Source organism: Pseudomonas sp. D8002, assembly GCF_013385695.1.
Lineage (GTDB): Bacteria > Pseudomonadota > Gammaproteobacteria > Pseudomonadales > Pseudomonadaceae > Aquipseudomonas.
The window spans coordinates 120,228-177,898 of sequence record NZ_JACAPM010000024.1 but is presented as its reverse complement, the minus strand read 5'-3'; the positions used below and the strand labels follow the sequence as shown (position 1 = coordinate 177,898).

The 57,671-nt window shown below is 61.4% G+C and carries 47 protein-coding genes and 1 pseudogene (1 of these 48 only partly in view); 21 read left to right on the top strand and 27 right to left on the bottom strand.

What is annotated here, in order from left to right; translation table 11 throughout:
• Positions 1-400, bottom strand: partial view of a polysaccharide lyase family 7 protein gene (locus HX807_RS13640; protein WP_003216876.1) — the 5' portion only. It extends 266 nt beyond the left edge of the window; only the first 400 of its 666 coding nucleotides appear in the window; the start codon lies at positions 398-400; the stop codon falls past the left edge of the window.
• Positions 401-708: 308 nt separating this feature from the next.
• On the opposite strand from HX807_RS13640, the gene HX807_RS13635 reads away from it, so the two are divergent.
• Genes HX807_RS13635 through HX807_RS13625 form a run of 3 tightly spaced genes read left to right on the top strand, consistent with a single transcriptional unit; the run spans position 709 to position 3,680 of the window.
• A complete protein-coding gene (locus HX807_RS13635) occupies positions 709-2,820 on the top strand; it encodes a bifunctional diguanylate cyclase/phosphodiesterase (RefSeq protein WP_087693222.1) in 2,112 nt (703 codons plus the stop codon).
• Between the two features lie 43 nt (positions 2,821-2,863).
• Positions 2,864-3,364 carry a M48 family metallopeptidase gene (locus tag HX807_RS13630; RefSeq protein WP_087693221.1) on the top strand — a complete coding sequence of 167 codons (501 nt, stop codon included), beginning with the start codon at positions 2,864-2,866 and terminating at the stop codon, positions 3,362-3,364.
• A 19-nt stretch (positions 3,365-3,383) separates the two neighbouring features.
• Positions 3,384-3,680, top strand: coding sequence for a helix-turn-helix domain-containing protein (locus HX807_RS13625; RefSeq protein ID WP_003216883.1), 297 nt, complete (start codon positions 3,384-3,386; stop codon positions 3,678-3,680).
• A gap of 115 nt (positions 3,681-3,795) precedes the next feature.
• Here the strand turns inward: HX807_RS13625 and HX807_RS13620 are convergent, their stop codons facing one another.
• Positions 3,796-4,248 (bottom strand): GNAT family N-acetyltransferase, encoded by a 453-nt coding sequence (locus HX807_RS13620; RefSeq protein WP_003216885.1) that lies wholly within the window; start codon positions 4,246-4,248, stop codon positions 3,796-3,798.
• Between the two features lie 220 nt (positions 4,249-4,468).
• Between HX807_RS13620 and HX807_RS13615 the strand changes: the two genes are divergently transcribed.
• Complete coding sequence (locus HX807_RS13615; protein WP_043226204.1) at positions 4,469-5,206, top strand: ABC transporter substrate-binding protein; 738 nt, start codon at positions 4,469-4,471, stop codon at positions 5,204-5,206.
• A gap of 104 nt (positions 5,207-5,310) precedes the next feature.
• On the opposite strand, the gene yccS is transcribed toward HX807_RS13615, so the two are convergent.
• The 10 genes from yccS to betI form a co-directional block, all read right to left on the bottom strand.
• Positions 5,311-7,494 carry a YccS family putative transporter gene (yccS, locus tag HX807_RS13610; RefSeq protein WP_003216889.1) on the bottom strand — a complete coding sequence of 728 codons (2,184 nt, stop codon included), beginning with the start codon at positions 7,492-7,494 and terminating at the stop codon, positions 5,311-5,313.
• 233 nt (positions 7,495-7,727) lie between these two features.
• On the bottom strand, positions 7,728-8,906 hold the full coding sequence (locus HX807_RS13605) for an NAD(P)/FAD-dependent oxidoreductase (RefSeq protein WP_177050236.1): 1,179 nt from the start codon (positions 8,904-8,906) through the stop codon (positions 7,728-7,730).
• A 160-nt stretch (positions 8,907-9,066) separates the two neighbouring features.
• Positions 9,067-10,404: an ATP-dependent RNA helicase DbpA gene (gene dbpA, locus HX807_RS13600; RefSeq protein WP_231988901.1), complete on the bottom strand. Its 1,338-nt coding sequence runs from the start codon at positions 10,402-10,404 to the stop codon at positions 9,067-9,069.
• A gap of 130 nt (positions 10,405-10,534) precedes the next feature.
• Positions 10,535-11,962: a multidrug transporter subunit MdtD gene (mdtD, locus tag HX807_RS13595; protein ID WP_003216894.1), complete on the bottom strand. Its 1,428-nt coding sequence runs from the start codon at positions 11,960-11,962 to the stop codon at positions 10,535-10,537.
• Positions 11,963-11,998: 36 nt separating this feature from the next.
• Positions 11,999-12,889, bottom strand: coding sequence for an alpha/beta fold hydrolase (locus tag HX807_RS13590; RefSeq protein ID WP_003216895.1), 891 nt, complete (start codon positions 12,887-12,889; stop codon positions 11,999-12,001).
• A gap of 329 nt (positions 12,890-13,218) precedes the next feature.
• On the bottom strand, positions 13,219-14,535 hold the full coding sequence (locus HX807_RS13585; RefSeq protein ID WP_008434052.1) for a TldD/PmbA family protein: 1,317 nt from the start codon (positions 14,533-14,535) through the stop codon (positions 13,219-13,221).
• Complete coding sequence (locus HX807_RS13580; protein WP_008434050.1) at positions 14,535-15,977, bottom strand: TldD/PmbA family protein; 1,443 nt, start codon at positions 15,975-15,977, stop codon at positions 14,535-14,537. The genes HX807_RS13585 and HX807_RS13580 overlap by 1 nt, the downstream gene beginning before the upstream one ends.
• A 211-nt stretch (positions 15,978-16,188) precedes the next feature.
• Positions 16,189-17,892 carry a choline dehydrogenase gene (gene betA, locus HX807_RS13575; RefSeq protein WP_008434047.1) on the bottom strand — a complete coding sequence of 568 codons (1,704 nt, stop codon included), beginning with the start codon at positions 17,890-17,892 and terminating at the stop codon, positions 16,189-16,191.
• 196 nt (positions 17,893-18,088) lie between these two features.
• A complete protein-coding gene (betB, locus tag HX807_RS13570; RefSeq protein WP_003216900.1) occupies positions 18,089-19,561 on the bottom strand; it encodes a betaine-aldehyde dehydrogenase in 1,473 nt (490 codons plus the stop codon).
• Positions 19,562-19,622: 61 nt separating this feature from the next.
• Complete coding sequence (betI, locus tag HX807_RS13565) at positions 19,623-20,216, bottom strand: transcriptional regulator BetI (protein ID WP_003216902.1); 594 nt, start codon at positions 20,214-20,216, stop codon at positions 19,623-19,625.
• A gap of 376 nt (positions 20,217-20,592) precedes the next feature.
• Between betI and HX807_RS13560 the strand changes: the two genes are divergently transcribed.
• Complete coding sequence (locus HX807_RS13560) at positions 20,593-22,527, top strand: BCCT family transporter (protein WP_371316476.1); 1,935 nt, start codon at positions 20,593-20,595, stop codon at positions 22,525-22,527.
• A 154-nt stretch (positions 22,528-22,681) separates the two neighbouring features.
• On the opposite strand, the gene choV is transcribed toward HX807_RS13560, so the two are convergent.
• From choV to HX807_RS13545, 3 genes are all read right to left on the bottom strand, one after another.
• The gene (gene choV / locus HX807_RS13555) at positions 22,682-23,860 is read right to left on the bottom strand and encodes a choline ABC transporter ATP-binding protein (RefSeq protein ID WP_003216907.1); all 1,179 of its coding nucleotides are present in this window, start codon (positions 23,858-23,860) and stop codon (positions 22,682-22,684) included.
• The gene (choW, locus tag HX807_RS13550; RefSeq protein WP_003216909.1) at positions 23,857-24,702 is read right to left on the bottom strand and encodes a choline ABC transporter permease subunit; all 846 of its coding nucleotides are present in this window, start codon (positions 24,700-24,702) and stop codon (positions 23,857-23,859) included. Before choW ends, choV begins: the two co-directional genes overlap by 4 nt.
• Before the next feature lie 67 nt (positions 24,703-24,769).
• Complete coding sequence (locus HX807_RS13545) at positions 24,770-25,717, bottom strand: choline ABC transporter substrate-binding protein (RefSeq protein ID WP_003216912.1); 948 nt, start codon at positions 25,715-25,717, stop codon at positions 24,770-24,772.
• Between the two features lie 436 nt (positions 25,718-26,153).
• Between HX807_RS13545 and HX807_RS13540 the strand changes: the two genes are divergently transcribed.
• Positions 26,154-27,530: an L-serine ammonia-lyase gene (locus HX807_RS13540; RefSeq protein WP_177020218.1), complete on the top strand. Its 1,377-nt coding sequence runs from the start codon at positions 26,154-26,156 to the stop codon at positions 27,528-27,530.
• A 540-nt stretch (positions 27,531-28,070) separates the two neighbouring features.
• Positions 28,071-29,174: a GlxA family transcriptional regulator gene (locus HX807_RS13535; protein WP_003216915.1), complete on the top strand. Its 1,104-nt coding sequence runs from the start codon at positions 28,071-28,073 to the stop codon at positions 29,172-29,174.
• Between the two features lie 107 nt (positions 29,175-29,281).
• Here HX807_RS13535 and HX807_RS13530 read toward each other — a convergent pair whose 3' ends face one another.
• The 6 genes from HX807_RS13530 to HX807_RS13505 form a co-directional block, all read right to left on the bottom strand.
• The gene (locus tag HX807_RS13530) at positions 29,282-29,545 is read right to left on the bottom strand and encodes a hypothetical protein (protein ID WP_003216918.1); all 264 of its coding nucleotides are present in this window, start codon (positions 29,543-29,545) and stop codon (positions 29,282-29,284) included.
• Positions 29,546-29,924: 379 nt separating this feature from the next.
• Entirely contained in the window at positions 29,925-31,085 is a 1,161-nt protein-coding gene (locus HX807_RS13525) for a gamma-butyrobetaine dioxygenase (RefSeq protein ID WP_008430627.1), read from the bottom strand.
• A gap of 9 nt (positions 31,086-31,094) precedes the next feature.
• On the bottom strand, positions 31,095-31,571 hold the full coding sequence (locus HX807_RS13520) for a thioesterase family protein (protein WP_008430629.1): 477 nt from the start codon (positions 31,569-31,571) through the stop codon (positions 31,095-31,097).
• A gap of 140 nt (positions 31,572-31,711) precedes the next feature.
• Complete coding sequence (locus HX807_RS13515) at positions 31,712-32,677, bottom strand: L-carnitine dehydrogenase (protein WP_177050232.1); 966 nt, start codon at positions 32,675-32,677, stop codon at positions 31,712-31,714.
• Between the two features lie 159 nt (positions 32,678-32,836).
• A complete protein-coding gene (locus tag HX807_RS13510) occupies positions 32,837-33,724 on the bottom strand; it encodes a 3-keto-5-aminohexanoate cleavage protein (RefSeq protein WP_010167533.1) in 888 nt (295 codons plus the stop codon).
• 87 nt (positions 33,725-33,811) lie between these two features.
• On the bottom strand, positions 33,812-34,756 hold the full coding sequence (locus HX807_RS13505) for a choline ABC transporter substrate-binding protein (protein ID WP_003216926.1): 945 nt from the start codon (positions 34,754-34,756) through the stop codon (positions 33,812-33,814).
• A 193-nt stretch (positions 34,757-34,949) separates the two neighbouring features.
• Here HX807_RS13505 and HX807_RS13500 point away from each other — a divergent pair, with 193 nt between their 5' ends.
• Complete coding sequence (locus HX807_RS13500) at positions 34,950-35,894, top strand: GlxA family transcriptional regulator (protein WP_003216927.1); 945 nt, start codon at positions 34,950-34,952, stop codon at positions 35,892-35,894.
• 138 nt (positions 35,895-36,032) lie between these two features.
• Here HX807_RS13500 and HX807_RS13495 read toward each other — a convergent pair whose 3' ends face one another.
• Both HX807_RS13495 and HX807_RS13490 read right to left on the bottom strand, forming a co-directional pair.
• The gene (locus HX807_RS13495) at positions 36,033-36,449 is read right to left on the bottom strand and encodes a DUF3010 family protein (protein ID WP_177048688.1); all 417 of its coding nucleotides are present in this window, start codon (positions 36,447-36,449) and stop codon (positions 36,033-36,035) included.
• A 42-nt stretch (positions 36,450-36,491) separates the two neighbouring features.
• Positions 36,492-36,893, bottom strand: coding sequence for a lysozyme inhibitor LprI family protein (locus tag HX807_RS13490; RefSeq protein WP_177050230.1), 402 nt, complete (start codon positions 36,891-36,893; stop codon positions 36,492-36,494).
• Between the two features lie 219 nt (positions 36,894-37,112).
• Here HX807_RS13490 and HX807_RS13485 point away from each other — a divergent pair, with 219 nt between their 5' ends.
• The 6 genes from HX807_RS13485 (at position 37,113) to HX807_RS13460 (ending at position 44,864) form a co-directional block, all read left to right on the top strand.
• Positions 37,113-38,090, top strand: a complete 978-nt coding sequence (locus HX807_RS13485; RefSeq protein ID WP_003216932.1) for a dipeptidase — start codon at positions 37,113-37,115, stop codon at positions 38,088-38,090.
• Between the two features lie 76 nt (positions 38,091-38,166).
• Positions 38,167-38,697 (top strand): DUF5943 domain-containing protein, encoded by a 531-nt coding sequence (locus tag HX807_RS13480; protein ID WP_008430647.1) that lies wholly within the window; start codon positions 38,167-38,169, stop codon positions 38,695-38,697.
• 15 nt (positions 38,698-38,712) lie between these two features.
• The gene (dgcA, locus tag HX807_RS13475; RefSeq protein ID WP_087694764.1) at positions 38,713-40,773 is read left to right on the top strand and encodes a dimethylglycine demethylation protein DgcA; all 2,061 of its coding nucleotides are present in this window, start codon (positions 38,713-38,715) and stop codon (positions 40,771-40,773) included.
• Between the two features lie 149 nt (positions 40,774-40,922).
• Positions 40,923-42,863 (top strand): dimethylglycine demethylation protein DgcB, encoded by a 1,941-nt coding sequence (gene dgcB / locus HX807_RS13470; RefSeq protein WP_177050222.1) that lies wholly within the window; start codon positions 40,923-40,925, stop codon positions 42,861-42,863.
• Positions 42,863-44,083, top strand: a complete 1,221-nt coding sequence (locus HX807_RS13465) for an electron transfer flavoprotein subunit alpha/FixB family protein (RefSeq protein ID WP_134327440.1) — start codon at positions 42,863-42,865, stop codon at positions 44,081-44,083. Before dgcB ends, HX807_RS13465 begins: the two co-directional genes overlap by 1 nt.
• Positions 44,084-44,093: 10 nt before the next feature.
• The gene (locus HX807_RS13460) at positions 44,094-44,864 is read left to right on the top strand and encodes an electron transfer flavoprotein subunit beta (RefSeq protein ID WP_102370063.1); all 771 of its coding nucleotides are present in this window, start codon (positions 44,094-44,096) and stop codon (positions 44,862-44,864) included.
• An 801-nt stretch (positions 44,865-45,665) separates the two neighbouring features.
• On the opposite strand, the gene gbcA is transcribed toward HX807_RS13460, so the two are convergent.
• Positions 45,666-46,961, bottom strand: coding sequence for a glycine-betaine demethylase subunit GbcA (gene gbcA / locus HX807_RS13455; protein ID WP_003216945.1), 1,296 nt, complete (start codon positions 46,959-46,961; stop codon positions 45,666-45,668).
• A gap of 280 nt (positions 46,962-47,241) precedes the next feature.
• Between gbcA and gbcB the strand changes: the two genes are divergently transcribed.
• Positions 47,242-48,342 (top strand): glycine-betaine demethylase subunit GbcB, encoded by a 1,101-nt coding sequence (gene gbcB, locus HX807_RS13450; RefSeq protein ID WP_003216947.1) that lies wholly within the window; start codon positions 47,242-47,244, stop codon positions 48,340-48,342.
• A 323-nt stretch (positions 48,343-48,665) separates the two neighbouring features.
• On the opposite strand, the gene HX807_RS13445 is transcribed toward gbcB, so the two are convergent.
• From HX807_RS13445 to HX807_RS13435, 3 genes are all read right to left on the bottom strand, one after another.
• Positions 48,666-49,199, bottom strand: coding sequence for a hypothetical protein (locus HX807_RS13445; protein WP_008434329.1), 534 nt, complete (start codon positions 49,197-49,199; stop codon positions 48,666-48,668).
• Between the two features lie 88 nt (positions 49,200-49,287).
• Positions 49,288-49,488: a hypothetical protein gene (locus HX807_RS13440; protein WP_003209176.1), complete on the bottom strand. Its 201-nt coding sequence runs from the start codon at positions 49,486-49,488 to the stop codon at positions 49,288-49,290.
• A gap of 182 nt (positions 49,489-49,670) precedes the next feature.
• Positions 49,671-50,711 (bottom strand): low specificity L-threonine aldolase, encoded by a 1,041-nt coding sequence (locus HX807_RS13435; RefSeq protein WP_177008829.1) that lies wholly within the window; start codon positions 50,709-50,711, stop codon positions 49,671-49,673.
• 90 nt (positions 50,712-50,801) lie between these two features.
• Here HX807_RS13435 and HX807_RS13430 point away from each other — a divergent pair, with 90 nt between their 5' ends.
• From HX807_RS13430 to HX807_RS13410, 6 genes and pseudogenes are all read left to right on the top strand, one after another.
• Entirely contained in the window at positions 50,802-51,530 is a 729-nt protein-coding gene (locus HX807_RS13430) for a TraX family protein (RefSeq protein WP_177050220.1), read from the top strand.
• 18 nt (positions 51,531-51,548) lie between these two features.
• Positions 51,549-51,635: pseudogene (locus HX807_RS31665) on the top strand (outer membrane lipoprotein carrier protein LolA); the annotation flags it as partial.
• 154 nt (positions 51,636-51,789) lie between these two features.
• Positions 51,790-53,043, top strand: a complete 1,254-nt coding sequence (glyA, locus tag HX807_RS13425) for a serine hydroxymethyltransferase (protein ID WP_008434333.1) — start codon at positions 51,790-51,792, stop codon at positions 53,041-53,043.
• A 22-nt stretch (positions 53,044-53,065) separates the two neighbouring features.
• A complete protein-coding gene (locus HX807_RS13420) occupies positions 53,066-54,316 on the top strand; it encodes a sarcosine oxidase subunit beta (protein WP_003209185.1) in 1,251 nt (416 codons plus the stop codon).
• A gap of 15 nt (positions 54,317-54,331) precedes the next feature.
• Complete coding sequence (locus HX807_RS13415; RefSeq protein WP_003209187.1) at positions 54,332-54,634, top strand: sarcosine oxidase subunit delta; 303 nt, start codon at positions 54,332-54,334, stop codon at positions 54,632-54,634.
• A complete protein-coding gene (locus tag HX807_RS13410; RefSeq protein WP_102604380.1) occupies positions 54,631-57,648 on the top strand; it encodes a sarcosine oxidase subunit alpha in 3,018 nt (1,005 codons plus the stop codon). The genes HX807_RS13415 and HX807_RS13410 overlap by 4 nt, the downstream gene beginning before the upstream one ends.
• Positions 57,649-57,671 lie beyond the last annotated feature (23 nt).

The window sequence follows — 57,671 nt, the reverse complement described above, 5'->3', positions numbered from 1 at the left end:
TGCGCACCTTGGCGACGATGTTGCCGGTCTGGGTTTTTTCCTTGTATTGGTATTCGACCTTGATCAGTGGCTTCTGGCTTTCGTAGGCGTGGATTTGACCGATCACCACCTTGCCGGAGGACGGCACCTTGTTGACCGCCAACGTGGCACGCAGGAAATTGTCGGCGTCGCTGTACAGCCAGTTGCGCAGGCGGCCGTCGGCGTAGGTTTCCCGCAGTTCGCTGCGAGGGTAAACAGCGTTCTCGGTACGCGTGCCGGTTACCGGGGTCCAGAATTGCACGCTGCTGCCTTCGGCCTGGAAGTATTGGTCCTTGAACCCGCTGAGCAGTTTCGGCGTGTCGATGGTCGAGGGCGGGGAGCCGACGGGGATGCTCAGGTTCCAGGTGGACAGATCAATCATTGAATACGCCTTTAACGGGGAAAGAAGGCCTTGGCTCGGGAGCCGGCACTTTCTTTATAGGTGGCTCGAAATGGATTGTTAATGGCTTTGTGGCGGATTGTTGGCGCCAATGAAATGTCAAAAAGCCATGTTTCCCGTAAACCGCGGGCTGTAGACACTGACCGTTAGTCGGTTGTCTGGGCTTTGGCGCAATGATGGCACCGTCGTGGCTTCTGCTTTATGGGATCCAGGGCTAGAGTGAGCCCTTATTGTTTATCCGGTTTTGTCGCAAAAATGACCGGAATGACTCCGACGAAAGAGAAGCAGCAATGGAATGCGCTCCAATCAAGCCTCGCGATGGTTGTTCAGTGCTTTTGGTGGTCGATGACTATCCCGAAAACCTGATCAGCATGCGTGCGCTATTGCAGCGTGAAGATTGGCATGTGGTGACGGCGGCCTCCGGGGTTGAAGCCTTGGGATTGCTGCTCGAACACGACGTCGACCTGGTGTTGCTGGATGTGATGATGCCCGGCATGGACGGGTTCGAGGTGGCCCGGCTGATGCGCGGCAGCCAGCGCACGCAACTGACCCCGATCATCTTTCTCAGCGCTCACGCCCAATCGCCGGCGGCGATGCTGGAAGGCTATGCCAGCGGCGCGATCGACTACCTGCTGAAACCCTTCGACCCGAATATCCTCAAGCCCAAGGTCCAGGCCCTGCTGGAGCACCAGCGCAACCGCCGTGCCTTGCAGCGCCTGAGTCACGATCTGGAATCGGCCCGGGCCTTCAATGCCTCGGTGCTCGACAATGCCGCCGAAGGCATCCTGGTGGTGGGCGAAGACGGCGTGATCAGCTACGCCAACCCGGCGATTTCGCGGCTGATCAATGCGCCGGTCGCTGAGATCCAGGGTGCCGAGTTCCTGGGCTTCCTACAGAAGCCCCATGTGCCTGGGTGGTCCGATTCTGCCTTGTATGAAGGCTACAAACGTGGCGAAACCTGGCGCCTGCACGACGCCATCTTGCGCACCGCACCCGGCCAGCAGTTGCCCGTGGCGATGTCGTGCGCCCCGCTACCGGCCGAGCAGAAAGCCATGGTGGTCACGGTGCTGGACATGTCCGAGGTGCGCCATCTGCATCAGCAACTGGAGTTCCAGGCCGTCACCGACCCGCTGACGGGCCTGCTCAATCGGCGTGGGTTTCACCAGTCGGTGGAGAATGTGCTGTTGCGCAGTGAGCGTAACGAGCAGTCGCTGGTGCTGCTGTACCTGGACCTGGACGGGTTCAAGCGGGTCAACGATTCCCTCGGCCACGACGCCGGAGACCGCGTGCTGCGCTGGGTCTCGGAACAGTTGAAGGCGTGCCTGCGCTCCTACGACATTCTTGGCCGCATGGGCGGGGATGAATTCACCGCGCTGCTGGAGCTGGAATTTCCGGAGCAGGCGGCCAAGATTGCGGAAAAACTGATCGAACGGGTGTCGATCTGTCAGCAGGTCGACGGTCTGGATGTGATGCTGGGCGTCAGTATCGGCATTGCCACTTTCCCGGACTGCGGCTCGGACCTCAACGGCCTGCTGCGCGCGGCGGACGTCGCGATGTACGAGGCCAAGCGCGCCGGGCGTCAGCAATATCGCTACTACGACCAGGAAATGAACGGCCGGGCCCGCTCGCGCCTGATGCTCGAAGACAGCGTACGCAGCGCCATCGACAGCAAGGATTTCACCCTGGTGTACCAGCCGCAGGTGTCGTTGCACGACGGCCATCTGCGGGGCGTCGAAGCGCTGCTGCGCTGGCAGCACCCGAGTGTCGGCGATGTGCCGCCGGGGCTGTTTCTGCCGTTGCTCGAAGAGGCGCGGCTGATCAGCCAGTTGAGCACCTGGATCTACCAGCAGGTGGCCGCCCAGCGGCAGGCATGGGCAGGGGTGTTCAGCGATGAGTTGGTCCTGAGCGTGAGCTTGAGCAGCAGCCAGTTCAATATGCCGAACCTGGCCAGCCAGCTGCAGCAGGTGCTGGAGCGACATGGGTTGCAAGGCCGGCAGCTTGAGGTGGAGATCAGTGAAGAAAGCCTGATGCACAACCTGGATGAGTCCACCAAGCAGCTCAAGCTGTTGCGCCGGGCCGGCGTGCGGATTGCCCTGGATGATTTCGGCGCGGGCAACTGCTCCCTGGCCCACCTGCGGGACCTGGAATTCGACACCCTAAAGCTCGACCCGAAGCTGATCGCCCGCCTGCCGGGTTCATCCCGGGACGCGGCGATGGCGCGCAGCATTATCGAATTGTGCCGGCATTTTGATCTGCTGGTGATTGCCGAAGGTGTCGAGACCCAGGAGCAAGTTGAATGGCTCAAGGCCAACGGCTGCCAGTTCATCCAGGGCCCGCAGGTGGCGCCGCCGTTGATCGCGGATGAAATTGCCGACTGGCGCCTGCGCGCAGCGGCCCGCTGAATTCGCTACACTGGCGCCCATTCAAATACCCGTTGTTGACCCCATGACCGCGCTGAAATACCTCCAGGCCTACCCCCCAGCATTGCAGGAGCAAGTGCGCCAGTTGATTGCCAAGGACCAACTCGGCGACTACCTGACCCAGCGCTACCCCGAACGGCATGGCGTGCAGAGCGACAAAGCACTGTACAACTACGCCCAGGCCCTGAAGCAGGAACACCTGCGCAACGCCCCGGCCATCGACAAGGTGCTGTTCGATAACCGCCTGGACCTGACCCACCGCGCCCTCGGCCTGCACACCACCATCTCCCGGGTGCAGGGTGGCAACCTCAAGTCGAAGAAAGAAATCCGTATCGCCTCGCTGTTCAAGGAAGCCGCGCCGGAATTTCTGCGCATGATCGTGGTACACGAACTGGCGCACTTCAAGGAATCGGACCACAACAAGGCGTTCTACAAACTCTGTGAATACATGTTGCCGGGCTACCATCAGGTGGAATTCGACCTGCGGGTGTACCTGACCTGGCGGGACCTGCAGGGCAAGCCCTGACCTTCAAAGGCGATCGAGCATGGATGTGAGCAAGACCAAAAGCAGCTTCTACCGGCGCCTGTATGTGGCGTACCTGATTGATAGTCAGCTGGCCAGCAGCGTGCCGGCACTGACCGAGGTGACGGGCATGCCCCGGCGTACTGCACAGGACACGATTGCGGCGTTGGCGGACCTGGATATTGTGTGTGAGTTTGAACAGGAAGACGGGGCCCGCAATCATGCCGGGCGCTATCGGATTCGTGATTGGGGCGCGATTGATCGGCGCTGGATCGAGGCGAACCTGGCGAGCATTAAACAGGTGTTGGATTACCCCTGAAGGCTTGTGGTGACCGGGCTGACGCCTTCGCGAGCAAGCCCGCTCCCACATTCGACCGCATTCCAAAGGTGGAACTCGGTCAAATGTGGGAGCGGGCTTGCTCGCGAAGAGGCCCTCATGCCCGGCGCATGCCTATATGTGGAATGTCATCCTCAAGGTATTCCTCACCCGCCACCACAAACCCGTACCGCCCGTAATACCCCTGCAAATGCGCCTGGGCCGACAGATAGATCGGCACGTCGGGCCACTGTTTCTCTGCCTGCCTGAGGGCCTCATCCATCATCTGGTGGCCCAGCCCGGTACCCCGCGCGCTCGGCGCAACGATCACCCGGCCGATCACCACATCACCACCCTGTGATTCAGGATCCAGCAGGCGCAGGTAGGCCTGCAGTTGACCATCATCCCAGGCCATCAGGTGATGGGTATCACCGTCCAGGTCCTGGCCGTCGATGTCCTGGTACACGCATTTCTGCTCGACCACGAAGACCTCCGAGCGCAGGCGCAAAATGGCGTACAGCTGCTCCTTGCCCAGGTCACTGTGGTGTTTGCAGACCCATTCGACTGTCATGGTGTTCTCTCGGCTGATTGTCTGGTCAGGATAGTAAGCGCGCGGGAGGCGAGTGTCTAAATTGCGGTTTTTTTGTGAGTGAGATCAATTTGCCATCATTCTCTGCGTGCGACGCTGCCGTCTTTGTGTAATCTGCAGTACAGGCTCATTGATGAGCTACTGTTAAATCCTCGGGTTGCCCCAGAGGTCAGGCCATAGAATGCCCGCCAAGGACTTGAGCATGCCGCGATTTTCTCGTGCCGTTGCTTTGATCGGTTTGTTGTTGCTGGCCCAGGCGGCGGCGGCAGAACGCTTGCGACTGGTGGCGGATGCCTGGCCGCCGTTCACTGACGCCACCCTGGTCAATGGTGGTTTGGCCACCGACATCGTCACCACCGCCCTGGCCCGTGCCGGCTATGCCAGTGAGTTTGAACAGGTGCCCTGGGCCCGCGCCCTGATGGGTGTGGGCGATGGGCGTTACGACGTATTGGTGAACGCCTGGTACGACGATGCGCGTACTCAGCTGGGGCAGTTTTCCGGCGAATACCTGCTCAACCGGGTGCTGTTTCTCAAGCGCCGCGACGATCCCATCGACTACCAGAACCTGGAGCAGTTGCACGACTACCCCGTCGCGGTGGTGCGTGGCTATGCCTATTCAGCGGCGTTCGATGCCGATCCGCAATTGCAGAAAGTCCCGGTGCATAACTTCGCCATGGCCGTGCGCATGCTGGCGGCGCAGCGGGTGCGGCTGACGTTGGAGGACGAATTCGTCGCCCGCTACTACCTGGCTCGGGAGTCCGCCACCGTGCGCAACGCGGTGGAGTTTTTGCCGGTGCCGCTGAGTGAAAACAGCCTGCACATACTGGTCAGTCTGAAAAACCCTCAGCATCAGCAGATTGTTGCCGGGTTTGATCGGGAGATTGCCAGGATGAAGGCAGATGGCAGTTATGCGCGGTTGATGAAGCAGCACGGGATGTAGTGAGGCTAATGGCCCCTTCGCGAGCAAGCCCGCTCCCACATTCGACCGCATTCCAAAGGTGGAACTCGGCCGAATGTGGGAGCGGGCTTGCTCGCGAAGAGGGTTCAGGCTTCGCTGGTATCTTTGATCAGGTGAGCCGCCAACGTGCGCAACGGCCCCAGTTGCCGGCAGATCAGCGCCAATTGCGTCTGCACCAGCCGCTGCCCTTCGTCAATTTCATCCGGCATCTGCTCCAGGTCCACTGCCAAGGCTTCCTCGGCATCACTCTGAATCGCAATTGGCTGCTTGTTCGCCAGCCCGGTGGCGATCTCGTCGATGCTCGCCGCCAGCGTCTTCCCGGCGCCTTCGATCAAGTGCTCGCGCACTTCCGCCGGCAGTTGGGTTTCCCGGTGGGCGCCCAGCCCCGACAGGTAGCTGAGCAGCGTGTGGGACAGCACCAGGAACCTGAACCCCACGTCCGCTTCCTTACGGAAATGCCCCGGCTCCATCAGCATGTTCGCCAGGGTGGTGGACAGCGCGGCGTCGGCGTTGTGGGCATTGCGCCGGGCGAGGCGGTAAGCCAGGTCGTCGCTTTTGCCCGCGGCGTACTGCTGCATGATCTGGCGCAGGTAGATGCTGTTGCAGGTCAGGGTATTGGCCAGCACCTTGTTCAGGCGCCGGCCCTGCCAGTCCGGCAGGAACAGGAACACCGCCAGCCCGGCGATCAGGCTGCCGAGCAAGGTATCGAACAGCCGTGGCAGGAACAGCCCGTAGCCGTCGCCCACCTGGTTGAAGCAGAACAGCACCATCAGCGTGATCGCGGCGGTCGCCAGGGTGTAGCGCGTGGTGCGGTTGATAAAGAACACCAGGCCCGCGGCGATGGCGAACATCGACTGGATCAGCGGGTTGGGGAACAGGTCGAACAGCGCCCAGGCGATGGTCAGGCCGATGGCGGTGCCGATGATCCTCTGGCCCAGCTTGCGCCGGGTGGCGCCGTAGTTTGGCTGGCACACGAACAGCGTGGTGAGGATGATCCAATAGCCTTGGGACGGGTGAATCAAGTGCACCATCCAGTAGCCGATACTCAGCGCCAGGGGCAGGCGCAGGGCATGGCGGAACAGCAACGAAGTCGGCGTCAACTGCGTGCGCAGGCGTGTCCACATCTCTTTGAGGTTGCGCGGTGCACGGTCCAGCAGGCTGCTGTCGGTGGCATCGGCCAGGCTGTCGGGGTTGGCGGCGTCGCCCAGCAGGCGGTCCAGGGTCGACAGGTTGGCCGCCAGGGCGCGCAGGGAGCGCAGCAGGCCGCGCCAGGCCGGGTTGCTCTGGATGCGCAGGTGTTCCAGGGAGGCATTCAGGTCGCCCAGGGCTTCGGCAAAGCTGTCGTCATAGACGAAAGGCTGGCGCATCTGGATCGATTCGGCGAGGGTCTGGCAGGCCTTGCCTTGCTGGCGCAACAGGCGCTGGCAGCGGAACAGCACGTCGCTGTGGAAGAAGGCTTCGGCGAGGGCGTTGTAAGGGTAGTGCGAGGAGCTGGCGCGCTCGTGGATATCCTGGGCCAGGAAGTACAGCTTGAGGTAGCGGCTGACCTTGGAGCCCGGGCGACCATTGCCGACCCGGTGCAGGATGATCTCTTTGGCGGCGTTCAGTGCTGCCACCACCCGGCCGTTCTGCTGCGCCAGTTCCAGGCGCCGCGCTTCCACATCCAGTTGGCGGATCGGTTCGAACAGCGACGACTTGAGCTTGAGGTAACGCCCCAGCTCGCGAAACAGTCGCGCCAGGCTCTGCTGCACCGGCTGGTTGGAAAACAGCACCTGCCACAACACCGACAGCGCGCCATACCACGCGGCGCCGGCAACCAGCAGCAAGGGTTCATGCCAGAAGTCGGTGACGGCGCCACCGCGCTGGTCCACGCCGATCATGGTGTAGACCGAGAGAATCAGGGTGGCCGAAGCGATCGCCCCATAACGCTCGCCGAGGGCACCGAGCATGGTCAGGCCGAAGCTGGACAGAGCCAGGAAGATCGCGAAGATCCAGGGATAAGGGAAAAGCAGTTCGACGGACAGTGCCGCAGTGCTGAAGCACACCAGTGTCACGGCCAGGGCGTTGAGCCGGCCTTGCCAGTTGTCATCGGTCTCGGCCAGGGCGCTGGCGATAATGCCCAGGAACAGCGGGATCAGCAGCGCCATTTCATTCTGGTACCAGCACAGCGCCATGCTGCCGGTCAGGGCGATGAATACCCGTACGCTGTAACTGAACTTGTCCAGTGCCCAAAGGCGCCGCATGGACTGCTTGAAGGAGGTCGATGACATGAAGTCTGGGGTCTTCCGGGACGATGCCGCTAAATTGAGCCAGTAATGACGCCACGGCAAGCGTGGCGATCACATCTGAGAGCAAAATTTATTCCAGGCATTACTTCCAAGCACACCACGAACCAAATGTGGGAGCGGGCTTGCTCGCGAAGGCGGTGTATCAGTCACTGATGTATTAGCTGACACTCCGCCTTCGCGAGCAAGCCCGCCCCCACATTTTTTACCGGGTTCCGTCAGGCAAATTGGGCAGCGGCATAACCGGAAGCCCACGCCCACTGGAAATTGAACCCGCCCAGGTGACCGGTCACATCCAACACTTCGCCGATGAAGTACAAACCGGGGCTTTTCAGGGATTCCATGGTCTTGGACGAGACTTCCCGGGTGTCCACGCCACCCAGGGTGACCTCGGCGGTGCGATAGCCTTCAGTACCCGCCGGCACCAGTTGCCAGCTCCCCAGTTTGCCGGCGATGTCGGCAATCTCGGCGTGGGTGTACTGCTTCATCGGCTTGGAAACGAACCAGGTTTCGGCCAGCAGGTTGGCCATCTTCTTGGTGAAGATCTCACCCAGCAGGGTTTTCAGCTCGCTGTTCGGGCGCTCCACCTGTTGCGCTTGCAGCCAGGTGTGGGCGTCGTGGTCGGGCAGCAGGTTGATTTCCACGGTGTCGCCGGGTTCCCAGTAGGAGGAAGTCTGCAGGATCGCCGGCCCGCTCAGGCCGCGGTGGGTAAACAGGATGTTCTCGCGAAAGCTCTGGTCGTTGCAGCTCACCAGGCAATCCACGGACGTACCGGACAGCTCGCCGCACAATTCCTTGAGCTGGTCGGTGATGGTGAACGGCACCAGCCCGGCGCGGGTTGGCAGCAGTTCATGGCCGAACTGCTTGGCGACCTGGTAACCAAAGCCGGTGGCCCCCAGGGTCGGGATCGACAGCCCGCCGGTGGCGATCACCAGTGATTCGCAGCGCAACTCACCCAGGGTGGTTTGCAACTGATAGCCGCCATCGACCTTGGCAATCTCCTGCACCGAGGTGTCCAGGTGCATGCTCACGCCGACCTGGATGCACTCATCCAGCAGCATCCCGAGGATGTCGCTGGACTTGTTATCGCAGAACAGCTGGCCGAGTTTTTTCTCGTGGTACGGCACGCCGTGCTTGGCCACCAGCGCGATGAAATCCCACTGGGTGTAGCGGGCCAGGGCGGACTTGCAGAAGTGCGCGTTGTGGGAGAGGAAGTTGGCAGGCTCCGTGTACATATTGGTGAAGTTGCAGCGGCCACCGCCGGACATCAGGATCTTTTTGCCGGCCTTGTTCGCGTGGTCGATCAACATCACCTTGCGCCCACGCCCGGCGGCGGTCAGCGCACACATCAAGCCTGCGGCGCCGGCGCCAATGATCACAACTTCGGTCGAGCGCACAGCCATGTCCTCATACAAATTCTGAATTGGAATACAGTCAAATGTGGGAGCGGGCTTGCTCGCGAATGCGGAGTGTCAGTCACCGAATCTGTCGACTGATATACCGCATTCGCGAGCAAGCCCGCTCCCGCATTTTTGATCTCGGTATAGCTTGAGATCTTTACAGGATACGCACGCGCAACGAACGGCCTTTGATCTTGCCGTCATTCAAACGCTGCAGCGCCTGCTTGGCGATACCGCGTTCAACGGCCACGAACGCCTGGAAATCAAAGATCGCGATCTTGCCGACCTGGGCCCCCGGAATCCCGGCTTCACCGGTCAGTGCGCCAAGGATATCGCCCGGGCGAACCTTGTCTTTACGGCCGGCGGCGATGCACAGGGTGCTCATCACCGGCAGCAACGGGCCGCCGCTTTGCGGCTTGAGGTTGTCCAACTGGTCCCAGTTCAGCGGCGACTTCTGCAACTGCTCGATGGCCTGGGCGCGGTGGGCTTCAGACGGGGCAACCAGGCTGATAGCGATGCCAGTCTCACCCGCGCGCCCGGTACGGCCCACGCGGTGAATGTGGATTTCCGAGTCGCGGGCCAGTTCGACGTTGATCACCATGTCCAGCGCATCAATATCCAGGCCACGGGCGGCTACGTCGGTGGCCACCAGTACCGATGTACTGCGGTTGGCAAACATCGCCAGCACCTGGTCACGGTCGCGCTGTTCCAGGTCGCCATGCAGGCCAACGGCGGAGATGCCCTTGGAGGTCAGGTGATCCACGGTTTCCTGCACTTGCTGCTTGGTGAAGCAGAAGGCTACGCAAGAAGCCGGACGGAAATGCGCCAGGACCTTGGTCACCGCGTCCATGCGCTCTTCCGGGGAAATCTCGTAGAAGCGCTGCTCGATCTGATCGTCCGAGTGGAACGCTTCGGCCTTGACCTGTTGCGGCGCGCGCATGAATTTCGAGGCCAGTTGCTTGATGCTCACCGGGTAGGTGGCCGAGAACAGCAGGGTCTGGCGGCGGGCCGGGGTCTTGCTGATGATGTCTTCGATGGCGTCGTAGAAGCCCATGTCGAGCATGCGGTCGGCTTCATCGAGGATCAGCGTGTTCAAGCCGTCCAAAACCAGCGAACCCTTGCGCAGGTGCTGCTGGATGCGGCCCGGGGTGCCGACGATGACGTGGGCGCCGTGCTCCAGGGAGGCGATCTGCGGGCCGAGGGACACGCCGCCGCACAGGGTCAGCACCTTGATGTTGTCTTCGGCGCGGGCCAGGCGACGGATTTCCTTGGCCACCTGGTCAGCCAGCTCGCGGGTCGGGCACATGACCAGTGCCTGGCAACCGAAGTAGCGCGGGTTGATCGGGTTCAGCAGGCCGATGCCGAAGGCTGCGGTCTTGCCGCTGCCGGTCTTGGCCTGGGCAATCAGGTCCAGCCCTTTGAGGATCACCGGCAAGCTTTGCGCCTGGATCTGCGTCATCTCGACATAACCCAGCGAGTCGAGGTTAGCCAGCATGGCGGCGGACAGGGGCAAAGTATTAAAAGCGGTGGCGATGGTAGTCACGGGACTGGCTCTGCAAAACAAAATGTCGCGCAGTGTACCAGCCCCGTGGGATTTTCCCTGCAAGTTCTAGACGAGAAGCCTGTTAATGCTCAATGTCGTGCTCACGGCTGACCACGCGTTTGCCGTCTTTTGGCGACAATTGCAGGAAGATCGCCGCCGCCAGCATCGCCATGATGCCCACGGTGACGAAGGTCAACTGGAACGCGCCGAGCACGGTGTCGACCCCGTCGTTGCCCACTTCGGCGGTAAAACCACCCAGCAGCGCACCGGCGCAGGCCACCCCAAGGCTCAGGGACAACTGCGCCACCACCGACAGCAAACTGTTGCCGCTGCTGGCCTGGGCGTCGTCGAGGTCGATCAGGGTCACGGTGTTCATCGCGGTGAATTGCAGCGAGTTGATCGCCCCGAGGATCGCCAGCATGCTCAGCAGCAGCGGGTAGGGCGTGTGTTCGCTGACCAGGCCCATGCTTGCCAGCATGATGCCCAGCGCCAGGGTGTTGCCGGTCAGCACCACGCGGTAGCCCAGGCGCTCGATCAGCGGCCGGGCGATGGACTTGGCAAACATCGCCGCCGCCGCCAGGGGCAGCATGCTCATCCCGGCTTCGGACGGTGAGTAACCGAGCGCCACCTGCAGCAACAGCGGCACCAGGAAAGGCAACGCGCCGCTGCCCAGGCGAGCGAACAGGTTGCCGAGGATGCCCACCGCAAAGGTCCGGGTCTTGAACAGCACCGGCGAGAACAGCGGGTTGTCGATATGCCCGGCGCGCAGCCAATACGCCGCCAGGCACGCGAGGCCGCCGAACAGCAGCAACATCACCCGCAGGTGCGGCAGGTGCAATTCGCCGAGGCCTTCCATGGCGATAGTGATCAGCACCATCGCCGCGCCGAACAGCAGGAAACCCACGCCGTCGAACCGCGTACGTTCGCTGCCGCGCAGGTCGGGGATGAATTTCCAGACGGCGTAGCAGCCGATGATGCCCACTGGCAGGTTGATCAGGAAGATCCAGTGCCAGGTCAGGTATTGCACCATCCAGCCGCCCATGGTCGGGCCGAGCAGCGGGCCCAGCAGCCCGGGAATGGTGATGAAACCCATGATCCGCACCAGCTCCGAGCGCGGGTAGGCGCGCAGCACCACCAGCCTGCCCACCGGCAACATCAACGCACCGCCCAGGCCCTGGATCACCCGGGCGCCCACCAGCATGGTCAGCGTGCTGGAGAGCGCGCAGAGCAACGAGCCAATGCTGAACAGCATGATCGCGCCGAAGAAAATCTTCTTGGTGCCGAAGCGGTCGGCCACCCAACCCGAGGCGGGAATCAGCAGGGCCACGGTGAGCATGTAGGCAATCACTACGCCTTGCATGCGCAAGGGGTTCTCCGCCAGGTCTCGAGCCATGGCCGGCAAGGCGGTGTTGAGAATCGTCCCATCCAGCGACTGCATGAAGAAGGCAATCGCTACCACCCAGGGTAGCCAGCGGGCGGTCTTGGCATCGAGAGGGGCGCGATTCGGCATGAGTTACCTTTTTGTTAGCAGCCTATGTGTCGGCGATTATGCGCCATCGGCGGCTCCTTTTCCCACAGGCCCTTCGTCTATATCTGACAACGCCACGTGTTTGCCCACCAGGAAATCAATCAGCGCGCGGTGCACGGCCAGGGCCGCTTCGCGGGATTCCAGGTCGAGCAAATGGCCGGTGTGTTCGGCGGTGGCGAAGCTGCTGCGGCCTACGTATTTCTTGAACAGTTGGGCTTCGTCTGCCGGGGTGTACTCGTCCAGCACGCCGTTGAGGAAGTGCACCGGGGTTTCGATCCGGGTCAGTTGCGGCAGGTAGTTGCCGTCACCCAGGGCCAGCACCTGATGGATATGGAAGCGTGCCTGGCGATACTCGGTGGTGGCCATGGTCGACAGGTGCCGGTGGTTGTTGCGCTTGAGCCGGGGCGACAGGTATTTGCCCACGGTTTCATTCAGCAGATGGCCGACGGCGGATTTGTCATCGGCCTCGATCAGCACGCGCACCCGCTCTACGTATTCGAGCATGGCCTGGTTGAGGTTGGGCGCCAGTGCCATCACCACCGAGCTTTCAATCGACGGCGGGTTATGGGCGAGGGTCAGCAGCGTGGAAATCCCGCCCCATGAGGCAGACACCAGGTGGTTGACCTCAAAGCGTTCCACCAGAGCGCGCAGGATCTGCACTTCATCGTCCTTGGTCACAAGGTCGAGGTCGGTGTTGTGCGGGCGTGAATAGCCGGAGAACGGCAGGTCGAACATCAGCACATTGAAGTGCTCGGACAGGCACTTGCTGGTGCGTGCAAACGAGCGGGTGGTGGACAGCGCGCCGTTGACCAACAGCACGGTTTTCTTCTCTGGGTTGTTACCAAGCTGCTCTACGTGAACGTTGTAGTGCTTGAACAGCTTTTCAATGACAAAACTTCCATGGTTCATGTCAACGCTCCAGCTTGCCCTATCCCGGGCAAGGTCGTGCATCACTTGCGTGCAAGTGGGTTGAGGACGGCGGGGTGTTGTTTGAGTTTTTTTACCGCGCGGACGTGGCTAGGTGCCACCAACCTTTATAACGAGGTTTTTCGCGAGCGACAACTGGCCGGACGGCCAGGTGTCTGGAGTGGGGCTTTGAGGATGAACCGAATCAAAATGTGGAATGCGATCAACTGTGGGAGCGGGCTTGCTCGCGAATGCGGTGCCTCAGTCACAGATGTAGTGGCTGACACGCCGCATTCGCGAGCAAGCCCGCTCCCACATGGGTTTTGCGTTGCTTATAAGGTCAGGGTCAGGCGTTTTACCAATGCGCCCGGTAATAGATTCGACGAGGTATTGCGCTGGCTGTACGTACTCGCCGACAGCAGCAATTCCCGATCAGCGGTCAGCGCTTCCAGTTGCGAGCCCAGCAGGTTGTAAACGCTGTCATCAAAACGCATGGTGCTGACCGGCGCCTTGATCTCGCCGTCTTCGACCCAGAACGTGGCGAAGCGGGTCATGCCGGTCAGGCGTGCGGCGGGCTGGTCGGAGTAGTTCAGGTACCACAGGTTGCTGATGTACAAGCCGGTACCCAGTTGCTTGAGGATATCGGCCTGAGCCAGGTCGCCGGCGGCCATCTGCAGGGCGCTTGGAGATTCATCGCCGCTGGCGCCATTGGTGCTCAAGCCGTATTCGGCAGCACTGCGAGAGTTCACCAATTGGCCTTCAGCCTTGCCGGCATTGATCAGCTTCACATCACTGCGCGGATAGCCGTCACGGGAAAACGCCGAACTCAGGGAGCCGCTGACCTGTTCGTCCAGGGTCACCAGCGGGCTCAAGGACTGATCACCGCCATACAACCGTTGCAACGGACTGCCTTTGCTGGCGATGGCCTGGGCGGAAAACCCGCCCCAGGTCAGCATGCTGATGATCTCTTCCATGGCCGCCGGTGCCAGGTAGGCGCGGTATTGCCCCGGTGCCAGCGGGTGCAGCGGGCGACCAAGGTATTCCAGTTGCTCACGGGCCTGCTTGAAACGCTGCGCGAAGGCCACGCTGTCCCAATCGTTGCCGGCGTAGCTGGCTTTCACCGCTTCACCGTTGGCGTGGAACAGGCTGAAGTCGAAGTTGAAACTGTTGGCCTGGTGCCAGCCGAAGGCGCCTGATGAACTGGCGAAACCACGGCTGATAGGGCCGGCGGCGTAGAAGCCGACCATGTCCACACCTTCAGCGGCCAGGCTGACTGCTTCCAGCACCTGGGCCAGGTCCGGCAGTGGTCGGTCCTGCTGGTCCTTGTTTTGCCAGGCGTTGTGGTTGAGCAGCAGGTACGGATCCTGCGGCAACAACGGCAAGGTCTCGCGCAGTTGTTGCAGGCCGTCGGCCAGGCGCTGGCGATCCAGTTCAGGCTCGCCCGCCAGGGTGATACCGAGGTCGGCGTGGCGCCCGTCGTTGATCAGCTTCAGGTTCAGGCTGGCTTGTTGCACCTGGCCGGCCTGGCGCACTTTGCCGTGGTTGAAACGCACAAACTCGGAGGACTCGTCGGCGTAGCCGAGGTGGAATTGTTCTGTCTCGGTGATGGCCTGCTTGAGCCAATCGACCAATGCCTTGAAGTTGTTCATCAGGCATCTCCCCCAAATACATCAATATTGCTGAACACACAGGCCGGCGATGCATGGCCGACGCGGATCACCTGGTTCGGTTCGCCCTTGCCACAGTTTGGCGTACCCAGGACCCTGGAGGTGCTGGCGTCGCCTACAGCGCTGAGGTTGCGCCAGAACTGTGCGGAGATCGCCCGGTAGTTGGGGTTCTTGACCACGCCTTTGAGTTCACCGTTTTCAATCAACTGGCCCCATTCGCAACCGAACTGGAATTTGTTGCGCGCGTCGTCAATCGACCACGAACGGTTGGTGGACATCAGGATGCCGTTCTCGATACCGCCAATCAGCTGCGCCATGCTTTTGTTGCCGGGCTCGATGTTGAGGTTGGCCATGCGGTCGATCGGCGCGCGATTCCAGCTGCAGGCACGGCTGTTGGCCACGCCGTCCATGCCAGAACGGTATTGAGACAGCGCCCCGCCCAACGGTTTGAGCAGCAGACCCTCTCGGATCAGGAATTGCTTGCTGGCTTTGGTACCGTCGTCGTCATGGCCATAGCTGGCAAGCTGCTCGGGAATGTCCGGGTCAAAGGTCACGTTCAACAGGTTGGAGCCATATTGCAAATGGCCGAAATCGCTGGCCTTGACGAAGCTGGTGCCGGCGTAATTGCGCTCGTCGCCGAGGATGCGGTCCAGTTCCAGCGGGTGGCCGATGGATTCGTGGATCTGCAGGATCATCTGGTCGGGCGTCAGCAGCAGGTCGCGTTTGCCGTTGGGCGTGTTTGGCGCCAACAGTAATTGCAGGGCGCTGTCTGCGACTTTTGGGGCCGCGCCCACCAGGCCGAAGCGGCTGATCACGTCAAAGCCGCCTTGCTGGCCGAAGTTGGTGCCGCCCAGGGTGCGGGTCTGGCTGTCGTTGCCGTCGTAGGCCGTGACGTTGACACCCGGGAACACAAACCGCTGGGCCTGGCGCAGTTCGGCGCCGGCGCTGTTGAGGTAGATCTGTTCGACGTGGGTGGTGCCCAGGCTGACTTCCCAGTTCACCAGGCGCTCGTCCTTGGGCACGGCGGCCGATTCGGCGCCGAGCAGTTGGTAGCAGTCGCTCAGGGACGGAAAGGGCTGGTCTAGGTTCGGCGACAGGTAGTCGGCAATGTCGCTGGACACTGGCTGGTCGCGCAGGTCGAGCAGGGCGTGGGGCTTGATGAGCCGGGCTTGCTGTTCGGCGCGCTCAAGGGCGGCTTGCAGGCCGGGCAGGGAAATGTCGTGGGTGGCGGCGTAGGCTTCGACGCCATTGAGGCGCACGGTGAGCATCGCACCTTCGTCCTGGCTGAGGTGTGGCGGCTCGGCGACGTTCTTGCGTACCGACAGGTACTGGCCGGACTCGCGGACGTAGCGCAGGGAAAAGAATTCGGCGGTGGTGCGCAGGGCACTGAACTGCTTTTTGAGTGTGGCGTGGTGTTCGAACATGGGGCCTTCCTTGTGGGCGGCTCGGCGCGGGCAGGCAAACAGAGTAGGCCTGGGCTGGGAGCTGATCAAGGAAAGTGTAGGCGGGCGGGAGGTCTTGCGGTGTCAGATCGGGCCTCTTCGGGAGCAAGCCCCCTCCCACATTTGATCGGGTTCACACGGTCAAAAATGTGGGAGCGGGCTTGCTCGCGAAGGGAGCACCTCGGTCCATCAGTTACTGCGCAGTAGGACCCACTTCACGCATCGGCTTGCCACGCACCGGCGCATCGCCTGCCACGTAGTAATCCGCAGTGCTGCGCGGCAGTGGCTTGCGGCCACGGATCTTGTCGGCGATTTTCTCGGCGATCATGATCGTCGGCGCGTTCAGGTTGCCGGTGGTGATGATCGGCATGATCGAGGCGTCAACCACGCGCAGACCCTGCATGCCATGCACGCGGCCTTCGGCGTCAACCACGGCCATCTCGTCGGTGCCCATCTTGCACGAGCAGGACGGGTGGAACGCCGTCTCGGCGTGCTCACGGATAAATTTATCCAGTTGCTCGTCGGTCTGTACGTCGATGCCCGGGCTGATTTCGCGGCCACGGTATTGGTCGAGTGCCGGCTGTTGCATGATTTCACGGGTCAGGCGGATGCCGTCGCGGAATTCCTGCCAGTCCTGTTCGGTAGACATGTAGTTGAAGAGGATGCTCGGGTATTCCCGTGGGTTCTTCGACTTCAGCTGCACGCGGCCACGGCTCGGCGAACGCATGGAACCCATGTGCGCCTGGAAACCGTGCTCTTTCACACCGTTGCTGCCGTTGTAGTTAATCGCTACCGGCAGGAAGTGATACTGGATGTTCGGCCAATCGAATTCTTCACGGGTACGGATGAAACCGCCCGCTTCGAACTGGTTGCTGGCGCCGATGCCGGTGCCGTTGAACAGCCACTCGGCACCAATGGCCGGCTGGTTGTACCAGAGCAGCGACGGGTACAGCGAGACCGGTTGGGTGCACGCGTATTGCAGGTACAGCTCAAGGTGATCCTGCAGGTTTTCGCCGACGCCAGGCAGGTCGTGGACCACCGGAATGTCGAGGCTTTCCAGCAGTTTCGCCGGGCCAACACCGGAGCGTTGCAGCAGTTGCGGCGAAGCGATTGCGCCGCTGCACACCAGGACTTCCTTGCGGGCACGGGCTTCAACGCGTTCTTCAGCGGCACCGATCAGGTAGCGAACGCCAACGGCGCGCTTGCCTTCGAACAGGACTTTGTCGGTCAGGGCATGGGTGACGATGGTCAGCGTCGAGCGCTTCTTGGCCGTGTCCAGGTAACCGCGAGCGGTGCTGGCGCGACGACCGTTTGGCGTCACGGTACGGTCCATCGGGCCGAAGCCTTCCTGCTGGTAGCCGTTCAAGTCGGAGGTAGCGGGGTAACCGGCCTGTACGCCGGCTTCAACCATCGCGTGGAACAGCGGGTTGTTGCCGGCCTTTGGCGTGGTCACGCTGACCGGGCCGTCGCCACCGTGGTAGTCGTTCGGGCCGATGTCGCGGGTTTCGGCTTTACGGAAATACGGCAGGCAGTCCAGGTAGGTCCAGTCTTCCAGGCCCGGCAGTTTCGACCAGTTGTCGTAGTCCATCGCGTTGCCGCGGATGTAGCACATGCCGTTGATCAGCGAGGAGCCGCCGAGGCCCTTGCCACGACCGCACTCCATCCGGCGGCCGTCCATGTGTGGCTCTGGATCGGTTTCGTAGGCCCAGTTATAGCGGCGGCCTTGCAGCGGGAACGCCAGGGCGGCTGGCATCTGGGTACGGAAATCGAAACGGTAGTCCGGGCCGCCGGCTTCCAGCAGCAGGACGGTGACGCCTTCGTCTTCGGTCAGACGGGTCGCCAGGGTGTTACCGGCGGAGCCGGCACCCACAATGATGTAGTCGTATTCTTGGGACATTAAATGCACCCTCGTGAAAGTTGGTTCAGGCTGCTTTTGTGGCGAGGGAGCTTGCTCCCGTTCGACTGCGCAGCAGTCGCAAAGTCAGCGCTCGAGTTCTGTCTGAAAGAAATGCGGTACCTGGCATGGGGCTGCTTCGCAGCCCGACGGGAGCAAGCTCCCTCGCCACATGGGCCATGCCAGGCTCAATCAGGTTTTAGAACACCGAGGCGTAGTCGCCCAGCTCAACCTGTACCGATTTGATGCGAGTGAAGTTGTTCAGCGAGCTGATCCCGTTTTCACGGCCCACGCCCGACTGCTTGTAGCCGCCCACCGGCATCTTCGCGTCGGACTCGCCCCAGGCGTTGATCCAGCAGATACCGGCTTCCAGCTGATGAATCACGCGGTGGGCGCGGTTCAGGTCCTTGGTCACCAGGCCCGCGGCCAGGCCGAAGTCGGTGTCGTTGGCGCGGCGGATCACTTCTTCTTCGGTGTCGTAGGTGAGGATGCTCATCACCGGGCCGAAGATTTCTTCACGGACGATGGTCATTTCGTCGGTGCAGTCAGTGAACACGGTCGGGGCCACGTAGGCACCCTTGGCGAATTCACCGTCGGTCAGACGGTCGCCGCCGCACAGCACGCGGGCGCCTTCTTCTTTACCTTTGGCGATGTAGCCGAGCACGCTTTCCATGTGGGCGAAGCTGACCAGCGGGCCGAAGTTGGTGTTTTCATCTTCCGGGTTGCCGATGCGGATGCGGGCAACGCGCTCGGCGATCTTGGCTTCGAAGGCGCCTTTGAGGGCGGTCGGAACGAATACGCGGGTGCCGTTGGTGCAGACCTGGCCCGAGCTGTAGAAGTTGGCCATCATCGCGATGTCGGCGGCGCGGTCGAGGTCGGCGTCGTCGAAAATGATCAGCGGGGATTTGCCGCCCAGTTCCATGGTGACTTCCTTGAGCGAAGAGCTCGAAGCGCTGGCCATGACTTTCTTGCCGGTGTCGGTGCCGCCGGTGAAGGAGACTTTCTCGATGCGCGGGTGTTCGGTCAGCCAGGTGCCGACTTCACGGCCGCTGCCGGTCAGGACGTTGAACACGCCATCCGGAACGCCGGCGGCGGTGTAGATTTCAGCCAGTTTCAGGGTGGTCAGCGAGGTGACTTCGCTTGGCTTGAAGATCATCGCGTTACCGGCCGCCAGGGCAGGTGCGGATTTCCACAGGGCGATCTGGATCGGGTAGTTCCACGCGCCGATACCGGCCACGACGCCCAGTGGCTCGCGACGGGTGTAGACGAAAGAAGTGTCACGCAGCGGGATCTGCTCGCCTTCGATGGCGGGCACCAGGCCTGCGTAGTATTCCAGCACGTCAGCGCCGGTGACGATGTCGACGTATTGGGTTTCGGAATACGGCTTGCCGGTGTCCAGGGTTTCCAGGGCGGCCAGTTCGTCGTTGCGCTCACGCAGGATGTCGACGGCACGACGCAGGATGCGCGAACGCTCCATGGCAGTCATGGCGGCCCAGATTTTCTGGCCCTTTTCGGCGCTGACCACAGCGCGCTCGACGTCTTCTTTGGTAGCGCGTTGCACGTTGGCGAGAACTTCACCGTTAGCCGGGTTGATGGCTTCGAAAGTGGCATCGCTGCCAGCGTCGGAGTAGCCGCCGTCAATGTAGAGTTTTTGCAGTTCGAAACGGGCCATAAAGTCCTCGCAAGTGCATTAGTGGTTGGCGCGGTTCGGGAGTTGAGCGTTTATGTGTGCTCTAACTCACCTGCTTGGCCAATTGGAAATCCATGTATTCGTAAGCGATCCGTTGCGCCTGCTCCGTGTCAAAAGCGTCTCCCGACAGGGCGCCGCGCAACCACAAACCGTCGATCAGGGCCGCCAGGCCTCGGGCTGCGCTGCGTGCCTCGGGCAACGGCAACGCTCGGCGGAACTGGCAACACAGGTTGGAATACAGACGGTGATCGTTGATCCGCTGCAGCCTGTGCAATGACGGGTGGTGCATGCTGGTGGCCCAGAAGGCCAGCCAGGTTTTCATAGCCGGGCCGTTGACTTGGCTGGCGTCGAAGTTGCCTTCGATGATCACCTGAAGATGGGCCCGCGGGCTGTCATCTTTCAGCGCCAACCGGCGCTCGGTGACGTTCTCGATCAGCACGTTCATCAGGTACCGCATCGTGGCGGCGATCAGGCCATTCTTGTCCTGAAAATAGTGACTGATGATGCCATTCGAGACACCGGCCAGACGGGCGATCAGCGCAATGCTGGCATCCCCCATTCCGACCTGATCGACGGCCGTCAATGTGGCTTCGATCAACTGCTGGCGGCGTATGGGTTGCATACCGACCTTGGGCATCGTGCACCTCTCCTTAGGCCTGCCAACGGGCGATAAACGTCCGTCGGCTTGAGGGCCAGTCTATTTTGTTTTGATTGAACGTTCAATCAACAAAGAATAAGATCTGCGACAAATGGTCGCTGCCTACAGGTATTTCCTACGTGCATGTGGCGCCACCTGACATCGGGAAAACCCATGAAACAGCCCGGCACAGCGGTTCGCCGGGGGTTTATGGTTTTTCGGGGTGTCTTTATACACCCGTCCGTCGACTGCCGAAAAATCGATGGCTCGGGTCAAGCGTTGCCTTGTGTTTCTCTGCACTGCCCGGAGCATCTGTGCCATGAGTTCTGCCTCTCTTATAAAGACCCCGCCAGAAAAGGTGCGGGTCAACGGTTGGGTGTTCTACACCTCCACCGCGCTGATTCTGTTGTTGACCGCGATTCTGATCATCGCCCCGCAGGAAGCCGGCAGGATGCTCGGTGTGGCCCAAGCCTGGTTGTCGAAAAGCTTTGGCTGGTACTACATGGTCGTGATCGCCGCCTACCTGGTGTTTGTGGTGGGCCTGGCGTTTTCGTCCTATGGCAAATTGAAACTGGGCAGCAAGGACGACACCCCGGACTTCAGCTACGGCGCCTGGGCCGGCATGCTCTTCTCGTCGGGCATCGGCATCTCGCTGCTGTACTTCGGTGCGTCCGAGCCGCTGGACCACTACTTCAACCCGCCTGAAGGCGCATCGGCCACTGGCGACGCTGCGCGTCAGGCGTTGCAGTTGACGTTCCTGCACTGGGGCCTGCACGGCTGGGCGATCTACGCACTGGTCGGCCTGGCCGTGGCGTACTTTGCCTACCGTCATAACCAGCCGCTGGCCTTGCGTTCGGCGCTGTACCCGCTGGTGGGCGAGCGTTGGGTCAAAGGCGCGGCCGGTCACGCGGTAGACGGCTTCGGCATGTTCGTAACGCTGCTGGGCCTGGTGACGAACCTGGGGATTGGTTCGATGCAAGTGTCGTCCGGGCTGGAAAACCTGTTCGGCATGCAGCACAGCAACACCAACCTGCTGATCGTGATCATCGTGATGAGCACCGTGGCGACCATTGCCGCCGTGTCGGGTGTGGAGAACGGCATTCGCCGCCTGTCCAACCTGAACATCGTGCTGTTCAGCGGCCTGCTGATTTTCGTGCTGCTGTTCGGCCCGACCCTGCACCTGCTCAACGGCTTCGTGCAGAACATCGGCGACTACATGAACGGCATCGTGCTGAAGACCTTCGACCTGTACGTGTACGAAGGCGACGCCGACAAGACCGAACGCTGGATGGGCCTGTGGACCCTGTTCTACTGGGCCTGGTGGATTTCCTGGGCGCCATTCGTGGGCATGTTCATCGCGCGTATTTCCCGTGGTCGCACGGTGCGTGAACTGGTGGCCGGCGTGCTGCTGATCCCGCTGGGCTTCACCCTGGCGTGGCTGTCGATCTTCGGCAACTCGGCCCTGGACCTGGTGGTGAACCATGGCGCGGTGGAGTTGGGCAAGACGGCGCTGGAACAGCCGTCCATGGCGATCTACCAACTGCTTGAGCATTACCCGGCGTCGAAAATCGTCATCGGTGTGTCGATCTTCGTCGGCTTCGTACTCTTCCTGACCCCGGCGGATTCCGGCGCGGTGATGATGGCGAACCTGTCCTGCAAGGGCGGCAACGTTGACGAAGATGCGCCGCACTGGCTGCGGATTTTCTGGTCGGCGGTGATCACCCTGGTGACCATCGGCCTGCTGTTCGCCGGTAACTTCGAAGCCATGCAAACCATGGTGGTGCTGGCGGGCTTGCCGTTCTCGGTGGTGCTGGTGTTCTTCATGTTCGGCCTGCACAAGGCGATGCGCCAGGACGTGGCGATCGAGTTGGAGCAGGCGCAGTTGGCCGAGCGTGGTCGGCGTGGTTTCAGCGAGCGTTTGACTGCCCTGGACCTGCAACCGAGCCAGGGTACCGTGCAACGCTTTATGGACAAGCACGTCACGCCGGCGCTGGAAGAAGCGGCGACTGCGTTGCGTGACCAGGGGCTGGAAGTGCAGACCCTGCTGGGCAAATCCAAGCGCTGCATTGGTGTGCGCATCGAGATGCAAGAGGGCAATCCGTTTGTCTACGAGGTCAGCCTGGATGCTTATTCGTCGGCACCGAACGACTTGCCCGAGGAAGAACGCACGCGCTACTACCGCGCCGAGGTTTACCTGCACAACGGGTCTCAGGAATACGACCTGATGGGCTTCACCCAGGAGCAGATCACCCGGGACGTGCTCGATCAGTTTGAAAGCCATCGGCAGCTCCTTGGCCGTGTCTATAGCTGAGTGTTGAAAGGACAGGTGGTGTCGTTACTGACACCACCTGAGCAAAATGTGGGAGCGGGCTTGCTCGCGAATGCGCAGTGTCAGTCAGTACATCTGACACTGATACACCGCATTCGCGAGCAAGCCCGCTCCCACATTTTTTTTGCGGTGTCTGTTAGCCCAGGTTCTTGCCCAAGAGGGCGTGATAGAGCTCGCTGTCACCCAGAATCCCCACCACCTTGTTGTTGTCCTGCAGCACCAGCTTGTTCCCTGTCTGATACCGAATCTGCAACGCCTCACGCATCCCGATATTCGAATCCACCAGCGTCGGCATCCGGCCCAGGCCCTCCACCGATTGCCCCGGTGCCCAGTTCTGCAGGTTCAGCACCGAACCGTTCTGCCGCGCGCCCTTGATGGTGTTGCCTTCGGCCAGGTCCAGCCACGAGTCACCGCCCGGGTCCAGGCTGATGGAGCCGTTGACGTGGGTGCAGTTATCCACCGTGCGCATCAGGCTGCGGCCACACAGCACATTCAGCGGGTTGGTGTGGGCCACGAAGGTCCGCACATAGTCATCCGCCGGGTTCAGCACGATCTCTTCCGGCACGCTGTACTGGATGATCCGCCCGTCTTTCATGATCGCGATGCGGCTGCCGAGTTTCAGCGCCTCATCCAGGTCGTGGCTCACGAATACGATGGTCTTGCTCAGCTTGCGTTGCAGCTCCAGCAACTCATCCTGCAAGCCCTGGCGGATCAGCGGGTCGAGTGCCGAGAAGGGTTCGTCCATCAACAGGATATCGGCGTCCATCGCCAATGCGCGGGCCAGGCCGACACGCTGCTGCATGCCACCGGAAAGCTCGTCGGGCTTCTTGTTGCGCCACTGCGACAGGCCCACCAGTTCCAGCTTGTCGTCCACCAGCTTGCGTCGTTCTTTCTCCGGGCGGCCCTGCATCTCCAGGCCGAAGCTGATGTTCTCGCGCACCGTCAGCCAGGGCATCAGGGCGAACTTCTGGAACACCATGGCGATGCGCTGGGTGCGCATCATTTTCAGCTCGGCGGGGGTGCAGGATGCGATGTCGATCTGGCGACCTTCATGCTCCACAAACAGCTTGCCGCGGCTGACGGTGTTCAAGCCGTTGATGCAGCGCAACAAGCTCGACTTGCCCGAGCCGGACAGGCCCATCAGCACGCAGATCTCGCCTTTCTCGACATCCAGGCTGGCGTTTTCAACGCCGACAATCTGCCCGGTCTTTTTCAGGATCTCGTTGCGCGTCATGCCCTGGTCCAGCAGCTTGAGCGCCTCGCGTGGGTCTTTGGAGAAGATCACGTCGACATTTTCGAATCGGATAATGCTCATGCATCACCCCCTACTTTGGCGTCGGGTTGTTTGCAGATGCGGTCGAGCATGATGGCCAGCAATACGATCGCCAGGCCGGCTTCAAAGCCCAGGGCGATGTCGGCGGTGTTCAGCGCGTTGACCACCGGTTTGCCGAGGCCGTCGGCGCCCACCAGGGCCGCGATCACCACCATCGACAACGACAGCATGATGCATTGGGTAATGCCGGCGGCGATGCTCGGCATGGCGTGGGGCAGTTCGATCCGCGAGAGCAACTGACGGCGCGAGCAGCCAAAGGCCTTGCCGGCGTCCATCAACTCTTGCGGCACATCACGGATACCCAGGTAAGTCAGACGGATAGGCGCGGCAATCGCAAACACCACCGTGGAAATCAGCCCGGGCACCACACCCAGCCCGAAGAGGGTCAGGGTAGGGATGAGGTAGACGAAGGTCGGTACGGTCTGCATCAGATCGAGCACCGGCCGCATCAGGGTGTAGAACATCGGTTTGTGCGCGGCAACAATGCCCAGCGGCACCCCGATCACCACGCAGACCAGGGTGGCGAACAGCACTTGCGCCAGGGTCTCCATGGTTTCCTGCCAGTACCCCAGGTTGAGGATCAGCAGGAAGGAGGCGATGACAAAAACGGTCAGGCCCCATTTGCGTTGAATGAAGTGAGCGAGCAGCGCAATCAGACCGATCAATGCCAGTGGATTGAACCAGGTCAGCGCGAACGTCACGCCGTGGATCATCGTTTCCAGGGTCGATGCGATTGCGTCGAAGTAGGCGGCCCCGTGTTGGGTCAACCACTCAACGAAGGCAGCGATGTACTGGCCTAGCGGGATTTTATGTTCAGTCAGCATGGTAGTGAATGTCCACATGCGAAGAGGAAAAACATCCCGGGCCAGCGTACCGGCCCGGGGTCAGCGGTTACTTGGCGAGGTAAGCTTTGACGGCCTCCAGTCCTGGTTTGCCATCGACCGTGGTGACACCGGCGAGCCAGGTGTCGAGCACTTGCGGGTTCTTCTTCAGCCACGCCTTGGCGGCGGCGTCGGGCTTCATTTTGTCGTCCAGGACGTTACCCATCAGGGTGCTTTCCATGTTCAGGGTGAACGACAGGTTTTTCAGCAACTGGCCCACGTTGCTGCATTCCTGGGTGTAGCCCTTGCGGACGTTGGTGTAGATGGTGGCCTGGCCGTAGTTGGGGCCGAATGAATCATCACCCCCGGTCAGGTACTTCATCTTGAAGCGGGTGTTCATCGGGTGCGGTTCCCAGCCGAGGAACACGATGGCCTGGTCGCGCTTGGTGGCGCGTTCCACCTGCGAAAGCATCCCGGCTTCGCTGGATTCGACCACTTTGAAACCGGCGGTTTTCAGGCCGAAAGCGTCCTTGTCGATGAGGGTCTGGATGGTCCGGTTGCCATCGTTGCCCGGCTCGATCCCGTAGATCTTGCCGCCCAGCTCATCCTTGAATTTGACGATGTCGGCGAAGTCTTTCAGGCCCTTGTTGTACAGCGCTTCCGGTACGGCCAGGGTGTACTTGGCGTTTTCCAGGTTGGCGCGCACGGTTTCCACGGTGCCGGCATCACGGTACTGCTTGATGTCGTTTTCCATGGTCGGCATCCAGTTGCCGAGAAAGATGTCCATGTTCTTGCCGTCGGCCAGGGACTTGTAGGTCACGGGTACTGAAATCATCGTGGTGCGGGGTTTGTAGCCGAGGCCCTTGAGGACTTCGCTGGTGGTGGCCGTGGTGACGGTGATGTCGGTCCAGCCGACATCGGAGAAGTTGACGGTCTGGCATTGCGCCGGTTCTGCAGCGTGAGCCACGACTGGCAGACTCAGCATGGCGGCCAACAACAACGACGGGGAACCTTTCATGGGGGTGGACTCCTGGTGTTTTTCTGGCGGCAATAACACCGCGCTTATAGGTGTTGCGGTTGGGCGTGCGGCACAGCTCTGCCACGCAACTGTGCAAACGAGTCGAGACTGATCATGTACCAGTGAAAATCTGACGCCTACAGGGGGCGTCGTATCCAGTACAGGGATGGTCGTATCCAGTGTCGGTGACGTCGCTTACAGATTTTTTCCACGGCAAAACTGCACTTTTTACCGATCTGCACCGCAAAAAACGGCCAAAACGTCGCCTTCCACAACAGCGGCGCTGATGAGCATGGGTACGTCGGTGTGAGACGCCGTGAGCGCCAGCAAAAGCTTGATGATGGCCGCATCTGGGCGGATTGCGACATGAGCGTAGCAGCTCCGTCACCAGGCGTTATGTGCGCCTGGCCTGTGCTCATCGAGGAGTTTCACGGCAATGGCTATCAGCGTTTTCGACCTGTTCAAGATCGGCATTGGGCCTTCGAGTTCTCACACCGTCGGCCCCATGCGCGCCGCGGCGTTGTTCGTTCAAGGATTACGTGAACGTGATGTGTTGGAACAAGTCAGGCGCGTCGAAGTTCAGCTGTATGGCTCCTTATCGGCCACGGGCATCGGTCACGGCAGCGACAACGCGGTGATCATGGGCCTGATGGGCGAGTGGCCGGACGCGATCGATCCGTCACAGATCGGCATCCGCATCGAAACCCTGCGCGAGACCAACACCCTGCTGCTGGACGCACGTTTGCCGGTGCCTTTCTTATGGGCGCGGGACATGCGCCTGATCGACGAAAACCTGCCGTTCCACCCCAATGCCATGACCCTGGTGGTGTTTGGTGATAACGGCGAGCTGCACCGCGACACCTACTACTCGGTGGGCGGCGGATTCGTGGTGGATGAAGCCCAGGCCAAAAGCGGCGTGGCGGACATGGACCGCACCGAGCTGCCCTATGATTTTTCCAGTGCGGTGGAACTGCTGCAGCTGTGCAAGACCCACAACCTGCGCGTCGCTGAGCTGATGTTGGCGAACGAAAAAACCTGGCGCTCGGAAGAAGAAATCCGCAGCGGCCTGATGAAGCTTTGGCGCGCCATGCAGGATTGCGTGGAGCAAGGCCTAAAGCACGAAGGCATCCTTCCCGGCGGTCTCAATGTTCGGCGGCGTGCAGCCAAGTTGCACCGCAGCTTGCAGGAGCTGGGCAAGCCGAACGTGATCGGCTCGACCTTGAGCGCGATGGAATGGGTCAACCTGTTCGCCCTGGCGGTGAATGAAGAAAACGCCGCCGGCGGGCGCATGGTCACGGCACCGACCAACGGCGCGGCGGGGATCATCCCGGCGGTGCTGCACTACTTCATGAAGTTCAGCGAAGAAGTGACCGAGGCCAACGTGGTCGACTATTTCCTCGGCGCGGCGGCGGTGGGCATCCTGTGTAAGAAAAACGCGTCGATCTCGGGTGCCGAAGTCGGCTGCCAGGGTGAAGTCGGCTCGGCGTGCGCCATGGCGGCGGCGGGGTTGGCGGAGATCCTCGGTGCGACGCCGGAGCAGTTATGCAACGCGGCGGAGATCGGGCTGGAGCACAACCTCGGCCTGACCTGCGACCCGGTAGGCGGGCTGGTGCAGGTGCCGTGCATCGAGCGTAATGCGATTGCCGCGGTGAAGGCGATCAACGCGGCGCAGATGGCGCTGCGGGGGGATGGCCAGCACTTCATCTCGCTGGACCGGGTGATCCGCACCATGCGCGATACCGGGGCGGATATGCATGACAAGTACAAGGAAACATCGCGGGGTGGGTTGGCGGTGAGTGCGGTGGAGTGTTGATCCGGAAAGACCGTGTCGCCTGCATTCGCGAGCAAGCCCGCTCCCACATTCGACCGAGTTCCTACTGAAAAAACGCGGTCAAGTGTGGGAGCGGGCTTGCTCGCGAATGCGGTAGACCGGGCAACACTGCTCATAAAGTGAACACCAGAACCAAAAGCGCCACCTTTTAGCGCGTCGCAATTAGATAAGTAGCTCCCGAACGATTTCCCCTCATGACCATCGGTCACCCGTGCCTGTGGTGACAGACTTTTCCCACGTCGTTTCTCTCCCTTCCCACAAGTGCTACCGATCTGCTCACACACCTTGAGCCTGCGTTCTCTCACGTCTTTTCTGGGTCATATCCCCCACTCCATGCGCGGGCTTATATAGACACGTCATGAGGTCGTTTTCAGGAGTTATTGAATACGCATTCAACTTTAGGCATGGCATTTGCTCTATCAATACAAAGCCTCTCGCCATAGGAGTTTCCTTAAGGCGATGAGCGCAATAACAAGAGCCTCGCCTGAGGCCATCACCCGCTTTGTGTGAGGAGATACCGCGATGACGTCGTTCAACTCCGGGGCTCAACCCCAGAACCGTGCGCCTCAATCCATCGGCTTTTTGCTGCTGGACAATTTCACGCTGATTTCCCTGGCCTCCGCAGTCGAACCCCTGCGCATGGCCAACCAACTCTCCGGCCGCGAGCTGTATCGCTGGACGACGTTGAGTGTGGACGGAAACCAGGTGTGGGCCAGCGACGGTCTGCAAATCACCCCCGATGCTTCCATGCACAAAGCCCCGGCCCTGGACACCGTGATCGTCTGTGGCGGCGTGGGTATCCAGCGCACCGTGACCCGTGAACATGTGTCGTGGCTGCAAAGCCAGGCGCGCCAATCCCGTCGCCTTGGCGCGGTGTGCACCGGCAGCTGGGCCCTGGCCTGCGCCGGCCTGCTGGACGGGTTTGATTGCAGCGTGCACTGGGAATGCCTGGCGTCGATGCAGGAAGCCTTTCCCCGCGTGGCCATGAGCACACGCCTGTTCACCCTCGACCGCAACCGCTTCACCAGCTCCGGCGGCACCGCGCCGCTGGACATGATGCTGCACCTGATCAGCCGCGACCACGGCCGTGAGTTGTCGGCGGCGATCTCCGAGATGTTTGTGTACGAGCGCATCCGCAACGAACAGGATCACCAGCGTGTGCCGCTCAAGCACATGCTTGGCACCAACCAGCCGAAGTTGCAGGAAATCGTCGCGCTGATGGAGGCCAACCTGGAAGAGCCGATCGACCTCGATGAACTGGCGGTGTACGTAGCGGTTTCCCGGCGTCAACTGGAGCGGTTGTTCCAGAAATACCTGCACTGTTCGCCGTCGCGCTACTACCTCAAGTTGCGCCTGATCCGTGCGCGGCAGTTGCTCAAGCAAACGCCGATGTCGATCATCGAAGTGGCGTCGGTGTGCGGGTTTGTCTCCACGCCGCACTTCTCCAAGTGCTACCGCGAATACTTCGGCATTCCGCCGCGGGATGAGCGTGTGGGTTCCAACACCACGCAGCAGGTGGCGATGATGCCGATTCCGCAGGCGCTGGTGTTGTCACCGTTGTCCGGGCCGTTGTCGGCGTTGAGCCAGGCCAGGAATGAGTCGACTTTCGCGAGTGTAAGGCTTTAGACCGAGTCGCCTGCATTCGCGAGCAAGCCCGCTCCCACACTTGACCGCGTTTTTTCAGTAGGAACGCGGTCGAATGTGGGAGCGGGCTTGCTCGCGAATGCGGTATATCAGGCGCCAGAGTTCTGCCGAAACTGCACCAAAGCCGGCAACAACTGCTTGTCGATCGCCTGCCTCACCGCCGGCAAGATCGTCGCGCTGCCGGTGTACATCTGCTCAACCATACCCTTGAGCGCCTTGGCCCGCGCCGCGCTCAAGCCGCGCACCGCACACTCGCAAGCCTGCTCGGCGGTAGCGCCGCTGGACACCTCGAAACCCAACGACCGCAGCTGGCCCAGCAGGTCATCCTGGTCAATCAAATCCGCGTGCATCATGACGTTAATCCTTGTTAGGGGAGCGGGGGATTGAAGTCGATTCTGGTAGGCCATCACCGAGTCGGCAAGGCCTGAATGCATGAATGTCCGGCACACCTATGAACAGGTCGTTTTCGGCTAACTCGCAAGGCAGGGGAGTGTGCACACTGTCACCAAGCAAGCAGCTTGAAGGTTTGGTCACCCTCGGGATGCGCCGCTCACACAAAGCACTCTGCCCCGATCCTGTCACGGCTGGATCGGGGCTTTTTTTGAGCTGAAATTTGAGGTGAAGCTGCTGGCCCCTTCGCGAGCAAGCCCGCTCCCACAGTTGACCGCGTTTTTTCAGGAGGAACTCGGTCAAATGTGGGAGCGGGCTTGCTCGCGAAGGGGGAGCCTCGGTCTACCGCTGCAACACCAATATCCGCGACAACAACTCATCCCGATCGATATAGCAGCCCTGGAAATGCCGCGCGCCGGACGCCGGATCAAACGCATTGCGCGCATGCAGGGTCCGGCGATTATCAAAGCACCACAGCTCGCCCGGATTCAGACGTTTGACCAGCCGAAAACGCTCTTCCCGGGTCATCGCAATAAACCGGCGATAGGCGCGATAGAGCAACGGCATCTGCTCTGCAGGCGCCTCAAACGGCCCGCGCAGAAAGTTGGCCATGCGAATCTCGGCGACTTCACCTAAGGCATCCAGAGCGATGATCGGCGCCAGCCGGCGATAGTCGCTGTGACGGTCCTTGTTGCGAAACTCCACCGGGATCTCGCACAACGCGCGAAAGGCTTCCGGATCTTCGTCCCGCAGCGCCCGGGCAATCGCAAAACCGTCGACAAAAATACTCTCGCCCCCGTCGGCGTCGTTCACCAGGCAATGCAAGAACTGCAGCCCGGGTTGCAGCTCCCGCGTCGGCAAATCACTGTGCAGCGGCAGGTTGAATGCCGTGTAGGCGTTGCTGTCGGCATCGGCCTTGGACTGCACGTTGAACAGCACGCCGAAGTTGCTCTCGCGGATGAACGAAATGCGCTTGGCGATCAGCGCCAGCGAGCCAGGTTCGGTGGGCACACCGCGCACTTGGGTGAGGCCGCTGTCACGCAAAGCCAGCAGCCATTGCAGCAGGGCTTTCGGGTCTTCCATCAGCGCTGCGTAGTCGAATACGGGCAGCTCGAACGTACGGTCCCACAGCAGGGATTTCGGTTTGGCAGCCCGGCGTTCGGCGCGGGACTCATCGTCGTAGGCGTGCGCCCGCAACCATCCGGGATCGTATTGGCTGCGATGCCCGCCGCTCCATTCCACTGTCAGCAGACCCTGGTCGATACGTGCACTGAGGGCCGTGAGGTGTTCGTCCACATCGACGATTTCCAGCACCTGTTCACGGGTCACGCTGTAGACGCAAACAGGGCACGGGCAGTTATCCCGCAGCCACTGGTGATGAAACGGGCTGACCCGCCCATCGGCCCATCGCACACTGAGGTGATCGCCGTGCACCTGCACATCGGCCAGGTCACTGATCAGTGGGTAAGTACGGAAGTCGGCAACAGCGGCGGCGGTTTGCATGGCGATTCCTTATTTTTGGGGTGGCAGTCCAATCACGCGGCCGAGCAGGGCGGGCTTCGGCAGGTCGGTTTGTTCGGCGCTGATGCTGGCAAGCTTGCCCAGCACCGCTTCACTGAATGGCGCCGAGTGCGGCCCGGCGAGGTCGACGTGGAGCAGCATCTGTTCGTTGCCCGCCAGCTCCTTTTCGTCGCCCACCAGGTGCAGGCTGTGATAGAGGTGCAGGCGCTTGCGGTCGTGGGCGATGAGTTGGGTGTGCACCTCGACGGCGGCGCCCAGTTTCACTTCGTGCAGGTAGTTGAGGTGCAACTCCAGGGTGAACAGCGAGTGGCCGCTGGCTTCGCGGTTTTCGCTGTCCAGGCCCAGGGTGTCCATCAGCGCATCGGTGGCGTAGCTGAAAATCAGCAGGTAGAACGCATCGCGCAGGTGGCCGTTGTAGTCGACCCACTCGGGGAGGATTTTGGTGGTGTAGGTGGTGAGTGCGGGCATGGTTCGGTTCCCGGTAGGTACGTGATCGTTCCCACGCTCTGCGTGGGAACGCCTCCTGTGACGCTCTGCGTCACGCGTTGGGACGCAGAGCGTCCTGGGCTGCATTCCCACGCAGAGCGTGGGAACGATCTTTACAGGGCTTATTCGGCGAAGGTCATACCGTGTTTTTCCTTGGTGATCTTCACCGCCTCCAGCACCGCCAGCAGGCAATCATCACGATAGCGCTCCAGCGCCGAAATGCTGTGTTTGCCCAACTGATCGCTTGTGCCGTCCACCACGTCATCAATCAATTTGTCGGTCAATTCCGGCGCCGGCAGATAGGTCCACGGCAGCTGCAAGGCCGGGCCGAACTGCGCCATGAAGTGCCGCATCCCGGCATCACCGCCCGCCAGCGTATAGGTCAGGAACGTGCCCATGAACGACCAGCGTAAACCGGCGCCAAAGCGAATCGCATCATCGATCTCGCCGGTGGTTGCCACACCATCGTTCACCAGGTGCAACGCCTCACGCCACAGGGCTTCCAGCAGCCGGTCAGCGATAAAACCGGGCACTTCCTTACGCACATGCAAAGGGCGCATGCCGAGGGATTCGTACACCTTGATTGCTGCCTGAATCGCTTCCGGCGCAGTGTTTTTGCCGCCTACCACTTCCACAAGCGGCAACAGGTAAACCGGGTTGAACGGATGCCCCACCACGCAACGTTCCGGGTGCGTGGAGCCTTCATAAAACTCGCTCGGCAACAGCCCCGAAGTACTCGAACCAATCAACGCGTTCGGCTTGGCCGCCGCGCTGATTTTGCTGTGTAACTCCAGCTTCAATTCCAGGCGTTCCGGGGCGCTTTCCTGGATGAAGTCGGCGTCTTTCACGCACTCTTCAATGGTGGCCACAAAGCGCAGGCGATCTTGTGAAGCACCCGGTGCCAAGCCTTGTTTTTCCAGGGCGGCCCAAGCATTCGCGACACGTTTACGCAGGGCCGCTTCGGCGCCAGGCGCCGGGTCCCAGGCCACCACATCCAGGCCGTGAGCCAGTGCGCGGGATACCCAGCCACTGCCGATAACGCCGCTGCCCAGCGCTGCGAAGGTTTTGATTTCAGTGATAAAGCTCATGGCAAATTCCTAAAGAGTTCGGTGATTCTGTGTGAGAGCCAAGATCAAAATGTGGGAGCGGGCTTTCAGTTGATGCATTCGGTGGCTGATCCACCGCATTCGCGAGCAAGCCCGCTCCCACATTTGATTCGGTTCCTGCAGGGCGTCGTGCAGTGTGTTTTAGCCGCGCTTGGTCAGGCCCATCTTCACGCGGCCTTCGGCCGGGGTCATGACCCGCGCACCCAGGCGGCTGAGGATCTCGCTAGCGCGTTCCACCAACTGGCCGTTGGTCGCCAGCACGCCCTTGTCCAGCCACAGGTTGTCTTCCAGGCCGACCCGTACGTTGCCGCCCAGCAGCACTGCTTGCGCCGCCATCGGCATCTGCATGCGACCAATCCCGAAGCCGGCCCACACCGCGTCAGCCGGCAGGTTGTCAACCATGGCTTTCATGGTGGTGGTGTCGGCCGGCGCGCCCCACGGGATGCCCAGGCACAGCTGGAACAACGGGTTGTCGAGCAAGCCTTCCTTGATCATCTGCTTGGCGAACCACAGGTGACCGGTGTCGAAAATCTCCAGCTCGGCTTTAACGCCCAGCTCTTGAATACGCTTGGCGCCAGCCCGCAGCTGGGCCGGGGTGGAGACGTAAATGGTGTCGCCATCGCCGAAGTTCAGGGTGCCGCAATCGAGGGTGCAGATTTCCGGCAGCAGCTCTTCCACGTGGGCCAGGCGGGTCAGCGGGCCCACCAGGTCGGTGTTGGGCCCGAACTCCATGGGGTTCTCGCCGCCACCGATTTCCAGGTCGCCACCCATGCCGGCGGTGAGGTTGACGATGATGTCGACGTCCGCCTCGCGGATGCGCTCCATCACTTCGCGGTACAGCGCCACGTCGCGGCTGAACTTGCCGGTTTGGGGGTCACGTACGTGGCAATGCACCACGGTGGCACCGGCCTTGGCCGCTTCCACCGCCGCGGCAGCGATTTGTTTCGGAGTGACCGGCACGTGAGGGCTTCTGGCGGTCGTGTCGCCAGCACCGGTGAGTGCGCAGGTGATGATGACGTCGTGGTTCATGAGGCAGGTTCCTTACAGGCGTGATTTTCAGGCGTAGTCATACCGTTCGCAGCCGGGAGCGGCTGCGAAGCGGTGATTCAAGACAGGTTATTTGCTGGTCAATTGCAGGTTGGCTGCGGCGGGTTTGCCGTCGAAGGTGGTCACGCCTTCGAGCCAGCGCTGCTGGTCTTGCGGGTGATCCTTGAGCCATTGCCTGGCCGACTCGAAAGCGTCCTTGTGATCCAGCAGCGGCTGCATCATTCGGCTCTCGTCGGCGGCGGTGAAGGTCAGGTTGCTGAGCAACTTGTGCACGTTGGGGCATTGCTCGGCGTAGGTCGGCGAGGTGACGGACCACACGGTGGCCATGCCTTCGTTCGGGCCCAGCGCGTCATCACTGCCGGTGAGGTAAGTCATCGCCACGTTGACGTTCATCGGGTGCGGCGCCCAGCCGAAGAACACCACGGCCTCCTTGCGGCGCACGGCGCGGTCGACGGCGGCGAGCATGCCGGCCTCGCTGGATTCCACCAGTTGGAACTTGCCCAGGCCAAACTGATTCTTGGCGATCATCGCCTTGATCTGGGTGTTGGCGCCCGAGCCCGGTTCAATGCCGTAGATCTTGCCGCCCAGTTCTTTTTCAAACCTGGCGATGTCGGCGAAGGTCTTCAGGCCCTTGTCGGCCAGGTAAGTCGGCACCGCCAGGGTCGCGCGGGCGTCTTCCAGGGACGGCTTGTCGAGCACCTTGACCTGCTTGGCGTCGACAAACGGGGTGATGGTCTGGGTCATCAGCGGGTTCCAGTAGCCCAGGAACATGTCCAGGCGCTGGTCGCGAATACCGGCAAAGATGATTTGCTGGGACGCGCTGGTCTGTTTGGTCTTGTAGCCGAGGCCGTCGAGCAACACTTGAGTCATGGCACTGGTGGCGATTACGTCGGTCCAGTTCACCACGCCCATGCGCACGTTCTGGCAAGAAGCCGCATCGGCTGCCATGACGTTGGTGCTCAAAATGGCGCTGGCGCTGAGTGCGAGCACACAGCGGCTGATCAGTCGGTTCATGGTGGTTCCCTCGGCAGGTTGTTATTGTGGGTTCCGGCGTCTTTGTGCACCGTGCAGCCAAGTTACGCAGCTTGGTCCCCGACAAAACGCACGGCGGCGACCAGCTCTTGCACTGCAGCGACCTGCCCCCTTGAATGACCGATTGAACTGGCGTATCACAGTGACCACGCTGTCCGTCCTACGAGAGCGCTCCATGTCCCAGGATTTCTACTTTCTGCTGATGCCGGGCTTCTCCGCCATCGGCTTTATCTCCGCGATCGAACCTTTACGTGTCGCCAATCGTTTTCGCGGCGAGCTGTACCGCTGGCATGTCTTGAGCGCCGACGGCGGCGCGGTGCTGGCGAGCAATGGCATGTCGGTCAACGCCGACGCCGCACTGGAACCGCTGAAGAAAGGCTCGACCTTACTGGTGGTGGCCGGCTTCGAACCGCTGAAGTTCGCCACGCCCGCACTGGAACACTGGCTGCGTCGCCTTGACCACGACGGCGTGACCCTGGGCGCCATCGACACTGGCGCCTGCGTACTCGCCGAAGCCGGCCTGCTCGACGGCCACCGCCTGACCCTGCACTGGGAAGCCATCGACGCCTTCAAGGAATCTTATCCACAGCTGACGGTGACCCAGGAGCTGTTCGAGATCGACCGCCGGCGCATCACCTCGGCGGGCGGCACCGCGTCCATCGACCTGATGCTCGACCTGATCAGCCAGGCTCACGGGCCAGAGTTGGCGATCCAGGTGTCCGAGCAATTCGTGCTCGGCCGCATCCGCCCGCGCAAAGACCACCAACGCATGCAGATCGCCACGCGCTACGGCATCAACAACAAGAAGTTGGTGCAGGTGATTGGGGAGATGGAACAGCACACGGAACCGCCGTTGAGCACACTGGCGCTGGCGGAGGCGATCAAGGTCACGCGGCGGCAGTTGGAGCGCTTGTTTCGGCTGCACCTGAACGACACACCGAGCAACTTCTACCTGGGTTTGCGCCTGGAAAAGGCTCGGCAGTTGTTGCGCCAGAGCGACCTGAGCGTGCTGGAGGTGAGCATCGCCTGCGGGTTTGAGTCGCCGTCGTATTTCACCCGCAGCTACCGGGCAAGGTTTGCCAAGTGCCCAAGGGAAGATCGGCGCCGGGAAGCGGTATGAACACTGCTTTTGAGAACAGCGAAGATTAAATGTGGGAGCGGGCTTGCTCGCGAATGCGGTGGATCAGTCGTTACATGTATTGACTGACACACCGCATTCGCGAGCAAGCCCGCTCCCACAGGAGATTTGTGGTGTGGCTTACTTCTTCAGCAGGGCTGAACACGCGGCCTTGTAAGCCTCATGCTGATACTTGTTCAGCGTCGCCGGCAGGGCAAAGTCGTGTTTCTTGTTCTGCGCATTGATGGTCTGCGGCGACAGCAGCGTCACTTCAACGCCCTCCAGCAACTGAAACACACCTTCAATCTTGAACGTAGTCGGGCCACCGGCGAATTCGCCTTTCTTGCTGCGCTTCTTGATGGCGATGCGGCTGATGCCGTTTTCCCGCACAAACGCGCTGACCTGAGCGGCGAAGGCCTTGACGTTGGCCGCCTCATCATCGTCTTCAAGGGCGATTTTCTTGGTGGCCAGGGCTGCATGGCTCAATGCCTGACCGTCGAGAGAGGCGACAGCAATAATGGCTTCGCTGCCTTTGATTTCGATGCCGCAGATTGTCATGAATAGCCTTGGTTCTGAGTAAAGAGTGGAGGGGATTGTCGCTTATTCCTGCCCAATCGACTCCAAAAACTCCGACCGTTCATCACTCATCCGCGCCAGACAATCATTCTGCTGGATCGCATGTGCCTTGCTTCCCGCCACTGCCGGGAAGGTATCTACGGCGCAATCCGCATCACGTAACTTTTCCCACTTCTGTTGGGCATCCTTCAGACGAGCGGTAATGTCCGCCAACTGCGTCTTGTTGCTGCCATAGGTCGAACCCATGCGTTCCAGCAAGCCCTGGTAGTTATCCTTGAGCAGTTGTTCGGCGGTGGTTTTGTTGTAGGTGGCGCATTCCAGGGTTTGCTTGTCGTTCTCGATGCCATCGCAGGGCGTGCTGTCGGTGTCTTCAGCAGCGTGTACGCCGGTTGCGATGAGTGCCAAAGCCAGGAAAATCGATTTCATTGCGCCGTCTCATATCAGTTGATGAGCAAATTCTGGCTCAAGCGTAAGACAAAGAACAGACACCCGTCAGAGATGTCATGTTGGCCTTTGTCGCGGATTGACGCTTTCGGCAATTCCCTTGTCGTTTTTGCACCCGGCTCCTTCTGCCCCGGGGCATATGCTGGCCCCAAAGCGCCGGCAGACGATTCGGCGCATGAATCGCCAATAAGGGGACGCCTGATGAGCCCAGCCGAATTGCACGCCGACAGCATCGTTATCGACGGGCTGATCATTGCCAAGTGGAACCGCGACCTGTTCGAAGACATGCGCAAGGGTGGCCTCACCGCTGCCAACTGCACCGTGTCGGTATGGGAAGGGTTCCAGGCCACCATTAACAACATCGTGGCCAGCCAGACCCTGATTCGCGAAAACAGCGACCTGGTGATCCCGGTGAAAACCACCGCCGATATCCGTCGCGCCAAGGAACAGGGCAAGACCGGCATCATCTTCGGCTTCCAGAACGCCCACGCGTTTGAAGACCAGCTCGGCTATGTCGAGATCTTCAAGCAGCTCGGGGTTGGCGTGGTGCAGATGTGCTACAACACCCAGAACCTGGTGGGCACCGGCTGCTATGAGCGCGATGGCGGCCTGTCGGGCTTCGGTCGCGAGGTCGTCGCCGAGATGAACCGCGTCGGCATCATGTGCGACCTGTCCCACGTGGGCTCCAAGACTTCCGAAGAAGTCATCCTCGAATCGAAAAAGCCGGTGTGCTACTCCCACTGCCTGCCTTCAGGCCTCAAAGAGCACCCGCGCAACAAGTCCGATGAAGAGCTGAAGTTCATCGCCGACCACGGTGGCTTTGTCGGCGTGACCATGTTCGCGCCGTTCCTGGCCAAGGGCATCGACTCGACCATCGACGACTACGCCGAAGCCATCGAGTACACCATGAACATCGTGGGCGAAGACGCCATCGGCATCGGCACCGACTTCACCCAGGGCCATGGCCAGGATTTCTTCGAAATGCTGACCCACGACAAGGGCTACGCCCGCCGCCTGACCAGCTTCGGCAAGATCATCAACCCGCTGGGCATCCGCACCGTGGGCGAGTTCCCGAACCTCACCGAGACCCTGCTCAAGCGCGGCCATCCCGAGCGCGTGGTGCGCAAGATCATGGGCGAAAACTGGGTCAACGTCCTGAAGGACGTCTGGGGCGAATAAGCCACCACTCACGCCTCTTTTCCCCCAACCTTATGCGTCGGGGGCTTACCAAAGCATTTTCCGGAGTTAAGTTTCCATGGCCAAGATCGCCCCTCAATTGCCTATCGAAGTCGACAGCGAAACCGGTGTCTGGACCTCCGACGCCCTGCCGATGCTGTACGTGCCGCGCCATTTCTTCGTCAATAATCACATGGGGATCGAAGAAGTCCTGGGCAGCGAGGCCTACGCCGAAATCCTCTACAAGGCCGGCTACAAATCCGCCTGGCACTGGTGTGAAAAAGAAGCTGAATGCCACGGCCTGGAAGGCGTCGCAGTGTTCGAGCACTACATGAAGCGCCTGTCGCAGCGCGGCTGGGGCCTGTTCAAGATCCAGGACATCGACCTCGACAAAGGCACGGCCAGCGTCAAGCTCGAGCACTCGGCATTCGTCTACGTGTACGGCAAGGTCGGGCGCAAGGTCGACTACATGTTCACCGGCTGGTTTGCCGGCGCGATGGACCAGATTCTCGAAGCCCGCGGCAGCAAGATCCGCACCGTTGCGGAACAGGTATACGGCGGCTCCGAAGAGGGCCACGACGACGGCCTGTTCACCGTCAAGCCGTTGTAAGTCGAGGACCCTGCCATGGCTTTCGAAGCAATGTTTGCGCCGATCCAGATCGGCAAACTGACCATCCGCAACCGCGTGCTCAGTACCGCCCACGCTGAGGTGTATGCCACCGACGGCGGCATGACCACCGACCGCTATGTGAAGTACTACGAAGAGAAAGCCAAGGGCGGGATCGGCCTGGCGATCTGCGGCGGTTCTTCCAGTGTCGCCATCGACAGCCCGCAAGGCTGGTGGAAGTCGGTGAACCTGGCGGATGACCGGATCATCCCGCACTTCCAGAACCTGGCCGACGCCATGCACAAGCATGGCGCCAAGATCATGATCCAGATTACCCACATGGGCCGTCGCTCGCGCTGGGACGGCGAGCATTGGCCCACGCTGCTGTCGCCTTCGGGCATCCGCGAGCCGGTGCACCGCGCCACCTGCAAGACCATCGAGCCTGAAGAAATCTGGCGGGTGATCGGCAACTACGCCACCGCTGCGGCACGGGCCAAGGCCGGTGGCCTGGACGGTGTGGAACTGTCGGCGGTGCACCAGCACATGATCGACCAGTTCTGGAGCCCTCGGGTCAACAAACGTACTGACGAATGGGGCGGCAGCTTCGAAAACCGCATGCGTTTCGGCCTTGAGGTGTTGAAGGCGGTGCGCAAGGAAGTCGGCCCGGATTTCTGCGTCGGCATCCGTTTGTGCGGCGACGAATTCCATCCGGACGGCCTGTCCCACGAGGACATGAAACAGATCGCCAAGTACTACGACGACACCGGCATGCTCGACTTCATCGGCGTGGTCGGCTCGGGGTGCGACACCCACAACACCCTGGCCAACGTTATCCCGAACATGAGTTATCCACCGGAGCCGTTCCTGCACCTGGCGGCCGGCATCAAGGAAGTGGTCAAGGCCCCGGTGCTGCACGCGCAGAACATCAAGGACCCGAACCAGGCCACGCGCATCCTGGAAGGCGGCTACGTGGACATGGTCGGCATGACCCGCGCCCACATCGCCGACCCGCACCTGATCGCCAAGATCAAGATGGGCCAGATCGACCAGATCAAACAGTGCGTCGGCGCCAACTACTGCATCGACCGCCAGTACCAGGGCCTGGATGTGCTGTGCATCCAGAACGCCGCCACTTCCCGTGAATACATGGGCGTGCCGCACATCATCGAGAAATCCACCGGGCCAAAACGCAAAGTCGTGGTGGTGGGGGCTGGCCCGGCCGGGATGGAAGCGGCGCGGGTGGCTGCCGAACGTGGCCACGACGTGACGCTGTTCGAGAAGAAAGAATTTATCGGCGGGCAAATCACCACTGCATCGAAAGCCCCGCAGCGTGACCAGATTGCCGGGATCACCCGCTGGTTCCAGCTGGAACTGGCGCGCCTGAACGTCGACCTGCGCCTGGGCGTGGCGGCGGACGCGGCAACCATCCTTGACCTGCGCCCGGACGTGGTGGTGCTGGCGGTGGGCGGTCATCCGTTCCTGGAGCAGAACGAACACTGGGGCGCGGCTGAAGGCCTGGTGGTCAGCAGCTGGGACGTGCTCGACGGCAAGGTTCTACCTGGCAAGAACGTGCTGGTGTACGACACCATCTGCGAGTTCACCGGCATGTCGGTGGCCGACTTCCTCGCGGACAAGGGCAGCCAGGTCGAGATCGTCACCGACGACATCAAGCCGGGCGTGGCCGTGGGCGGTACGTCGTTCCCGACGTACTACCGCAGCATGTACCCCAAGGAAGTGATCATGACCGGCGACATGATGCTGGAAAAGGTCTACCGCGAAGGCGACAAGCTGGTGGCGGTGCTGGAGAACGAATACACCGGGGCCAGGGAAGAGCGGGTGGTGGACCAGGTGGTGGTCGAGAACGGCGTGCGTCCGGACGAAGAGCTCTACTACGGGCTCAAGGCAGGCTCGCGCAACAAGGGCCAGATGGACATCGAAGCCCTGTTCGCGATCAAGCCGCAGCCGTGCCTGAGCGAGCCGGGCGAGGGGTACTTGCTGTTCCGCATTGGTGACTGCGTGGCCCAGCGTAATACCCACGCGGCCATCTATGACGCCCTGCGCCTGTGCAAGGATTTCTGATCCGCCTGATCGTTCCCACGCTCTGCGTGGGAATGCCGCCCTGGACGCTCCGCGTCCGCTCTTAGGTCGTGACGCAGAGCGTCACAGGATGCATCCCCACGCAGAGCGTGGGGACGATCATTGACCCCGAGGTCTTTGGGAGCTTCACCATGTTGAACACCCTTCTTCCCATCCTGCTCTTCGCCGCCCTGGGCCTTGCCGTCCTCGGCGCGCTGCGCCGGGTGAACATGTGGCGCCGCGGGCGGTCCTCCAAGGTCGACTTGCTCGGCGGCCTGTTGGCCATGCCCAAGCGCTACATGGTCGACCTGCACCATGTGGTCGCCCGCGACAAATACATCGCCAACACCCACGTCGCCACCGCCCTGGGCTTTGTGCTCTCGGCGCTGCTGGCGATCCTGGTGCACGGTTTCGGCCTGCATAACCGCATCCTCGGCTACGCCTTGCTGTTGGCTTCGGTGCTGATGTTTGTCGGCGCCACCTTCGTCTACCTGCGCCGTCGCAACCCGCCTGCACGCCTGTCGAAAGGCCCGTGGATGCGCCTGCCGAAAAGCCTGATGGCGTTCTCGGTGAGCTTCTTCCTGGTGACCTTGCCGGTGGCCGGGATTCTGCCGGCGGACTTCGGCGGCTGGCTGCTCGCCACGCTGCTGAGCCTGGGCGTGTTGTGGGGCGTGTCGGAAATGTTCTTCGGCATGACCTGGGGCGGGCCGATGAAACACGCCTTCGCCGGTGCCTTGCACCTGGCCTGGCACCGCCGCGCCGAACGCTTCGGCGGCGGCCGTTCCACCGGTTTGAAACCCCTGGACCTCGCCGATAAAAGCGCGCCCCTGGGCGTGGAAAAACCGGTGGATTTCACCTGGAACCAACTGCTCGGCTTCGACGCCTGCGTGCAGTGCGGCAAGTGCGAAGCCGCGTGCCCGGCGTTCGCCGCCGGCCAGCCACTGAACCCGAAAAAACTTATCCAGGACATGGTCGTCGGCCTGGCCGGTGGCACCGACGCCAAGTTCGCCGGCAGCCCGTATCCTGGCAAAGCCATCGGCGAACACAGCGGCAACCCGCACCAGCCAATCGTCAATGGCCTGGTGGACGCCGAGACCCTGTGGTCGTGCACCACTTGCCGCGCCTGCGTGGAAGAGTGCCCGATGATGATCGAGCACGTGGACGCCATCGTCGACATGCGCCGCCACCTCACCCTGGAAAAAGGCGCGACCCCGAACAAGGGCGCCGAAGTCCTGGAAAACCTGATCGCCACCGACAACCCGGGCGGTTTCGCACCGGGCGGGCGGATGAACTGGGCGGCGGATTTGAACCTGCCCTTGCTCAGCGACAGGAAAACCGTCGACGTGCTGTTCTGGGTCGGCGACGGTGCCTTCGACATGCGCAACCAGCGCACCCTGCGCTCGTTCGTCAAAGTGCTGAAAGCCGCCAAGGTCGACTTCGCCGTACTGGGCCTTGAGGAGCGCGACAGCGGCGACGTGGCCCGGCGCCTGGGCGATGAAGCGACTTTCCAACTGCTGGCCGCACGCAATATCCAGACCCTGGCCAAGTACAGCTTCAAGCGCATCGTCACCTGCGACCCCCACAGTTTCCACGTGCTGAAAAACGAATACGGCGCCTTCGGCGGCAACTACCTCGTGCAGCACCACAGCACCTACATGGCCGAGCTGATCGACGCCGGCGCCCTGAACCTGGGCCAGCACAAAGGCAACAGCGTGACCTATCACGACCCGTGCTACCTGGGCCGCTACAACGGTGAGTACGAGGCACCGCGCCAAGTGCTGCGGGCGCTGGGGATCGAGGTCAAGGAAATGCAGCGCTCCGGTTTCCGCTCGCGCTGCTGCGGTGGCGGTGGCGGGGCGCCGATCACCGATATTCCCGGCAAGCAGCGGATTCCCGACATGCGCATGGAAGACATCCGCGAGACCGGCGCCGAACTGGTGGCCGTGGGTTGTCCACAGTGCACGGCGATGCTGGAAGGCGTGGTCGAACCGCGTCCCTTGATCAAGGACATTGCCGAACTGGTAGCTGACGCGTTGCTTGAAGACGCGGCACCGGCCAAGGCGCCGAAACGCGAACCTGCGGAGGTGCATTGATGAGCGACATTATCCGCCGCGACCCACGGGCCGAATGGATCGCCCGTAACCGCCTGCACCCGCTGCACGCGGCGATGCAGCCGGTGCAACACAGCTGGATGGGGCCCAATGGGGTGATCCGCAAGAACGTGCACGGTGTCGGTTTTATCGGCCCCAACGGCATCAAGCGTATTGACCGCAGCGGCGCCCAGCAGGGCGGCGCGGCCAAGCGTACGGCAGCGGTGGAAGTGCAGTTGCCGCTGCATCAGGTACCGGCGCCCGCTTTCTACATCAACGTGGTGCCGGACATGGTCGGCGGCCGCCTGAGCAGCCACGACCGCGACTTGCTGGGCCTGGCCCGGCAACTGGCCGGCGACGACGGTGCGGTATTGGCCGTGGTGTTCGGCGAACACAAGGAAAACGCCTTCGCCACCGCCGGTGTGGATCGGCTGCTGGTGTTGGACGGGCATGAATTCGACGGTTATTCACCGGAGCAACGCGTCCAGGGCCTGCGGGCTGTGGATAACCAGTTCAACCCGCGCCACTGGTTGCTGCCGGACAGCCGCAGCGGCGGTGGTGAATTGGGGCGGCGCTTTGCCGCCAGCCTCAAGGAGCGCCCGGCCACGCGGGTCTGGCAGATCAAGGGCCAGGAATGTATTGGCCGTGCAGGCGCGGGTCAGGAGGATCTTGCCCGCCCACTGCCACGGATGATCCTGGCTGCGGCGGAGTGCGCCGATCCCGTCAGCGAAACCCGTCACGAAGTGCTGCCGGTGGAGTTATCCACAAGCCTGGCCCGCAGCCTTGCGCGTATCGAAGATTTGGGTGCGGTGGCCGTGGACCCGGCGGCGATTCCCATGGCCGAAGCCGAGTTTATTTTCTCCGGTGGCAACGGGGTCAAGGACTGGGCGCTGTTCCACCAGACTGCTGCCGCGTTGGGCGCCACCGAAGGTGCTTCGCGGGTGGCGGTGGACGACGGCTTCATGGCGCGCGATCGCCAGGTGGGCGCCAGCGGCACATGGGTCACTGCACGGGTTTACGTGGCGGTGGGGATTTCCGGGGCGATCCAGCACCTTCAAGGCATTGGTGCCTGCGACAAGGTGGTGGCGATCAACCTCGACTCGGGCTGCGACATGATCAAGCGTGCCGACCTGTCGGTGATCGGCGAAAGCGCCGCGATACTGCAAGCCTTGATTGTTGCGGTCGAGGCCTACCGCCACGGCGCCAAGCGCGATGCGGCTTAAGGAAATGGCCATGACGACGAATGTAATCAGCCTGGTGTCCATCGGTGCCCACCCGACTTCCGGCCGTCCACGCCGGGCCGAGCAAGACGCGCGCGCAGTGGAACTGGGCCTGCAACTGGCTGGGGATAACCTGCAAGTGCTGCACGCCGGCGACATCGGCGAACCCACCCTGCGCGCTTACCTGGGCATGGGCTTGCCGCAGTTGCACGTGCTTGAACAACCGGCCGGGGCAGACGCCTTGCCGGTGCTCGGCGACTATCTGCGGGACGCGGGTGCCCAGGTGGTGCTCACCGGCAGCCAGGCGGAAACCGGCGAAGGCTCGGGCATGTTGCCGTTCCTGCTGGCCGAGCAACTGGGTTGGCCGTTGATTGTCGGCCTGGCCCAGGTGGAATCCATCGAAGGCGGTGTGGCCCATGTGCTGCAGGCCTTGCCTCGCGGCCAACGGCGGCGGCTGAAGGTGCGCCTGCCGTTTATGGCCACGGTGGATAACGCCGCGCCCAAGCCACGGCAAAGCGCCTACGGCCCGGCGCAACGCGGTGAGCTGACGGCCCATGACGTCGAGGTGTTGGAGGATGAGTTATTCACAGGCGCTGTATTGCAGCCGGCCAAGCCTCGGCCCAAGCGCCTCAAGGTGATCAAGGCCAAAAGCGGTGCCGACCGGATGAAGGCCGCTACGGCCAAGGCCAGCGGCGGCGGTGGGCAGGTGCTCAAGGGCGTGAGTCCGGAGGCGGGCGCTGAAGCCATTCTTAAATTGCTTATAGAAGAAGGTGTAGTGCGCTGATCCACTGTGGGAGCGGGCTTGCTCGCGAAGGCGGTGTGTCAGGTAACTCATGTACCGACTGATCCGCCGCTTTCGCGAGCAAGCCCGCTCCCACACTGTTTTGCGGCGATTGTGCCTTTACCCACAATCCCTGTTAACCCACCTGTGGATAACCTGTTCGCGGCTGTCCACACCCCATGCAAATCAAGCCCTCCAGCTCGCTGTACGAAAAATAACCAACCTAACTGACGGTTTTTCCTTGGGTTTTTCTGTGGATAAGGAAAATACCCGGCGCAGACTTGCCCCCAAAGTCTGTTGGTGCTTCTGTGGATAAGATGTTCGCTATCCGCTGTAGGCCATATAAAACGTGGCTTACAGTGTGCTGGTTAAAATATAACCAATATCGCCGTTCCAACTGAGTTTTGCTCTCAAAGCCGCGATTTTGCTCGGTTTAAGCCGGTTTTCCACAGATGGTCCAAAGTTGCCCCCAAAGTCTGTTGGCGCTTCTGTGGATAAGGTGTTTGCGTTCCTCTGTAGCCCATGCAGGACGTGGCTTTCAGGCTTTAGGTCAAAAAATGATCAATGTGGGATAAAACCGGTACCTTTGAATAAGTCACGGATTTTCTTGGTTTTATTTCGACGGGAAAGCGCAGTTGCCCACAATTGCTGTGGGTGGCTTTGTGGATAAGTTGTTGGGCAATGGCTGGAAGTAAGGCGGGCAGCGGTCTGTCACGGTGTTGGATGAATTTTGTACAGTCACAAACCAGTGTGGGGGCCGGGCAAGCCCGGCTCCCACATTTTGATCGGCGGCGTGTCAGCCGGTTACTCGTGTACGGCGACGCCTTTCAGATACGGCGCTGGCGCCGCCCCCAGGTTGCTCAGCATCCGCTCGCTGTACCAGTCCACAAAGTTCACCACGCCAAACTCATAGGTCTTGGAGTACGGACCTGGCTGATACGCGGTGGAGTTGATGCCGCGCTGGTTCTCTTCGGCCAGGCGACGGTCCTGGTCATTGGTGGCGTCCCACACTTTGCGCATGCGCTCGACGTCGTAGTCCACACCCTCCACGGCGTCCTTGTGCACGATCCACTTGGTGGTGACCATGGTTTCCTGGGCACTGATCGGCCACACGGTGAACACAATGATGTGGTCGCCCATGCAGTGGTTCCACGAGTGAGGCAGGTGCAGGATGCGCATCGAGCCCAGGTCCGGGTTCTTGATGCGGCCCATCAGCTTGTTGCAGCCTTGCTTGCCGTCGAGGGTCATCGACACGGTGCCCTTGAGCAGCGGCATGCGCACGATGCGGTTACGCAGGCCGAAGCTGGCGTGGGCGTAAGGGATCTTTTCGGCATCCCAGGCGGCGGCGGAGGCGGCCACGTGGTCCTTGAAGGCCTGGTCGGCCCGCGGGTCGGTGACGTCGTCCCATTCCAGCAGGGTTTTCAACAGTTCCGGGTGCGACGCGTTGCAGTGGTAGCACTCGCGGTTGTTTTCCAGCACCAGCTTCCAGTTGGCTTTTTCAAACAAGGTGGTCTGGATCGCCACCTTGGTGTTCTCCATGTCGTAGGGTTCCATGTAGTGGCTCAAGGTCGACAGGAAGTCGTCGATGGCCGGCGGGTTCTCCGACAGGCTGATAAAGATGTAGCCACCGGCGGTCTTCACATTCACCGGCTTGAGGCCGTATTGCTTCATGTCGAAGTCGGCGCCCATTTCGGTACCGGCGAACAGCAGGCGGCCGTCCAGTTCATAGGTCCACTGGTGGTAATGGCACACCAGCTTGGCGACCTTGCCCTTGTCGCTGGTGCACAGGCGCGAACCGCGGTGGCGACACACGTTATGGAACGCGTGCACCACGCCGTCGGCGCCACGGATCACGATGATCGGGTTCTTGCCCACTTGCAGGGTGATGTAGTTGCCCTTGGCGGGGATCTCGCAGGTCATGCCGGCGATCAACCACTCTTTCTGGAAAATTTCCTGCATGTCGATATCGAACAGCCGTTCATCAGAGTAAAACGGCTGTGGCAGCGAAAAGGTCCGCTCGCGTTCTTGCAGCATTTGCGCAGTGGCCTTGCGTGCGGGTTCCAGCGGATCGCCCAAGCTTAAGGTTGCGGTGACGTCCATCGTGTGTGTCCTCATGGCCATTCTGTGTGGCCGGCGAATAGTGGCTAGGTTTTGCAGCAAGGCGTAAAGAAAGCGTCTTTGTTGGGAGCGAGTGTGGGCCCCACAACGGCCAGAACCTTATCCATGAACGACATGGCCCACTCTGTTCCCGACGCGCAACCCCCGTGGTATGGGGGCTGGTCGCGATAAGTATGTGAATGTCGCAGATAGGTAAATGGGTGGTTCTCGCGTTACGCAGAATCGCCACCATAAGGCCGATCACACGGCTATGGAGAACAGCATGTCCAACAGCTTCCTGAACCCGGTAACAACCCAGACCTGGGCCAATGGTCGGCACATCGTCCGTTGCGTCAAAGTCATCCAGGAAACCTGGGACGTGCGCACCTTCTGTTTTATGGCCGACCAGCCGATCCTGTTCTTTTTCAAGCCCGGGCAGTTCGTCACCCTGGAGCTGGAAATCGACGGCCAGCCGATCATGCGTTCGTACACTATTTCCAGTTCGCCGTCGGTGCCTTACAGCTTTTCGGTGACCATCAAGCGCGTGCCGGGCGGCAAGGTGTCCAACTGGTTGCATGACACGCTGCACGAAGGCCAGGAGCTGGCGGTGCACGGGCCGGTGGGGCTGTTCAATGCCATCGACTTCCCGAGCCCGAAAGTGCTGTACCTCAGTGGTGGTGTCGGTATTACCCCGGTGATGTCCATGGCGCGCTGGTTCTACGACACCAACGCCAACGTCGACATGACGTTTATCCACAGCGCCCGCTCGCCAAAGGACATCATTTACCACCGCGAGCTGGAGCATATGGCGTCGCGGATTGATAACTTCAGCCTGCACCTGATTTGCGAGAAACACGGCCTGGGTGAACCCTGGGCCGGTTATCGCGGTTACCTCAACCACAAGATGCTCGAACTGATGGTGCCGGACTTCCTGGAGCGGGAAGTCTTCTGTTGCGGCCCGACGCCTTACATGAACGCGGTAAAGCGCCTGCTGGAAGCCGCCGGCTTCGACATGGCGCGTTATCACGAAGAATCCTTCGGCGCGACGCCACCGGAAGCCCGGGCCGACGCGGTGGAACAAGCCGAACAAGCGGCGGATGCACCGGAGATCGACCTGGCGGACCTGCATCAGGTGGAATTCATTGCCTCTGGCAAGAGCATTCGCGTGGCACCGGGCGAGACCGTGCACGCAGCGGCGGCCAAGCTTGGCCTGCTGATTCCGAAAGCTTGCGGCATGGGGATCTGTGGGACGTGCAAGGTGCTGAAGCTGGGCGGGGAGGTCGAGATGGACCACAACGGCGGGATCACCGAGGAAGACGAAGCCGAGGGTTACATCCTGTCGTGCTGCAGCGTGCCGAAGGGTGATGTGCGCATCGAGTTCTAATGATCGTTCCCACGCTCCGCGTGGGAATGCCTCTTTGGACGCTCCGCGTCCCGTCCCGCTGTGTGACGCGGAGCGTCACGGGCTGCATTCCCACGCAGAGCGTGGGAACGATCAGGCCCAGCGCTGAATCTCGATCAGGCCGTCCGGTCCTGCATAGTTACGGACGTTGGAATACCGCCAGCTCGGCCAAGTCCACACAACCCCGCTTCACAGGAATCGATCGTTCCCACGCTCCGCGTGGGAATGCCTCCTTGGACGCTCTGCGTCCCGCTGTGTGACGCGGAGCGTCACGGGCTGCATTTCCACGCAGAGCGTGGGAACGATCAGGCCCAGCGCTGAATTTCAATCAGGCCATCCTGTCCTGCATAGTTGCGGGCGCTGGAATACCGCCAGTGCTCGGCCAAGTCCACATAACCACGCTTCACAGGGTTGTGGTGAATGTAATCAAGCTTTTGGCGCATCACCGCTTCGCTGTACACCAACTCGGCGTGTGACCCCTCTTGCCATAGCTGATAAATCCGGTCCGTTTTATGCGCCCGTTTGCTGAAACGCAAACGCTGCAACACTCGCTCCGCTCCTCGTTTCTGCAGGTCGTCAATGATGGTTCGAGCGGTGAAGGATTTGAACTGGCTGACACATTTACCCAGGTCAGGTGCTTGAGCGACGAAGTGCAGATGGTTTTCGAGAACGACGTAGCCGTAGAGATTGAAATGTTCGTGGGTTTGTTGATATCGCCAGCAACTCAATAGGTGGCCGACAAGGTAGTCGCGGGTAAATAGCGGTGTCCATTCCATGACAGTGCATGTCAGGAAGTGTGGTTTTTCAGGTTCGGTAATGGTGTAGCGGCTTCTGCCCATCAATTCGTCCTTGAACCGTGGTGTGGCCTGGACGCGGAGCGTCCGGGGAGGCGTTCCCACGCAGAGCGTGGGAACGATCAGTTAGAGGTTATTGGGCATAGATATGCACGACGAAGTGCTGGCCGGATGCTGTCAGTTCATAGACCTTGTCAGTGATCCGCAATGTCCTCGTCGGTTCGCTGATGGTGTCACCGATTTTCGCGGATTTTCTGAATTCGTCCCAGTCGATGACGGTGGTGCTGATAGTGCCTTCGCCTAGCAAGTTGTTTCCGTAGCGTTGCGCTTCCATGGTATTGCCCTCTGCTGGATTTCCGTTTCCGGCCGATTATTCGGCTGGCGGTTAGTCCCGAAAGGCGGCCTTTTCCTTCCGGGTTCCAAGAGGCTAGTCAATGAAAACGAAGTTGGTTGCTGTCAGAAATATCAAAAAACAGTCTCGGCCTTTCGCCATTATCTGAGGGGCTGATGCCTACTTCAGGCGCTCATCACTTCCCGAATATCTGCGGCTAATTCTCTTACGCGTTCTTCCTCGGTATCCCACGCGCACATGAACCGCGCGCCGCCTTTACCGATGAAGGTGTAGAAGCGCCAGCCCTTGGCCGTCAGCGCGGCAATTGCCGGTTCCGACAGTTGCAGGAACACGCCGTTGGCCTGCACCGGGAACATCAACTCCACACCCGGGATATCCGCCACCAGGCTGCTGAGCAATTGTGCACAGTGGTTGGCGTGGCGGGCGTGTTTGAGCCAGGCGTCGTTTTCCAGCAGGCCCACCCACGGGGCGGAGAGGAAGCGCATCTTTGAGGCAAGCTGCCCGGCTTGTTTGCAGCGGTAGTCGAAGTCTTCGGCCAGCTTGTGGTTGAAGAACAGGATCGCTTCACCCACGGCCATGCCGTTCTTGGTGCCACCAAAGCACAGCACGTCGACCCCGGCTTTCCAGGTCAGGTCGGCCGGCGAGCAGCCGAGGAATGCGCAGGCGTTGGAGAACCGTGCGCCGTCCATGTGCAGGTTCAGCCCCAGTTCCTTGCAGGTGGCGCTGATGGCGCGGATTTCTTCCGGGGTGTAGACGCTGCCGACTTCGGTGGCCTGGGTCAGGGTCACGACGCGGGGTTTCGGGTAGTGAATGTCCTGGCGCTTGAGGGCGATCTCGCGGATCGACTCCGGGGTCAGCTTGCCGTTTTCGGTGCGGGCAGTGAGCAGCTTGGAGCCGTTGGAGAAAAACTCCGGCGCGCCGCATTCGTCGGTTTCGACGTGGGCGGTTTCCGAGCAGATCACGCTATGGTAGCTCTGGCACAAGGAGGACAGCGCCAGGGAGTTGGCTGCGGTACCGTTGAAGGCGAAGAACACTTCGCAGTCGGTTTCGAACAGTTTGCGGAAACCGTCGGCGGCGCGGTGGGTCCATTCATCATCGCCATAGGCGCGTTGATGGCCCTGGTTGGCGAGTTCCATGGCGGCCCAGGCTTCCGGGCAGATGCCGGAATAGTTGTCGCTGGCGAATTGTTGGCTCTTGTCGGTCATGGCCCAGTCCTGTGGTCGATGTTGGTGCGCACTTTACCCAAGATTGTCGGGCGGGCGCACGCACTGTTAATGCAAAGTCATTGGGGAATTATGCACGGTTCTGAAAGCGTTCCTGTAAGCCGCGTCCGCGATGGCGCCCTGGACCTGCTCAAGTGGCTGGCGCTGCTGAGTATGGTGCTGGACCACCTGCGGTATGTCGGTTTGAGCCTGGACGGGCTGTATGTGCCGGGGCGCCTGGCGTTCCCGTGGTTTTGCCTGGCGATCGCAGCGAATCTGCATCGGGTCAAGGACGCGCCGGTGACGGGGCAGTGGCGCTATCTGGGCTGGTTGATGCTGTTCAGTGTGATCAGTGAGGTGCCGTACCGGATGTTCATCGACGACGCCGATACGCTGAACGTACTGCCGACCCTGGCGCTGGGTTTGCTGGTTGCCCGGGGATGGCAGCAGAAGACGGTTATTGATCGAGGATTGGCGTTGATCGCGCTGGTTTTGGCGGGGTTTTTCTCGGCGGAGCTGATGTTCGGTTTCTTTGGCGTACTGCTGCCGTTGGCGATGTTGCTGGTGTTTCGCCGGCCGTGGTATTTCAGCGTGCTGCCGGGTGTGGTGTGCCTGGCTGCCAACCAATGGCAGGTCCTGCTCGACAGCGGCACGCTGGTGGCGATGCTGGGATTGGCGACATGCCTGATTGCGCCGCTGGCCGGATTGGTCTTGTTGCGACAGGCCAGGCAGGTGTCGCCGCCGGCCATGCGGCGCTGGGCGTATGCGCTTTATCCGGCGCATTTCCTGCTGCTGCTACTCCTTCGAAAGATCATCGCCTAACCCCTTGTAGGAGCGAGCTTGCTCGCGAAAAACGTCAACGATTACGAGGGCTGTCTGGATGCGCGCGGCGCCCTCAGGTTTTTCGCGAGCAAGCTCGCTCCTACAAATGCCGGGGGCCATGTCGTAAACGCACCTTTGCGTGGCGTCCATAGGCATTTGACCTCTCTGCGCCAGCCCTACCATCGCATCAAAGGGCCCCTCCGTCGTGCGGCGGCCCCAACAATACGATTGGCGCACCGCCGCCGCTGGGAGAGACGCGATGTTCAGCAAGCAAGACCAGATCCAGGGTTATGACGATGCACTGCTGGCGGCCATGAATGCCGAGGAGCAGCGCCAGGAAGATCATATCGAGCTGATCGCGTCAGAGAACTACACCAGCAAGCGTGTCATGGAAGCCCAGGGCAGCGGCCTCACCAACAAGTACGCCGAAGGATACCCGGGCAAGCGTTACTACGGCGGCTGCGAACATGTGGACAAGGTTGAAGTGCTGGCCATCGAGCGCGCCAAGCAACTGTTCGGCGCCGACTATGCCAACGTGCAGCCGCACTCCGGTTCGTCCGCCAACAGTGCGGTGTACCTGGCGCTGTTGAACGCCGGCGACACCATCCTCGGCATGAGCCTGGCCCACGGCGGCCACCTGACCCACGGCGCCAAAGTGTCGTCCTCGGGCAAGCTGTACAACGCGGTGCAATACGGCATCGACACCAACACCGGGCTGATCGACTACGACGAAGTCGAGCGCCTGGCCGTGGAGCACAAGCCGAAGATGATCGTGGCGGGTTTTTCCGCCTACTCCAAGACCCTGGATTTCCCGCGCTTTCGCCAGATCGCCGACAAGGTCGGTGCGCTGCTGTTCGTCGACATGGCCCACGTCGCCGGCCTGGTGGCCGCCGGTCTGTACCCGAACCCGCTGCCCTACGCCGATGTGGTCACCACCACCACCCACAAGACCCTGCGCGGTCCACGTGGCGGGTTGATCCTGGCCAAGTCCAACGAAGAAATTGAAAAGAAACTCAACTCTGCGGTATTCCCGGGCGCCCAGGGCGGCCCGCTGATGCACGTGATCGCCGGCAAGGCGGTGTGCTTCAAGGAAGCCCAGGAACCAGGTTTCAAGGCCTATCAACAGCAAGTGATCGACAACGCCCAGGCCATGGCCGGCGTGTTTATCAAACGCGGCTACGATGTAGTGTCCGGCGGCACCGATAACCACCTGTTCCTGGTCAGCCTGATCCGTCAGGGCCTCACCGGCAAAGATGCGGACGCCGCCCTCGGTCGCGCTCACATCACCGTCAACAAGAACGCCGTGCCCAACGACCCGCAGTCGCCGTTCGTGACCTCGGGCCTGCGTATCGGCACGCCGGCGGTGACCACACGCGGCTTCAAAGTGACCCAATGCCTGGAGTTGGCCGGCTGGATCTGCGACATCCTCGACAACCTCGGCGACGCCGATGTGGAGGCCAACGTCGCCAAGCATGTGGCCGCCCTGTGCGCTGATTTCCCGGTTTATCGCTGAGCGCGGTTTTGGAGTAATGACTATGCAACGCTACTCGGGCTTCGGCCTCTTCAAGCACTCACTCAGCCACCACGAAAACTGGCAGAAGATGTGGCGCACGCCCACCCCGAAAAAGGTCTACGACGTGGTCATCGTCGGCGGCGGCGGGCATGGTCTGGCGACGGCTTACTACCTGGCCAAGGAGCACGGCATCACCAACGTGGCGGTGGTCGAGAAAGGCTGGCTGGGCGGCGGTAACACCGCGCGCAACACCACCATCGTGCGGTCCAACTACCTGTGGGACGAGTCGGCGCACCTGTACGAACACGCGATGAAACTCTGGGAAGGTTTGTCCCAGGATTTGAACTACAACGTGATGTTCTCCCAGCGTGGCGTCTACAACCTGTGCCACACCCTGCAGGACATCCGTGACTCCGAGCGTCGCGTCAGCGCCAACCGCCTCAACGGTGTGGACGGCGAACTGCTCAACGCCAAACAAGTGGCCGACGAGATCCCGTACCTCGACTGCTCCAAGAACACTCGCTACCCGGTCATGGGCGCCACCGTGCAACGTCGCGGCGGCGTGGCCCGTCACGATGCCGTGGCCTGGGGCTTTGCCCGCGCCGCTGACGCACTGGGCGTGGACCTGATCCAGCAGACCGAAGTCATCGGTTTCCGCAAGGAAAACGGCGTGTGCATCGGCGTGGAAACCAACAAGGGTTTCATCGGCGCCAAGCGCGTCGGCGTAGTGACCGCCGGTAACTCCGGCCACATGGCATCCCTGGCGGGCTTCCGCCTGCCGATCGAATCCCACCCGCTGCAAGCACTGGTGTCGGAGCCGATCAAACCCATCATCGACAGCGTGATCATGTCCAACGCCGTGCACGGTTACATCAGCCAGTCCGACAAGGGCGACCTGGTGATCGGCGCCGGTATCGACGGCTACAACGGCTATGGCCAGCGCGGCTCGTACCCGGTGATCGAGCACACCATCCAGGCCATCGTAGAGATGTTCCCGGTGCTGTCCCGCGTGCGCATGAACCGCCAGTGGGGCGGCATCGTCGACACCACGCCGGATGCCTGCCCGATCATCTCCAAGACCCCGGTCCCGAACATGTTCTTCAACTGCGGTTGGGGCACCGGTGGTTTTAAAGCGACTCCAGGCTCAGGCAACGTATTTGCCGCCAGCCTGGCCAAGGGTGAAATGCACCCATTGGCAGCTCCATTCTCCATCGACCGTTTCCACAACGGCGCGCTGATCGACGAACACGGCGCTGCGGCCGTCGCCCACTAACAGGAGAAATTCCCTATGTTGCATATCTTCTGTCCTCACTGTGGCGAACTGCGCTCCGAAGAGGAATTCCACGCCTCCGGCCAAGCGCACATCCCGCGCCCACTGGACCCGAACACCTGCACCGACGAGGAGTGGGGCGACTACATGTTCTTCCGCGACAACCCGCGCGGCCTGCACCACGAACTGTGGATTCACGCTGCCGGTTGCCGCCAGTATTTCAACGCGACCCGCGACACCGTGACCTACGAAATTCTTGAAACCTACAAGATAGGCACCAAGCCGCAATTCACCGCCAAGGCTTCTGGAGAGAAGGTATGAGCCAGATCAATCGCCTGTCCAACGGTGGCCGGATCGACCGCAACAAAGCCCTGAGCTTCACCTTCAACGGCCAGAGCTACAAAGGCTTTGAAGGCGACACATTGGCCGCTGCGCTGCTGGCCAACGGCGTCGACATCATCGGTCGCAGCTTCAAGTATTCCCGCCCGCGCGGCATCTTCGCCGCCGGTGCCGAAGAGCCGAACGCGGTGCTGCAGATCGGCGCGACCGAAGCCACGCAAATCCCCAACGTGCGCGCCACGCAACAGGCGCTATACCAGGGTTTGGTCGCCACCAGCACCAACGGCTGGCCGAGCGTGAACAACGACATGATGGGCATTCTCGGCAAGGTCGGCGGCAAGCTGATGCCGCCGGGTTTCTACTACAAAACCTTCATGTACCCGCAATCGTTCTGGATGACTTACGAGAAGTACATCCGTAAGGCTGCAGGTTTAGGCCGCTCGCCGACCGAGAACGATCCGGACACCTACGACTACATGAACCGTCATTGCGACGTGCTGATTGTGGGCGCGGGCCCTGCCGGCCTGGCGGCTGCGTTGGCCGCCGCCCGCAGTGGCGCCCGGGTGATCATCGCGGACGAGCAGGAAGAATTCGGCGGCTCCCTGCTGGACTCCCGCGAAAGCCTCGATGGCAAGCCTGCGGCCGAGTGGGTTGCCAGTGTGATTGCTGAACTCAAGGCCCTGCCGGACGTGGTGCTGCTGCCTCGCGCCACCGTCAACGGTTACCACGACCATAACTTCCTGACCATTCACGAGCGCCTCACCGACCACCTCGGTGACCGTGCGCCGATCGGCCAGGTGCGTCAGCGTATCCACCGGGTTCGCGCCAAGCGTGTCGTGTTGGCCACCGGTGCTTGCGAGCGTCCGCTGGTGTACGGCAACAACGACGTACCGGGCAACATGCTGGCGGGAGCGGTCTCCACTTACGTGCGTCGCTACGGCGTGGCACCGGGCAAGAAGCTGGTGCTGTCCACCAACAACGATCACGCCTACCGCGTGGCGCTGGACTGGTTCGACGCCGGCCTCAGCGTTGTCGCCGTAGCCGATGCCCGCCACAACCCACGGGGCGCGCTGGTTGAAGAGGCGCGTGCCAAAGGCATTCGCATCCTCACCGGCAGCGCCGTGATCGAGGCCCGTGGCAGCAAGCACGTCACTGGTGCCCGTGTTGCGGCCATCGATGTCAAAGCTCATAAAGTCACCAGCCCCGGCGAGTGGCTGGAGTGCGACCTGGTCGCCAGCTCCGGCGGCTACAGCCCGGTGGTCCACCTGGCCTCGCACCTGGGCGGCAAGCCGACCTGGCGTGAAGACATCCTCGGTTTTGTACCGGGCGAAGCACCGCAGAAACGCGTGTGCGTCGGTGGCATCAATGGCGTCTACGGCCTCGGCGATTCCCTGGCCGACGGTTTTGAAGGTGGCGTGCGCGCTGCCAGCGAAGCCGGGTTTGCGCCGGTGGAAGGTACGCTGCCAAAAGCCTTGAGCCGTCTGGAGGAACCGACTCTGGCGCTGTTCCAGGTGCCTCACGAGAAAGCTACCGCACGGGCGCCGAAGCAATTTGTCGACCTGCAGAATGACGTCACCGCGGCCGCCATCGAACTCGCCACCCGCGAGGGTTTCGAGTCGGTGGAGCACGTCAAGCGCTACACCGCACTGGGCTTCGGCACTGACCAGGGCAAGCTCGGCAACGTCAACGGCCTGGCCATCGCGGCCCGTTCGCTGAATGTGACCATCCCGCAGATGGGCACTACCATGTTCCGTCCCAACTACACGCCGGTAACCTTCGGCGCGGTAGCAGGCCGGCACTGTGGGCACATCTTCGAGCCGGTGCGCTACACCGCGCTGCAAGCCTGGCACGTGAAAAACGGCGCCGAGTTTGAGGACGTCGGCCAGTGGAAACGCCCATGGTATTTCCCGCGCAACGGTGAAGACCTGCACGCCGCAGTGAAGCGCGAATGCCTGGCCGTGCGTGACAGCGTCGGCCTGCTGGACGCGTCCACCCTCGGCAAGATCGACATCCAGGGCCCGGATGCCCGCGAGTTCCTCAACCGCATCTACAGCAACGCCTGGACCAAGCTCGACGTGGGCAAGGCCCGCTACGGCCTGATGTGCAAGGAAGACGGCATGGTCTTCGACGACGGCGTGACTGCCTGCCTCGCCGACAACCACTTCCTGATGACCACCACCACCGGCGGCGCAGCACGCGTACTCCAGTGGCTGGAAATCTACCAGCAGACCGAATGGCCGGACCTCAAGGTGTACTTCACCTCGGTCACCGACCATTGGGCAACCATGACTTTGTCCGGCCCCAACAGCCGCAAGCTGCTGAGCGAAGTCACCGACATCGACCTGGACAAGGACGGCTTCCCGTTCATGACCTGGAAAGAAGGCCTGGTAGGCGGCGTGCCGGCACGGGTGTTCCGGATTTCGTTTACCGGTGAGTTGTCGTACGAAGTCAACGTGCAGGCCGACTACGCCATGGGTGTGCTCGAGAAAATCGTCGAGGCCGGCAAGCAGTACAACCTGACCCCGTACGGCACCGAAACCATGCACGTGCTGCGGGCCGAGAAGGGTTTCATCATCGTTGGCCAGGATACCGACGGCTCGATGACCCCGGACGACCTGAACATGGGCTGGTGTGTAGGCCGCACCAAACCGTTCTCGTGGCTCGGCTGGCGCGGGATGAATCGCGAGGATTGCGTGCGTGAAGACCGCAAGCAGCTTGTCGGACTCAAGCCGATCGACCCGAACGTGTGGCTGCCGGAAGGCGCGCAGTTGGTGTTCGACGCCAAGCAGACGATCCCGATGAAGATGGTCGGCCACGTCACCTCCAGTTATGCCCATAACTCCCTCGGTTATTCGTTTGCCATGGGCGTGGTGAAGGGCGGCTTGAAGCGCATCGGCGAGCGGGTGTTTGCACCGCTGGCGGATGGCAGCGTGATCGAGGCGGAGATTGTTTCTTCGGTGTTCTTCGATCCTAAAGGCGATCGTCAGAACATCTGACACCTGATCGTTCCCACGCTCCG

Coding starts and splice junctions, on each gene's coding strand:
- HX807_RS13515 (WP_177050232.1), bottom strand. CDS start 32,677: ATGAGCTTTATCACTGAAATCAAAACCTTCGCAGCGCTGGGCAGCGGC.
- HX807_RS13525 (WP_008430627.1), bottom strand. CDS start 31,085: ATGCAAACCGCCGCCGCTGTTGCCGACTTCCGTACTTACCCACTGATC.
- HX807_RS13585 (WP_008434052.1), bottom strand. CDS start 14,535: ATGAACAACTTCAAGGCATTGGTCGATTGGCTCAAGCAGGCCATCACC.
- HX807_RS13490 (WP_177050230.1), bottom strand. CDS start 36,893: ATGAAATCGATTTTCCTGGCTTTGGCACTCATCGCAACCGGCGTACAC.
- HX807_RS13430 (WP_177050220.1), top strand. CDS start 50,802: ATGCACGGTTCTGAAAGCGTTCCTGTAAGCCGCGTCCGCGATGGCGCC.
- HX807_RS13445 (WP_008434329.1), bottom strand. CDS start 49,199: ATGGGCAGAAGCCGCTACACCATTACCGAACCTGAAAAACCACACTTC.
- HX807_RS13635 (WP_087693222.1), top strand. CDS start 709: ATGGAATGCGCTCCAATCAAGCCTCGCGATGGTTGTTCAGTGCTTTTG.
- gbcB (WP_003216947.1), top strand. CDS start 47,242: ATGTCCAACAGCTTCCTGAACCCGGTAACAACCCAGACCTGGGCCAAT.
- HX807_RS13435 (WP_177008829.1), bottom strand. CDS start 50,711: ATGACCGACAAGAGCCAACAATTCGCCAGCGACAACTATTCCGGCATC.
- HX807_RS13530 (WP_003216918.1), bottom strand. CDS start 29,545: ATGATGCACGCGGATTTGATTGACCAGGATGACCTGCTGGGCCAGCTG.
- dbpA (WP_231988901.1), bottom strand. CDS start 10,404: ATGCTGGCTAACCTCGACTCGCTGGGTTATGTCGAGATGACGCAGATC.
- choW (WP_003216909.1), bottom strand. CDS start 24,702: ATGCTGACTGAACATAAAATCCCGCTAGGCCAGTACATCGCTGCCTTC.
- HX807_RS13415 (WP_003209187.1), top strand. CDS start 54,332: ATGTTGCATATCTTCTGTCCTCACTGTGGCGAACTGCGCTCCGAAGAG.
- yccS (WP_003216889.1), bottom strand. CDS start 7,494: ATGTCATCGACCTCCTTCAAGCAGTCCATGCGGCGCCTTTGGGCACTG.
- HX807_RS13495 (WP_177048688.1), bottom strand. CDS start 36,449: ATGACAATCTGCGGCATCGAAATCAAAGGCAGCGAAGCCATTATTGCT.
- gbcA (WP_003216945.1), bottom strand. CDS start 46,961: ATGGACGTCACCGCAACCTTAAGCTTGGGCGATCCGCTGGAACCCGCA.
- HX807_RS13440 (WP_003209176.1), bottom strand. CDS start 49,488: ATGGAAGCGCAACGCTACGGAAACAACTTGCTAGGCGAAGGCACTATC.
- HX807_RS13480 (WP_008430647.1), top strand. CDS start 38,167: ATGGCCAAGATCGCCCCTCAATTGCCTATCGAAGTCGACAGCGAAACC.
- HX807_RS13505 (WP_003216926.1), bottom strand. CDS start 34,756: ATGAACCGACTGATCAGCCGCTGTGTGCTCGCACTCAGCGCCAGCGCC.
- HX807_RS13465 (WP_134327440.1), top strand. CDS start 42,863: ATGAGCGACATTATCCGCCGCGACCCACGGGCCGAATGGATCGCCCGT.
- HX807_RS13485 (WP_003216932.1), top strand. CDS start 37,113: ATGAGCCCAGCCGAATTGCACGCCGACAGCATCGTTATCGACGGGCTG.
- HX807_RS13620 (WP_003216885.1), bottom strand. CDS start 4,248: ATGACAGTCGAATGGGTCTGCAAACACCACAGTGACCTGGGCAAGGAG.
- mdtD (WP_003216894.1), bottom strand. CDS start 11,962: ATGCCGAATCGCGCCCCTCTCGATGCCAAGACCGCCCGCTGGCTACCC.
- HX807_RS13510 (WP_010167533.1), bottom strand. CDS start 33,724: ATGAACCACGACGTCATCATCACCTGCGCACTCACCGGTGCTGGCGAC.
- HX807_RS13520 (WP_008430629.1), bottom strand. CDS start 31,571: ATGCCCGCACTCACCACCTACACCACCAAAATCCTCCCCGAGTGGGTC.
- HX807_RS13580 (WP_008434050.1), bottom strand. CDS start 15,977: ATGTTCGAACACCACGCCACACTCAAAAAGCAGTTCAGTGCCCTGCGC.
- choV (WP_003216907.1), bottom strand. CDS start 23,860: ATGAGCATTATCCGATTCGAAAATGTCGACGTGATCTTCTCCAAAGAC.
- betI (WP_003216902.1), bottom strand. CDS start 20,216: ATGCCCAAGGTCGGTATGCAACCCATACGCCGCCAGCAGTTGATCGAA.
- HX807_RS13535 (WP_003216915.1), top strand. CDS start 28,071: ATGACGTCGTTCAACTCCGGGGCTCAACCCCAGAACCGTGCGCCTCAA.
- HX807_RS13460 (WP_102370063.1), top strand. CDS start 44,094: ATGACGACGAATGTAATCAGCCTGGTGTCCATCGGTGCCCACCCGACT.
- HX807_RS13590 (WP_003216895.1), bottom strand. CDS start 12,889: ATGAACCATGGAAGTTTTGTCATTGAAAAGCTGTTCAAGCACTACAAC.
- glyA (WP_008434333.1), top strand. CDS start 51,790: ATGTTCAGCAAGCAAGACCAGATCCAGGGTTATGACGATGCACTGCTG.
- HX807_RS13630 (WP_087693221.1), top strand. CDS start 2,864: ATGACCGCGCTGAAATACCTCCAGGCCTACCCCCCAGCATTGCAGGAG.
- HX807_RS13540 (WP_177020218.1), top strand. CDS start 26,154: ATGGCTATCAGCGTTTTCGACCTGTTCAAGATCGGCATTGGGCCTTCG.
- betB (WP_003216900.1), bottom strand. CDS start 19,561: ATGGCCCGTTTCGAACTGCAAAAACTCTACATTGACGGCGGCTACTCC.
- HX807_RS13625 (WP_003216883.1), top strand. CDS start 3,384: ATGGATGTGAGCAAGACCAAAAGCAGCTTCTACCGGCGCCTGTATGTG.
- HX807_RS13420 (WP_003209185.1), top strand. CDS start 53,066: ATGCAACGCTACTCGGGCTTCGGCCTCTTCAAGCACTCACTCAGCCAC.
- betA (WP_008434047.1), bottom strand. CDS start 17,892: ATGTCCCAAGAATACGACTACATCATTGTGGGTGCCGGCTCCGCCGGT.
- HX807_RS13545 (WP_003216912.1), bottom strand. CDS start 25,717: ATGAAAGGTTCCCCGTCGTTGTTGTTGGCCGCCATGCTGAGTCTGCCA.
- HX807_RS13615 (WP_043226204.1), top strand. CDS start 4,469: ATGCCGCGATTTTCTCGTGCCGTTGCTTTGATCGGTTTGTTGTTGCTG.
- HX807_RS13500 (WP_003216927.1), top strand. CDS start 34,950: ATGTCCCAGGATTTCTACTTTCTGCTGATGCCGGGCTTCTCCGCCATC.
- dgcB (WP_177050222.1), top strand. CDS start 40,923: ATGTTGAACACCCTTCTTCCCATCCTGCTCTTCGCCGCCCTGGGCCTT.
- HX807_RS13410 (WP_102604380.1), top strand. CDS start 54,631: ATGAGCCAGATCAATCGCCTGTCCAACGGTGGCCGGATCGACCGCAAC.
- dgcA (WP_087694764.1), top strand. CDS start 38,713: ATGGCTTTCGAAGCAATGTTTGCGCCGATCCAGATCGGCAAACTGACC.